Source organism: Mesorhizobium muleiense (genome assembly GCF_900099905.1).
GTDB classification, from domain to species: Bacteria; Pseudomonadota; Alphaproteobacteria; order Rhizobiales; family Rhizobiaceae; genus Mesorhizobium; species Mesorhizobium muleiense.
The window spans coordinates 168606-225027 of record NZ_FNEE01000003.1 but is presented as its reverse complement, the minus strand read 5'-3'; the positions used below and the strand labels follow the sequence as shown (position 1 = coordinate 225027).

At 64.4% G+C, this 56422-nt stretch carries 51 protein-coding genes and 1 tRNA gene (2 of these 52 only partly in view); 25 read left to right on the top strand and 27 right to left on the bottom strand.

All coding sequences use genetic code 11. From position 1 onward, the window contains the following. From BLT09_RS08585 to leuB, 3 genes are all read left to right on the top strand, one after another. Positions 1–181: the 3' portion of a hypothetical protein gene (locus BLT09_RS08585; protein ID WP_091592153.1), read on the top strand. 128 nt of this gene lie to the left of the window's left edge; 181 of the gene's 309 nt are visible here — the last part of the coding sequence; its start codon lies beyond the left edge, outside the window; it ends in the stop codon at positions 179–181. A 152-nt stretch (positions 182–333) separates the two neighbouring features. Beyond that, positions 334–711 carry a RidA family protein gene (locus tag BLT09_RS08580; protein WP_091592449.1) on the top strand — a complete coding sequence of 126 codons (378 nt, stop codon included), beginning with the start codon at positions 334–336 and terminating at the stop codon, positions 709–711. A gap of 224 nt (positions 712–935) precedes the next feature. Further along, positions 936–2039, top strand: a complete 1104-nt coding sequence (gene leuB / locus BLT09_RS08575) for a 3-isopropylmalate dehydrogenase (protein ID WP_091592151.1) — start codon at positions 936–938, stop codon at positions 2037–2039. 60 nt (positions 2040–2099) lie between these two features. Here leuB and BLT09_RS08570 read toward each other — a convergent pair whose 3' ends face one another. Both BLT09_RS08570 and BLT09_RS08565 read right to left on the bottom strand, forming a co-directional pair. Further along, positions 2100–2795 (bottom strand): DUF805 domain-containing protein, encoded by a 696-nt coding sequence (locus BLT09_RS08570; protein ID WP_091592149.1) that lies wholly within the window; start codon positions 2793–2795, stop codon positions 2100–2102. 379 nt (positions 2796–3174) lie between these two features. Then, positions 3175–5031, bottom strand: a complete 1857-nt coding sequence (locus BLT09_RS08565; protein WP_091592147.1) for a DEAD/DEAH box helicase — start codon at positions 5029–5031, stop codon at positions 3175–3177. Positions 5032–5229: 198 nt separating this feature from the next. Between BLT09_RS08565 and BLT09_RS34240 the strand changes: the two genes are divergently transcribed. The 5 genes from BLT09_RS34240 to BLT09_RS08545 all read left to right on the top strand — a co-directional run bounded on the left by BLT09_RS34240 (position 5230) and on the right by BLT09_RS08545 (position 8690). Beyond that, on the top strand, positions 5230–5379 hold the full coding sequence (locus BLT09_RS34240; protein WP_167366376.1) for a hypothetical protein: 150 nt from the start codon (positions 5230–5232) through the stop codon (positions 5377–5379). A 107-nt stretch (positions 5380–5486) separates the two neighbouring features. After that, entirely contained in the window at positions 5487–6521 is a 1035-nt protein-coding gene (locus BLT09_RS08560) for an aspartate-semialdehyde dehydrogenase (protein WP_091592145.1), read from the top strand. A gap of 320 nt (positions 6522–6841) precedes the next feature. Next, positions 6842–7747 carry a bestrophin family protein gene (locus BLT09_RS08555; RefSeq protein WP_091592143.1) on the top strand — a complete coding sequence of 302 codons (906 nt, stop codon included), beginning with the start codon at positions 6842–6844 and terminating at the stop codon, positions 7745–7747. A 124-nt stretch (positions 7748–7871) separates the two neighbouring features. Further along, complete coding sequence (locus tag BLT09_RS08550) at positions 7872–8282, top strand: DoxX family protein (protein WP_091592141.1); 411 nt, start codon at positions 7872–7874, stop codon at positions 8280–8282. 144 nt (positions 8283–8426) lie between these two features. Next, positions 8427–8690, top strand: a complete 264-nt coding sequence (locus BLT09_RS08545; RefSeq protein ID WP_091592138.1) for a YMGG-like glycine zipper-containing protein — start codon at positions 8427–8429, stop codon at positions 8688–8690. A gap of 76 nt (positions 8691–8766) precedes the next feature. On the opposite strand, the gene rpsP is transcribed toward BLT09_RS08545, so the two are convergent. From rpsP to BLT09_RS08510, 7 genes are all read right to left on the bottom strand, one after another. Further along, positions 8767–9168, bottom strand: a complete 402-nt coding sequence (gene rpsP / locus BLT09_RS08540; protein ID WP_091592135.1) for a 30S ribosomal protein S16 — start codon at positions 9166–9168, stop codon at positions 8767–8769. 45 nt (positions 9169–9213) lie between these two features. After that, entirely contained in the window at positions 9214–9540 is a 327-nt protein-coding gene (locus BLT09_RS08535; protein ID WP_023803766.1) for a chorismate mutase, read from the bottom strand. A 7-nt stretch (positions 9541–9547) separates the two neighbouring features. Next, complete coding sequence (gene ffh / locus BLT09_RS08530; protein ID WP_091592133.1) at positions 9548–11176, bottom strand: signal recognition particle protein; 1629 nt, start codon at positions 11174–11176, stop codon at positions 9548–9550. A gap of 323 nt (positions 11177–11499) precedes the next feature. After that, positions 11500–12462 carry a CPBP family intramembrane glutamic endopeptidase gene (locus tag BLT09_RS08525; RefSeq protein ID WP_091592132.1) on the bottom strand — a complete coding sequence of 321 codons (963 nt, stop codon included), beginning with the start codon at positions 12460–12462 and terminating at the stop codon, positions 11500–11502. Between the two features lie 291 nt (positions 12463–12753). After that, entirely contained in the window at positions 12754–13353 is a 600-nt protein-coding gene (locus tag BLT09_RS08520; protein ID WP_023803769.1) for a DUF1236 domain-containing protein, read from the bottom strand. A gap of 63 nt (positions 13354–13416) precedes the next feature. After that, on the bottom strand, positions 13417–14511 hold the full coding sequence (locus BLT09_RS08515; protein ID WP_091592130.1) for a zinc-binding metallopeptidase family protein: 1095 nt from the start codon (positions 14509–14511) through the stop codon (positions 13417–13419). Between the two features lie 115 nt (positions 14512–14626). Beyond that, complete coding sequence (locus BLT09_RS08510; RefSeq protein WP_091592128.1) at positions 14627–15874, bottom strand: flavin monoamine oxidase family protein; 1248 nt, start codon at positions 15872–15874, stop codon at positions 14627–14629. 267 nt (positions 15875–16141) lie between these two features. Between BLT09_RS08510 and BLT09_RS08505 the strand changes: the two genes are divergently transcribed. Continuing rightward, on the top strand, positions 16142–16936 hold the full coding sequence (locus BLT09_RS08505; RefSeq protein ID WP_091592126.1) for a lytic murein transglycosylase: 795 nt from the start codon (positions 16142–16144) through the stop codon (positions 16934–16936). Positions 16937–17054: 118 nt separating this feature from the next. Here the strand turns inward: BLT09_RS08505 and BLT09_RS08500 are convergent, their stop codons facing one another. Both BLT09_RS08500 and leuD read right to left on the bottom strand, forming a co-directional pair. Beyond that, positions 17055–17984, bottom strand: a complete 930-nt coding sequence (locus BLT09_RS08500; RefSeq protein WP_091592124.1) for a hypothetical protein — start codon at positions 17982–17984, stop codon at positions 17055–17057. 61 nt (positions 17985–18045) lie between these two features. Further along, on the bottom strand, positions 18046–18651 hold the full coding sequence (leuD, locus tag BLT09_RS08495) for a 3-isopropylmalate dehydratase small subunit (protein WP_091592121.1): 606 nt from the start codon (positions 18649–18651) through the stop codon (positions 18046–18048). 152 nt (positions 18652–18803) lie between these two features. Between leuD and BLT09_RS08490 the strand changes: the two genes are divergently transcribed. Then, positions 18804–19229: a GNAT family N-acetyltransferase gene (locus BLT09_RS08490; protein WP_091592447.1), complete on the top strand. Its 426-nt coding sequence runs from the start codon at positions 18804–18806 to the stop codon at positions 19227–19229. A 66-nt stretch (positions 19230–19295) separates the two neighbouring features. Here the strand turns inward: BLT09_RS08490 and BLT09_RS08485 are convergent, their stop codons facing one another. The 4 genes from BLT09_RS08485 to BLT09_RS08470 form a co-directional block, all read right to left on the bottom strand. After that, entirely contained in the window at positions 19296–20462 is a 1167-nt protein-coding gene (locus tag BLT09_RS08485; RefSeq protein WP_091592120.1) for an NAD(P)/FAD-dependent oxidoreductase, read from the bottom strand. Positions 20463–20529: 67 nt separating this feature from the next. Beyond that, on the bottom strand, positions 20530–22026 hold the full coding sequence (locus BLT09_RS08480) for an ATP-binding protein (protein ID WP_167366386.1): 1497 nt from the start codon (positions 22024–22026) through the stop codon (positions 20530–20532). 59 nt (positions 22027–22085) lie between these two features. Further along, positions 22086–22781 carry a response regulator transcription factor gene (locus BLT09_RS08475; RefSeq protein WP_091592118.1) on the bottom strand — a complete coding sequence of 232 codons (696 nt, stop codon included), beginning with the start codon at positions 22779–22781 and terminating at the stop codon, positions 22086–22088. 3 nt (positions 22782–22784) lie between these two features. Continuing rightward, complete coding sequence (locus BLT09_RS08470) at positions 22785–24341, bottom strand: DUF4153 domain-containing protein (RefSeq protein ID WP_091592116.1); 1557 nt, start codon at positions 24339–24341, stop codon at positions 22785–22787. 563 nt (positions 24342–24904) lie between these two features. Between BLT09_RS08470 and BLT09_RS08460 the strand changes: the two genes are divergently transcribed. After that, on the top strand, positions 24905–25789 hold the full coding sequence (locus BLT09_RS08460; protein ID WP_167366375.1) for an HpcH/HpaI aldolase/citrate lyase family protein: 885 nt from the start codon (positions 24905–24907) through the stop codon (positions 25787–25789). Between the two features lie 26 nt (positions 25790–25815). Then, entirely contained in the window at positions 25816–26022 is a 207-nt protein-coding gene (locus BLT09_RS08455) for a DUF1737 domain-containing protein (RefSeq protein ID WP_023804277.1), read from the top strand. A gap of 188 nt (positions 26023–26210) precedes the next feature. Here the strand turns inward: BLT09_RS08455 and BLT09_RS08450 are convergent, their stop codons facing one another. Then, complete coding sequence (locus BLT09_RS08450) at positions 26211–26633, bottom strand: metallopeptidase family protein (RefSeq protein ID WP_023802719.1); 423 nt, start codon at positions 26631–26633, stop codon at positions 26211–26213. Between the two features lie 172 nt (positions 26634–26805). On the opposite strand from BLT09_RS08450, the gene BLT09_RS34875 reads away from it, so the two are divergent. The 3 genes from BLT09_RS34875 to BLT09_RS08435 are packed head-to-tail and all read left to right on the top strand — an operon-like array spanning position 26806 to position 32550. Next, a complete protein-coding gene (locus tag BLT09_RS34875; RefSeq protein WP_091592114.1) occupies positions 26806–27864 on the top strand; it encodes an ImuA family protein in 1059 nt (352 codons plus the stop codon). Then, a complete protein-coding gene (locus tag BLT09_RS08440; RefSeq protein ID WP_091592112.1) occupies positions 27806–29278 on the top strand; it encodes a DUF6504 family protein in 1473 nt (490 codons plus the stop codon). The genes BLT09_RS34875 and BLT09_RS08440 overlap by 59 nt, the downstream gene beginning before the upstream one ends. Further along, positions 29275–32550, top strand: a complete 3276-nt coding sequence (locus tag BLT09_RS08435) for an error-prone DNA polymerase (protein WP_091592110.1) — start codon at positions 29275–29277, stop codon at positions 32548–32550. The genes BLT09_RS08440 and BLT09_RS08435 overlap by 4 nt, the downstream gene beginning before the upstream one ends. A 37-nt stretch (positions 32551–32587) precedes the next feature. Here BLT09_RS08435 and BLT09_RS08430 read toward each other — a convergent pair whose 3' ends face one another. The 4 genes from BLT09_RS08430 to BLT09_RS08415 all read right to left on the bottom strand — a co-directional run bounded on the left by BLT09_RS08430 (position 32588) and on the right by BLT09_RS08415 (position 35507). Further along, a complete protein-coding gene (locus BLT09_RS08430) occupies positions 32588–32827 on the bottom strand; it encodes a Trm112 family protein (protein WP_091592108.1) in 240 nt (79 codons plus the stop codon). A 238-nt stretch (positions 32828–33065) separates the two neighbouring features. Next, positions 33066–33737, bottom strand: coding sequence for an LON peptidase substrate-binding domain-containing protein (locus BLT09_RS08425; protein WP_091592106.1), 672 nt, complete (start codon positions 33735–33737; stop codon positions 33066–33068). A 184-nt stretch (positions 33738–33921) separates the two neighbouring features. Continuing rightward, positions 33922–34917, bottom strand: a complete 996-nt coding sequence (gene trxA, locus BLT09_RS08420) for a thioredoxin (RefSeq protein WP_091592104.1) — start codon at positions 34915–34917, stop codon at positions 33922–33924. Between the two features lie 92 nt (positions 34918–35009). Beyond that, entirely contained in the window at positions 35010–35507 is a 498-nt protein-coding gene (locus tag BLT09_RS08415) for a prolyl-tRNA synthetase associated domain-containing protein (protein ID WP_091592441.1), read from the bottom strand. A gap of 244 nt (positions 35508–35751) precedes the next feature. Between BLT09_RS08415 and BLT09_RS08410 the strand changes: the two genes are divergently transcribed. Further along, a tRNA-Gly gene (locus tag BLT09_RS08410) sits at positions 35752–35826 on the top strand. Between the two features lie 372 nt (positions 35827–36198). Here BLT09_RS08410 and BLT09_RS08405 read toward each other — a convergent pair. Continuing rightward, positions 36199–37068, bottom strand: a complete 870-nt coding sequence (locus BLT09_RS08405) for a helix-turn-helix domain-containing protein (protein ID WP_027153653.1) — start codon at positions 37066–37068, stop codon at positions 36199–36201. A 106-nt stretch (positions 37069–37174) separates the two neighbouring features. On the opposite strand from BLT09_RS08405, the gene BLT09_RS08400 reads away from it, so the two are divergent. From BLT09_RS08400 to BLT09_RS08370, 7 genes are all read left to right on the top strand, one after another. Further along, the gene (locus tag BLT09_RS08400; RefSeq protein WP_091592102.1) at positions 37175–38446 is read left to right on the top strand and encodes an ABC transporter substrate-binding protein; all 1272 of its coding nucleotides are present in this window, start codon (positions 37175–37177) and stop codon (positions 38444–38446) included. Positions 38447–38784: 338 nt separating this feature from the next. Beyond that, entirely contained in the window at positions 38785–39645 is an 861-nt protein-coding gene (locus BLT09_RS08395) for a carbohydrate ABC transporter permease (RefSeq protein ID WP_023802709.1), read from the top strand. Further along, on the top strand, positions 39642–40508 hold the full coding sequence (locus BLT09_RS08390; protein ID WP_023802708.1) for a carbohydrate ABC transporter permease: 867 nt from the start codon (positions 39642–39644) through the stop codon (positions 40506–40508). The genes BLT09_RS08395 and BLT09_RS08390 overlap by 4 nt, the downstream gene beginning before the upstream one ends. A gap of 7 nt (positions 40509–40515) precedes the next feature. After that, the gene (locus BLT09_RS08385; protein ID WP_091592100.1) at positions 40516–41625 is read left to right on the top strand and encodes an ABC transporter ATP-binding protein; all 1110 of its coding nucleotides are present in this window, start codon (positions 40516–40518) and stop codon (positions 41623–41625) included. Positions 41626–41748: 123 nt separating this feature from the next. Continuing rightward, positions 41749–43782 (top strand): aldo/keto reductase, encoded by a 2034-nt coding sequence (locus BLT09_RS08380; protein ID WP_091592098.1) that lies wholly within the window; start codon positions 41749–41751, stop codon positions 43780–43782. Between the two features lie 249 nt (positions 43783–44031). Beyond that, on the top strand, positions 44032–44976 hold the full coding sequence (locus BLT09_RS08375) for a MurR/RpiR family transcriptional regulator (RefSeq protein WP_091592096.1): 945 nt from the start codon (positions 44032–44034) through the stop codon (positions 44974–44976). Positions 44977–45140: 164 nt separating this feature from the next. Further along, positions 45141–46910 carry a flavin-containing monooxygenase gene (locus BLT09_RS08370; RefSeq protein ID WP_091592095.1) on the top strand — a complete coding sequence of 590 codons (1770 nt, stop codon included), beginning with the start codon at positions 45141–45143 and terminating at the stop codon, positions 46908–46910. Positions 46911–47044: 134 nt separating this feature from the next. Here the strand turns inward: BLT09_RS08370 and BLT09_RS08365 are convergent, their stop codons facing one another. Next, positions 47045–48274, bottom strand: coding sequence for an amidohydrolase/deacetylase family metallohydrolase (locus BLT09_RS08365; RefSeq protein ID WP_091592093.1), 1230 nt, complete (start codon positions 48272–48274; stop codon positions 47045–47047). A gap of 283 nt (positions 48275–48557) precedes the next feature. Then, positions 48558–48986, bottom strand: a complete 429-nt coding sequence (locus BLT09_RS08360) for an Lrp/AsnC family transcriptional regulator (protein ID WP_091592090.1) — start codon at positions 48984–48986, stop codon at positions 48558–48560. 124 nt (positions 48987–49110) lie between these two features. On the opposite strand from BLT09_RS08360, the gene BLT09_RS08355 reads away from it, so the two are divergent. Next, positions 49111–50214: a saccharopine dehydrogenase family protein gene (locus tag BLT09_RS08355; RefSeq protein WP_091592088.1), complete on the top strand. Its 1104-nt coding sequence runs from the start codon at positions 49111–49113 to the stop codon at positions 50212–50214. A 217-nt stretch (positions 50215–50431) separates the two neighbouring features. On the opposite strand, the gene lpdA is transcribed toward BLT09_RS08355, so the two are convergent. The 4 genes from lpdA to BLT09_RS08330 all read right to left on the bottom strand — a co-directional run bounded on the left by lpdA (position 50432) and on the right by BLT09_RS08330 (position 55873). After that, entirely contained in the window at positions 50432–51829 is a 1398-nt protein-coding gene (gene lpdA, locus BLT09_RS08350; RefSeq protein ID WP_091592086.1) for a dihydrolipoyl dehydrogenase, read from the bottom strand. A 180-nt stretch (positions 51830–52009) separates the two neighbouring features. Beyond that, positions 52010–53395 (bottom strand): dihydrolipoamide acetyltransferase family protein, encoded by a 1386-nt coding sequence (locus BLT09_RS08340; RefSeq protein WP_091592082.1) that lies wholly within the window; start codon positions 53393–53395, stop codon positions 52010–52012. A 229-nt stretch (positions 53396–53624) separates the two neighbouring features. Further along, the gene (locus BLT09_RS08335) at positions 53625–54638 is read right to left on the bottom strand and encodes an alpha-ketoacid dehydrogenase subunit beta (RefSeq protein WP_023802698.1); all 1014 of its coding nucleotides are present in this window, start codon (positions 54636–54638) and stop codon (positions 53625–53627) included. 2 nt (positions 54639–54640) lie between these two features. Continuing rightward, positions 54641–55873 (bottom strand): 3-methyl-2-oxobutanoate dehydrogenase (2-methylpropanoyl-transferring) subunit alpha, encoded by a 1233-nt coding sequence (locus BLT09_RS08330; protein ID WP_091592079.1) that lies wholly within the window; start codon positions 55871–55873, stop codon positions 54641–54643. Positions 55874–56341: 468 nt separating this feature from the next. Here BLT09_RS08330 and holA point away from each other — a divergent pair, with 468 nt between their 5' ends. After that, on the top strand, positions 56342–56422 hold the 5' end (the start) of the coding sequence (gene holA / locus BLT09_RS08325) for a DNA polymerase III subunit delta (protein ID WP_091592077.1). The gene runs 963 nt beyond the window's last position; the window shows 81 of its 1044 coding nt (coding positions 1–81); the start codon lies at positions 56342–56344; its stop codon lies off the right edge, out of view.

Here is a 56422-nt window from a genome sequence, read left to right as displayed (position 1 = left end):
GAGCATTACGCTCAAACATGAGACCTCCGCCTTCATGGGTGTGTCCCAGGAACGCATGCCAAGCCTCTTCTGTCAGCGCCTGCGCGATGCGGTGCTCAGTGGCCGAATTACCGCGTCCGACATCAACAGCCTCCAGCTCAATCAACCGACCGAGATTTGGAAGGTCATTAAGGGTAAGTGACGGGTCAGGCGCTGGCTACGCGCATTGCGCTCGATGTCTCTACCGTCGTTTCACATCAAAGGTTTTTTGCACTGTCGATCCACCCCCGCCTGGCCCATGGCCGGAAGGCACGTCTTCAGCTCAATATCGCCTCAGGAATATCCGAGGGAACCATGCGAAAACTGATCTCCACCGGCTCGCCCTTCGAGAAGGCCGCCGGTTATTCGCGCGCCGTGGTGCAGGGCGACTGGTGTTTCGTTTCCGGAACAACGGGCTACGACTATGCGACCATGTCGATGCCGGAGACGGTCGAGGCGCAGACGCGCAATTGCCTGGCAACGATTGCCAAGGCGTTGCAGGACGGCGGTTTTGAGATGGCCGATGTGGTGCGGGCGCATTACTACATCACCGACGCGGCTTTCGTCGACATCGTCTTTCCGCTCCTCGGCGAGGCTTTTGGTGACATCAGGCCGGCGGCGACGATGATCGTCTGTCAGCTCAACAAGCCGGAAATGAAGATCGAGATCGAAGTGACGGCACTCAAGCGCTGAGTTCGGCGGCGGTGCAGGAGCTTGCGCGACCTTGTCGAGGCGCGTTCATCGACAAGGATGCAAAGGCTTGCACATAGCCCACTTGGCGTTTAGCAAGGCCGCGGCTCACGACAGCGCCGCGCGTCCTTCCGCCGCGAAAAGGGACGCTGTAGAATTTTGTTTCTGCGCATGATGCTTTGCGAAATCGATTCCGATTTCATGCGCCACAATTGGGACGGTTCCGGATGGCTTCGAAAAATCTTCTCCTGCTCGCCGGCGACGGCATCGGCCCCGAGGCGATGGCCGAGGTGAAGAAGCTGATCGCCGCCATGAACGACAAGCTCGACAGCGGTTTTGTCACCGATGAGGGGCTGGTCGGCGGCTGCGCCTATGACGCGCATGGCGCGGCGATTTCCGATGCCGACATGGCCAAGGCGATGGCCGCCGACGCGGTGCTGTTCGGCGCCGTCGGCGGGCCGAAATGGGATGCGGTGCCGTATGAGGTGCGCCCGGAAGCCGGACTGCTGCGGCTGCGCAAGGACATGGAGCTGTTCGCCAATCTCAGGCCGGCCATCTGCTATCCGGCGCTGGCGGCATCCTCCTCGCTCAAGCAGGAGGTGGTCGAGGGGCTCGACATTCTGATCGTTCGCGAGCTCACCGGCGGCGTCTATTTCGGCGAGCCGAAGCAGATCATCGATCTCGGCAACGGCCAGAAGCGCGGCATCGACACCCAGGTCTACGACACGTTCGAGATCGAGCGCATCTCGGGCGTCGCCTTCGAATTGGCGCGGACTCGCAAGAACCATGTGACCTCGATGGAAAAGCGCAATGTGATGAAATCCGGCGTTTTGTGGAACGAGGTCGTCAGCCAGACCCACAAGGCCAGATACGCCGACGTCAAGCTCGACCACATGCTGGCCGACGCGGGCGGCATGCAGTTGGTGCGCTGGCCGAAACAATTCGACGTCATCGTCACCGACAACCTGTTCGGCGACATGCTGTCCGACATCGCCGCCATGCTGACCGGCTCGATCGGCATGCTGCCCTCGGCGTCGCTCGGCGCGCCGGATGCCAAGACGAAAAAGCGCAAGGCGCTCTACGAGCCGGTGCACGGTTCGGCGCCGGACATTGCGGGCAAGGGCATCGCCAACCCGATCGCCATGATCGCCTCCTTCGCCATGTGCATGCGCTATTCCTTCGGCATGGTGGCCGAGGCCGACCGCCTGGAAAGCGCCATCGCCGCCGTGCTCGACCAGGGCTTGCGCACCAGGGATATTCTTTCCCCTGGCATGACCGAGGTCGGCACCGCTGAGATGGGCGACGCGATCATCGCCAGGTTCCTGGGCTAAGCCTGCTGGCGATCGACGTCCGCCCGGCTTCCAGCCCCTCAAAATCGCTGTGTCGAGCTGCTAGGCCCTGACCCCCGCCGGCACCGGGCCCCACTGATTTTCACGGGCCTGCGTCGGGATCAGCGCGAAGACCAGGATGATCAGCCAGCCGATGGTCGGGATGAGCAGCGCCAGAAAAAGCCAGCCGGTCAGGCCGATGTCGTGCAGGCGACGCACGTTCAGTCCGATCCAAGGCGGGATTGTCGCCAGCACAAACGCGCCGCAAAGACCGACCGTCGCTGCCGGCAATTCGTCAAGATCGCCCATCGCGTCGTCGATGAAAAGGCCGACGCCGACGACCACGATCAGCGCGATCGCCCAGAACAGGCAATAGCCCCAATATTCCTTGCGGCGGGCACGGCCGGCGAAATTGAAGTAATTTTCAGTCAGGCCCCGCCGGAAGTAGCTCCAAAGGTCGGTGGCGGGAGCATTTTCAGCGAAACGGCCGAAATGTTGCGGCGCCACGGGCGCATTGCCGGTTTGAGTCGGGGCGGCGATTGCGGCGGGCGCATCGGCAGGCGGGCTGGCAGTTTGGGCGCAGATCGAAAAAATCTCGCGTGCCCGTCCGCCGGCCGGCTGGAACTCGATGGCCGCGCCCCTGCCTATCGTCGCCTCTCGGCGCAGATCCTCGCGCGCAAACGTGTAGCGGTTGCCGTCGGCTCCGGTGATGAAACCAAAACCGTGGTCCTCGTCATAGTGAAGAACTTCGCCGCGCATGTCCTGCCCCTCGTCCCGCTGGCCAGACTGTTCAAAGTTGCGGCAGACCGCAAGGGGTGCGGGCGCGGGAGCATCGCTCCAGACAAAAGATAGCGCGCCACTCGTGTTGAAGACGTCCAATCGTCGAAGTCTTCGCCGCCCCTCATCGCCCTGTCGGGCACTCCCCGTATAGTGACGGGGAGAAGGACGCTGTCATCGCCGGTTTCGCCAATCGCGGGCGTCGCGGAAAGAACGCCGAGGCTGCGGCCAGCGGGCTTCTCCCCGTTGACGGGGAGAAGGTGCCGGCAGGCGGATGAGGGGCGGCGCAGACCTGTATCGATTTCCCTTGGCGAGGGCCAGCCCTTGCAGGCCATGACAAGCCAACGATGCCAGCAAATCGCTAAGCCGGCCGCTTCTTCGCTTTCTTGCTCTTGGCGGGTCCGGCCTTGTCGAATTTCGGCTTGCCTGCCTTCCCGGCCCAGGGCTTTGCCTCGAATGCGGCGGGGCGCTGATCGGCTGACGGTGCGCGCTTCTCGAATTTGGGCGCGTTCTGGTCGAACGTCCGCTTGCCGCGGTGCGGCTTCTTGTCCGGCCGTTGCTCCTGATAGCCGGCCCGCGACAGGTCGGGCGTGCCGTCCAGCCGCTTCACCGCGATGTTGTTCTGCAGCTTGCGATCCGGGCCGATCGCCTGGAGGAACCGATCGGCCCAATCCGCTGCGATCTGCACGAAAGTTTCCTCCGGCTGCATCTTGATGGCGCCGATCTCGCGCTTGGAGATGCCGCCGGTCCGGCACAGCATCGGGATCAGCCAGCGCGGCTCGGCATTCTGCCTGCGTCCCACCGACAGCGAGAACCAGACGCTGTCGCCGAAATCGTCGCGGCGGCTTGGCGCCTCGTCGCGACGGGCAGATCTGTCGCCAGAGGGCCTGTCGCCCGACGGCGTGAACGGAGCGACGTCTAAAAGATCCTCGGGCGCCGAACGGCTGGAACGGCACAGACGCACGAAGGCGGCGGCCACCTGATCGGGGCCATGCTGCTCAAGAAGCGCATTGATGAAGCCGCGTTCATCATCCGTCACAGGCTCGCTGAAAACCGGGTCGGCGAGGATGCGCTCGTCGTCGCGGCGCAGGACGTCGTCGGCCGAAGGCGGGCTTGCCCATGTCGCCGCAAGGCCAGCGCTTTGCAGCAGCCGTTCGGTGCGCCTGCGAGCATTGTTGGGCACGATCAGCGCGCTGACACCCTTGCGTCCCGCCCGTCCCGTCCGCCCGCTTCGGTGCAGAAGCGTCTCCGGATTGGTCGGCAGGTCGGCGTGGATCACCAGTTCGAGGTTGGGCAGGTCGATGCCGCGCGCCGCCACGTCGGTGGCGATGCAGACTTTTGCGCGGCCGTCGCGCATCGCCTGCAGCGCGTGGCTGCGCTCGTTCTGGCTCAGCTCGCCCGAAAGCGCGACGACGGAAAAGTTGCGGTTGTTGAAGCGCGCGGTCAGGTGATTGACGGCAGCGCGCGTGTTGCAGAACACCAGTGCGTTCTTCGCCTCGTAATAGCGCAGCACGTTGATGATGGCATTTTCCCGGTCGGCCTGGGCCACGCTCAGCGCCCGGTATTCAATGTCGAGATGCTGCTTCTCCTCGCCGGCGGCCGAGATGCGCACCGCATCGCGCTGGTAGCCCTTGGCCAGCGTGGCGATGGAGCGCGGCACGGTCGCCGAAAACATCAAGGTGCGGCGCTCGGCCGGCGCGGCGTCGAGGATGAATTCCAGATCCTCGCGAAAGCCGAGATCGAGCATCTCGTCGGCCTCGTCGAGCACCACTGCCTTCAGCTCGGACATGTCGAGCGAATTGCGGGTGATGTGGTCGCGCAGCCGGCCGGGCGTGCCGACGACGATATGGGCGCCGCGCTCCAACGTGCGGCGCTCGGTCCGCATGTCCATGCCGCCGACGCAGGACGCTATCGCTGCGCCGGTCAGTTCGTAGAGCCATTCGAGTTCGCGCGTCACCTGCAAAGCGAGCTCCCGCGTCGGTGCCACGGCCAGCGCCAGCGGTGCTGCGGCATGGGAAAAGCGCTCGGCGCCGTCGAGAAGGGTCGGCGCCAGAGCCAGCCCGAAGGCGACGGTCTTGCCGGAGCCGGTCTGGGCGGAAACCAGCGCATCGGCCTGCCCGAGCTCAAGTACCGCCTTCTGCACCGGCGTCAGCTCGACATAGCCGCGTTTTTCCAGCGCCTTTGCCAGCGCGGGGACAAGTGCTTCGAAATTGGACATTTCACTCTTTCGGAATTCGGATTCTTTTATGCCCGGCAATGGGTCATCCGTCGGCGAGCGCCAGGAGCGCCACGAGCCAAACGATCCAATCGTTCGTACTTCGCGCCGCCGCCATTGTACAGGGCAAGCGCCTCGCCGCGTCGCGATTGACTCTTTACGCAAACCGCGTAAAAGCCGGCACCGAATGGGGTAGTTTCGATGCGCGGCCTTTTGATGGCGCTTCTTGCCTTCGACGTTCCCGGCCGCAATGCGAACCATTGGGCCGGGCGTCTCGGCGCGTCTGCTCGTTCCAGCAAAACCACGTTCTTGGCCAAAAAAACCGGTAAAACGACCACAAAAACGGTCTGATTCCCTTGGCCTAACCACCCTCTCCCGGGTCCGGCCCGGGGGTTGAAACCCGCATCGGCCGGCGGGTTTTCTCCAAAGAAACCGAGCGGGGAGGACAGGAGATTTCGATGAGTTTCAAGGTTGCAATCGTCGGCGCCACGGGCAATGTGGGTCGGGAAATGCTCAACATACTGGAAGAGCGCGGCTTTCCAGTGAGCGAGGTGGTAGCGCTGGCCTCGCGGCGCAGCCAGGGCACAGAAGTGTCGTTCGGCGATCGCACGCTGAAGGTCAGGGCGCTCGACCAATATGATTTTTCCGATACCGACATCTGCATCATGTCGGCCGGCGGCAACGTTTCGAAGGAATGGTCGCCGAAGATCGGCAAGCAGGGCTGCGTCGTCATCGATAATTCGTCGGCCTTCCGCTATGACCAGGACGTGCCGCTGATCGTGCCGGAAGTGAACCCGGACGCGATTTCGCTGTTCACGCGCAAGAACATCATCGCCAACCCGAACTGCTCGACGGCGCAGCTGGTCGTGGCGCTGAAGCCGCTGCATGACCTCGCCACCATCAAGCGTGTCGTCGTCGCCACCTATCAATCGGTGTCCGGCGCCGGCAAGGAAGGCATGGACGAACTGTTCACGCAGACCCGCGCGGTGTTCGTCGCCGACCAGGTCGACGTCAAGAAGTTCACCAAGCGCATCGCCTTCAACGTCATCCCGCACATCGACGTCTTCCTCGACGACGGCTTCACCAAGGAAGAATGGAAGATGGTCGCCGAGACCAAGAAGATGCTCGATCCCAAGATCAAGCTGACGGCGACCTGCGTGCGCGTGCCGGTGTTCATCGGCCATTCGGAAGCGGTCAATATCGAATTCGAAAAGCCGATCACCGCCGAGGAAGCGCGTGAGATCCTGCGCGAAGCGCCGGGCTGCCAGGTTCTCGACAAGCGCGAGGACGGCGGCTACATCACGCCGCTGGACTCGGCCGGCGAGGACGCGACCTTCATCTCGCGCATCCGCGAGGATTCGACCGTCGACAACGGCCTGTCGATGTGGATCGTCTCCGACAATCTGCGCAAGGGCGCGGCACTCAACGCGGTGCAGATCGCCGAATTGCTGATCGAGCGCGGGCTGATCCAACCGAAGAAAAAGGCGGCGTAACTTCTCGCTCACGGGCCGTATCGCCGCTGCTGCGGCGGGCCCTCCGCGGGGGCGCCGGACAACCGGCGGCCCGCAGTCGCGGGCTCGGCCTTCGGCCGTTAGCCCCTTCTCCCCGTTCACGGGGAGAAGGGGCCGGCAGGCGGATGAGGGGTGGCACCGGCGCCTCAGTTAGGTCGCGTCGGGCCGGCACCACCTGGCCCTGCTCTGCCCTCAAACCGGCAAGACGACATCGCCATGTCGCTGGCGGCTGGGCTTGTGCGTGTATTGCGTCGCACAATGGAACCGATCAGGATCATTGCCGGTCCGTGAAAGGGGTTTCGATGATCGTTCGCCCGCGCCCGGGATTTTTGCATCTGTTCTTCATCATGCGCGGCTCGGTGGTGCCGCGCATCCTGCCGCAGATCTTCGGCTTCGGCATTTATGGCGCACTGGTGGTGCTGGCGGTCAGGGCCCTGCAGCTTGACCTCGGCAATGCCGGGCCAGCGCCGCTCGCCTTGCTCGGTGTGGCGCTGTCGATTTATCTCGGCTTCCGTAACAATGCCGCCTACGACCGCTGGTGGGAGGCGCGCAAGCTGTGGGGCCAGCTTGTGTTCGACATTCGCAATCTGGCGCGCGCCAGCACCGGGTTGATCGAGGATCGGGTCGAACTGCGCGGGCTGCTGATGGAGGCGATCGCCTTCTGTCACTTCCTGCGCGGCCTGCTTCGGCGGGTCGATGCCACGACCGAAGCACGCGCGTTCATCGATGAAGCGGCCGAAAGTGCTGCCAAGCTGGCCAACCCGCCGGACGCCATGCTGCGGCGGATGGGCGAGCGAGCCGCCGCGTTGTACAGGGCCGGCGCAATCGATGTCATGGGCTACCGCATTCTCGACGAGCGCCTGTCACAAATCGCCGCAGCGCAGGCCGGCTGCGAGCGCATCATGGGAACACCGCTTCCGTTTGCCTACACGCTGCTGTTGCAGCGCACCGCCTATATCTTCTGCCTGCTGCTGCCATTTGGGCTGGCCTCGACTGCCGGTTGGGCGACGCCGCTGTTCACGGCGCTGATCGCCTACACCTTTTTCGGCCTCGACGCGCTTTCGGAGGAACTCGAGGACCCGTTCGGCACCGCGGCCAACGATCTCGCCCTCGACGGTCTGTGCCGCGTCTGTGAAATCTCGGTGTTCGAGGCGCTCGGCGAAGCGCCGCCAAAAATGATCCCCGCCAAAAAATACTATTTTTCCTAGGGTTTGTTCCCGCGCTCACCGAAGCACCGTGCGCTGGAAAAATCATAAGCGTGTCGGATCGCCGCCTCACGCCGCGTCCTTGGTTCGACCCTCGCCAAGAGGGCTCGAAACAACCGGAGGACCAATGACCATGTCTCAAACAGCATCCGTCACGCCGAGCGCGCTGTGGACCGGCCGCGGGCTCAGCGCCCTCATCGTGCTGTTCATGACCTTCGACGGCGTCATCAAGCTGCCGCCGCTCGATGTCGTCACCCAGACCATGGTGCAACTCGGCTGGCCGGCCGATCCCGATGTCTCGCGCATGCTCGGCATCGTCGGGCTGGTCTCGACCGCGCTCTATGCGGTGCCGCGCACCTCGGTGCTCGGCGCCGTCCTGCTGACCGCCTATCTCGGCGGCGCCATCGCGACCCACGCGCGTCTTGGCAGCCCGCTGTTCTCGCACACATTGTTCGGCGTCTATCTCGGCCTCATTCTGTGGGGCGGCCTTTTCCTGCGCAATCCCGGGGTGCGCTCGCTGATCCCGTTCAGCCGGTAGCGGCGACATCAAAGCCGTTCGATGGCGGTCGCGCCGCCAGAGAGGGCGCCGCCACCCTTCTTCCTTGTCCGTGGATCAAATCGCCCGGTTGCGAGTTAGACGATGTGGGGCGAGGACGGAAAACCCCATTTGGGAGGAGCGACGATGAAGAAATTGGTGGTCCTGATCATATTGGCAACCACGCTCGCAGCCTGTTCCCGGACAGAACAGGGCGCCGCGGTCGGTGGCCTGGGAGGCGCTGCTGTCGGCGCTGCCGTTGCAAATGACCCGGTGGAGGGAGCTGTTGTTGGTGGTGCTGTCGGCGCCGTCGCCGGCGCACTGATCGGTCGTGCGACCGAACCCGGCCGGTGCCGCTATCGCGATCGCTATGGAGGCGTCTACATCGCCCGCTGCCCGGCAGGCTATTGATCGGGCCGCGTCATAGCTCCGACGAAATGGAACGGCGGGCAAAGCGCCCGCCGTTCCGTAAGCGATAAAAAGCAGATTATTCGGCGGTCGCGGCTTCCGCCTCGGCCGGCGCGGCTGCCGCAGTGGCAACCGCGGCGGCTGCATCGTCCTGCGCCTTCTTCAGAAGTGCGGCGCGTTCCTGCGCCTTCTTGCCGGGCTCGGCCTTCTTGGGATTGGAGCGGGCCTCGCGCTTGGCGATGCCGGCCTCGTCGAGGAAGCGCAGCACGCGGTCGGTCGGCTGGGCGCCGTGCGAGAGCCAATGCTTGACGCGGTCGGCGTCGACCTTGACCCGCTCGCCGTCCTTGGGCAGCAGCGGGTTCCACGAGCCGAGCGACTCGATGAAACGGCCGTCGCGCGGCGAACGGGCGTCGGCGACGACGACGTGGTAATAGGGACGCTTTTTCGAGCCCGCACGGGCCAGTCGGATTTTCAATGGCATTTCTTTTCTCCTAAAACGCTGATTTTCGGGGTTTACGGCTGGTCCTCAGCCGGTTTTCGTTCCGCCGTTGGATGCGGCGATATGCTCGTGATGGCGGATCACTTCGCGGACGACGAAGTTCAGGAATTTCTCCGCGAAATCCGGGTCGAGATGGGCGTCCTTCGCCAGTTGGCGAAGGCGGGCGATCTGCTGCTGCTCGCGCGCCGGATCGGCCGGCGGCAGGCCATGCGATGCCTTCAGCTCGCCGACCGCCTTGGTGCAGCGGAAACGCTCGGCCAGCATGTGGATGAGCGCTGCGTCGATGTTGTCGATCGAGGCGCGGTAGTCGACCAGCGCCGCGCGTGCGTCGGCCATGTCCTTCTCTTCGTTCATCGCGCCCTCACTTCTTCTTGCCAGGGGCGTTCTTGCCGAGCATTGGCAGACCGCCGCCGGATCCAGGCAAACCAGGAAGCTTCATGCCGCCGGGCAGCCCAGGCAGACCACCGCCACCTGGGAGGCCACCGGGAAGACCCTTCATGCCGCCGAGACCGGCTGCCTGTGCTTGCTTCTGCAAGGCTTCGAGCTGCTTGGGGTCCATCTTGGACAGGTCCGGCATGCCGCCGCCCATCATGCCGCCCGGGCCACCCATGCCCCCTGGCATCATGCCGCCGAGTCCCATCTTCTGGGCCAGACCGCCCATCATGCCACGCATCAGGCCACCGCCTTTGCCCTTGCCGCCCATCGCTTTCATCATGTCGGCCATGCCGCGGTGCATCTTCAGGAGCTTGTTGATCTCGGCCGCATCGGTGCCGGAGCCTGCGGCGATGCGCTTCTTGCGCGAGTGCTTCAGAATATCGGGGTTGGCGCGCTCGGCCTTGGTCATCGACGAGATGATGGCGAGCTGGCGGCCGAACATCTTGTCGTCGAGACCGGCGGCAGCCATCTGGTCCTTCATCTTGCCCATGCCCGGCATCATGCCCATGATGCCGCCCATGCCGCCCATCTTCGACATCTGCTGAAGCTGGCCGGCAAGATCGTTCAGGTCGAACTTGCCCGACTGCATCTTCTTGGCCATCGCCGCCGCCTGCTCGGCGTCGATGTTTTCGGCAGCCTTTTCGACGAGGCTGATGATGTCGCCCATGCCGAGAATGCGGTCGGCGATGCGCTTGGGATGGAATTCCTCCAGCCCGTCCATTTTCTCGCCGGTGCCGATCAGCTTGATAGGCTTGCCGGTGACGGCGCGCATGGAAAGTGCCGCACCACCACGGCCGTCGCCATCCATACGGGTCAGCACCAGGCCGGTGATGCCGACGCGCTCATCGAAGCTTTTTGCCAGATTGACGGCATCTTGGCCCGTCAGCGAATCGGCGACCAAAAGGATTTCGTGCGGCGACGAGACCATCTTGATGTCGGCCATCTCGACCATCAGCGGCTCGTCTATATGGGTGCGGCCGGCGGTGTCGAGGATGACGACGTCATGGCCGCCGAGCTTTGCCGCCTGCACGGCGCGGCGGGCGATGTCGACCGGCGTCTGGCCCTCGACGATCGGCAGCGTGGCGACCTTGACCTGCTCGCCGAGCTGACGGAGCTGCTCCTGCGCGGCGGGACGCCGCGTGTCGAGCGAGGCCATCAGGACCTTCTTGTTCTGACGCTCGGTGAGGCGCTTGGCGATCTTGGCCGATGTCGTGGTCTTGCCGGAACCCTGCAGGCCGACCATCATGATGACGACTGGAGCCGGTGCATTGAGGTCGATGGCGACGCCCTCGGCGCCCAGCATCCCGACCAGCTCGTCATGGACGATCTTGACGACCATCTGCCCGGGCTTGATCGACTTCAGCACGGCGGCGCCGACGGCCTTCTCGCGCACCTTGTCGGTGAAGGAACGCACCACTTCCAGCGCAACGTCGGCCTCAAGCAGCGCACGGCGCACCTCGCGCAGCGCCGCCGAGACATCGGCCTCGGACAGGGCGCCGCGGCCGGTGAGGCCGTTCAGGATCGAACCAAGACGTTCCTGTAGCGATTCAAACATTCTTCTTCCTTTTCCCTGGCACCCGGATGATGCCCGAGAGGTAATGCGTTCGCGCCCAGTATCCAACCCAAGCTGTCCAGGCAAAAGCCCAAAGCCAAAAAGCACCCGGGGGCGCACAGCGCTGCCGGATGTTGGCCTCCAGGATCGATTTACAGCACGTCGCCTCAACAGGCTTCGGCGTCCCGGTCGGCTTGCTCGGAGGGATACTCGTCGCGGAATTCGCGGGCTGTAGACAGGAAATCGGCCGCGGAGTCAAGGTGCGGGGCCGAATACGCTGAACCGGGCCGGTTTGGTTTATGGCAGCACCACCAGCGTGATGCGCATCAGCTTGGGCCGCCGGGGTGCGAAAAATCCGGCTCGACCTTCAGCGGCGAGCGCGGGTGCAGCAGCAGCAGAACGGTCAACAGGCTGCAGACGATGCCGATCGCCGCGATGAGGACGGCATCAAGCGTCGTCCAGCCGGGGCCTTCGAGCGGCTTGGCGTTGAACAGGGCGAAGGAATTGTAGCTTTGCTGGTGCGAAATCAGCAGGAAGCCGGTCAGATTGTTGCCGAGGTGGGCGCCGAAGGCCGCGCCGAGATTGCCCGTGGCATAGACCACAAGCGTCAGGATCAGCGCAAAAGCGGCGATCGAGGCCAGCACGCAGGCGTTGATGGCGGTCGTCGAGCCTGGGTTCCAATGCATCGCAGTGAACAGAAGTCCTGGCAGCAGCGCCCAGATGAAGGGGTTTTGAAAGCGGTTGGCCAGGCCCCTGAGGAGATAGCCGCGAAACAGCACCTCTTCGGACGAGGTCTGCAGCAGGGTCAGCGCGGCGATCGGGATCAGGAACAGCAGCCAGGACGACAGGCCGATCGCACCGCGCGCAATGTCGGGCTGCAAGAGATAGAGCAGTATCTCGGAGAGCAGCGATGTGACCAGCACCGCGGCCAATCCCCTAAAAAATCCCGAGCGCGAAACGCGGCGGCTGGTGCCGATCAGCGCCATCAGCGGCTCGCGATGGATCCAGCGCATGGCAGCCCACAGGCCGAGCCAGATTCCGGCAAAGGAGGCGAGCGCGGCGAGGATCCCGGCGGGTGAGGCCATGAAATTCTGCACCGCCCCTCCTTCCATCGGGGCGCCGGACGATGCTTGCCAGACGACGAAGAAATAGGCGCCGCCGAACAGCACGGCGACGGTCGTCGCGACCCAGAACAGGACGACGATCGCCGTTCCGAGCAGGAGCCGCGGCAGGGTCGTCTTGGCGTTGGGAGTATGCCGATAGCGCTCGAAGGCGGCAGGGTCTATCACGCGGGCTCACAGGCTGGTGCTTCGGGTCGCATGATCTATTCGATCGGGTCGTGCCGCGCAATCGTCACGGCAATCGGCGTTGGCGCCGCCCCTCACCTGCCTGCCGGCATCCTCTCCCCGTGAACGGGGAGAGGGGCGCTCTACCAACGATTTCGCTAATCGCCAGCATTGCAGAAGAGGCCGCTTCTCCCCGTCACTATACGGGGAGAAGCGCCCGGCAGGGCGATGAGGGGCGGCGCCGACTTCGACAGTTCCGTCATTCGTCCAAGGCGAATGCCCTGTTCGGCACCGTCAGCGCTCGACGTACATGATGCGTCGGGTGCCGGGGTCGACCAGTGCCGGCTGACCGTTCACATAGACATAGCGGTAGTCATAGTCCGGAATCTCGCGCAATTCGACGGTATCGGGCAAGGTCGCGCCGGTAACCACCTCGCCCTCGAGATAAACCGGGTCGACCCGGTTGGTCTCGATGTAGGTGCGGACTTCGGCCGGCGGCCGCCTGATCGGCTCGATCGGCTCGCCAGCGACGATCGCTCCGGTATAGATGTCGGGATCGTCGACATCGGCGGGGGCTTCGACGATGGTAATGTCTGCGTCGGCCGGGCGCCGGGTCAGGACGACCTCGTTGCCTCCGAAATCGGCCGTCACATAGTCGGAATAGATCCAGCCTTGGCCATTGGCCTCGGCTATGGTGCACCATTTGCTGTTTTGGATGCAGCCATCGAGCGTTGCCGACTGGCCGGCGGCGAGCACGCCGATCACCGGGTATTGCGGCCCGGGGCCGGCGCGAATGTTGAGATCGGCGACCGCCGATACGGCTGTATCGGCCAAGGCTGTGCCGGACATGGCGACGAGCGCTCCGGCGACAGCAGGAAACAGTATGCGCTTCATGGTTTCGCTCCGTGTTGATGGTCCCTCGCGAACGAAAACGAAACAAGACCTCATGCGTTCCGGCTAAAACGCCTCGGCCGGCTCACGTTTTGTTCCGGTTTCTTTCACGACACCGGTCAGGAGTTCGTGGACGAAGGCCAGCTTCTGCGCCGTCAGCTCCGAGATGACGAAGGGATAGAGGTCCGGCAGGCCCATGCAGCGGTTGATCGAGTTGGACGCTTCCGACAGCACCAGCCAGCGGGCCAGGATCTTTTCGAACGGTTCGGGAACGGCGGCAGGTTCCGACGGCGCCGGCTGGAGCTCGCCGCCGGTGTCGCCCCGCGACAGGTCGTTGGCCTCCACGGTTTCCAGCCGGCCGAGCGGGAAATTCAGCGCATGCACCATCTCCAGCGTATCGGCGATGTGCAGATGGTGCGCCCATGTCTCGGCCCAGTCCTCCCAGGGATGGGAGGCGGCATAGGCGGAAATGTGGTCCTGCTGCCAGTCGGGCGGCGCGCCATTGGCATGGTAGGTCTTCAGCGCCTGCTCGTAGTCGGCGCGCTCGTCGCCGAACAAGGTGCGGAAGGCGGCAAGCCGTTGCGGGTCGTCGCGGATCAGGCGGTCCCAGTAATAGTGGCCGAGCTCGTGGCGGAAATGGCCGAGCAAAGTGCGATAGTTCTCGCCCATCTCGACGCGCCGTCTTTCGCGCTCGGCCGAGTCCGCCTCGGCGACATTGAGTGTGATCAGGCCGTTGTCATGGCCGGTCAGGATGCGCGCGCCACCCGGACCGCCGATCGGATCGGCGAGAAAGTCGAAGGCGAGGCCAGCCTCGTCGCCGGCGTTCTGCTTGGGTGCGACCGGCAGTCCGGCGGCGAGCAGCGAATAGATTGCCCGCTTCTTTGCCGCTTCGACGCGGATCCAGCGACGGCGGTTGCCCTCGACCGAAAGGTCCGGGATCAGCTGGTTCAGCGCGCAGGCGCGGCAGAAGGCATGGCCAGGTTCCGCCATCCAGTTGCAGGCGCACTCGTCGGCATTGGTGCACTGGAAAACGCCGCCGGCGCCAGACAGCACGAAGCGCGCATGCCCGGCATCGTAAAGCACGGGGCTGGCGCAGTTCAGGCACTGGGCGTTCTCGAAATAGAGGCGGTGGCCGCAATGCGGGCAATCGAAGAGCTTCATACCGATCTCGAATCACCAGATCTCAAATCACCAAGTCTCAAATCATCAGGCCCGGATATAGTGCGCAGCGGCATATCGCCCAAACGCCTGTCGGCGGCCGGCGTTCCTGCCGTTGCTATTTTGCCGCAAGCTGGGCGGCGACCGTTCTCGCCACCGCCTCGCCCGACAGCCTGGCGCCGCCGCAGGTCTGCATCAGCGGACCGGCCAGATGCTCGCCGGCGAAGAAGATTTTTTCCGCCACCGGTTGCATCAGCGTGGCGCGCGCCTGCGAACGGCCAGGTCGGGCCGCCGCATAGGCGCCGCGCACGAACCGCTCGCCGCCCCAATTGGTCATCATGGCGCGCCCGACATGTTTTCTGACGTCGCCGCCGAAGATGGCGCACAGCCGGTCGACGACGAAGTCGACGCCTGCCGCCTCGCCCGCCGCCGACATCTCCCAGGCGAAATCGCCGCCGACGAAGCCGACCATCAGGTCGAGGTCGAAGGGAAAGCAAAGGAAGTAGATGTCGTGCCTGGCCAGCCGCTCGATCAGCAGGTCGTCGAACGGCGCCAGCCCGAGCCTTGTGCCCCTGATCTCAACCGGCAGCTTGGTTAGCATGCCCATCGGCAGGTCGAAGAAAGCAGCGAAATGCCTGTCTGGCAGCGCCGGCGCGAATTCGATCTCCTCGAAGGCGAGCACCGCCGGCGAGGCGGTGACGATGGCCGCCTTGGCGCGGATGGTGCCGCGATCGGTGACGCAGGCGACGCCGGGCTCGTCCCAGAGGATTCTCCGCACCGGCGTCGACAGCTCGACCGGCACGTCGGCGCCGAAACGGGCTACCAGCGCGCCGAACCCCTCCTTGGTGAAGTAGTTCGGATCGAGATCGGCGGCGGCCTGAAAGTCGCGGATCGATATCTCGTCCTCGTCGGCGCCAAAGTCCATCGGCCCGGCAAAGGTGGCGGCGGCGCGCGGCGCATGGCCCCTGGCGAGCAACGCCGAAAGACGGTCGTCGTCACCAACCTTGACCTCATGCGCCGCCAGCAGCTCGAACAGCCTGATATCGGCCGCCTTCATTGCGGCTTCTTCGTCCTCGCTCGCCTTTCGGTTGCGATAATAGAGATGGTCGATATTCATGTCGTGATGATGAAGCGTCCAGCGGGCAGCTTGCGCCTCGGGAAAGTAGGGATTGCGGTTGGCCGCGTGCAGCCAGGCGCAGCCGATGTCGAAAGGAACGCCGAAATGCTGGTCGCTGGTCCAGGCGCGGCCGCCGATACGGTTCATCGCTTCGACCAGCTTGAAGGAAAGGCCGGCCGCACGCAGGGTCTTGGCGGCGGAAAGTCCCGCCGAGCCGGCGCCGATGACCACGACGTCAACGTCTTCCATGAATATTCTAGTCCCCCGCCACAATAATTACTTGATCGTAAGCAAGTTGTCCGGCATTCGCCAGCGCTGCGGCGAGGATGCGTAAACGAGTTCTTAGCGCATCGGCCCCGAAAGTCGGTTCCGATTCTCGGAAAGCACGATGCGCAGATTGTAAAGTGCTGGAGCGTACTGCGTCCAAGCGGACGCACGTCGCTCCAACGGTGACAAGCGGGCGTTTCGCTGGCAAATTCGTATTCGGGACAAGATTCAGGCAACCAGGAGAGCAACATGGCATTTTTTGCCAAGGCAAAGATTTTCGCAGCGGCGGCATCGATGATGCTTGCGGCGGCAACAGCGGCACAGGCCGCCCAATGCGGCAAAACGGGCGCGGGCTTCGAAGCGTGGAAGGCGGAGTTCGCGCAGGAAGCAAGGGCCAGCGGTGTAGGCTCGAAGGGTCTGGCCGCTCTGGCTAGTGCGACCTACGCAAAAAGGACGATCGCCGCCGACCGCGCTATCCACAAGGCTTTCGGTGGCTCGGTGGATGCTTTCATGAAGCGCCGTGGCGCGTCCACGATCATTTCCAAGGGCCGTTCACTGAAGAAGTCGAACGCGGCGCTGTTCGACAAGATCGAACGGACCTACGGCGTGACGCCGGGTGTGTTGCTCGCCATCTGGGGGATGGAGACCGGCTTCGGTTCCTTCTTGGGCAAGCAGAATACGGTCTCTGCCATTGTAACGCTCGCCTATGATTGCCGCCGCCCGGAGTTCTTCTACCCGCATGCTGTTGCAGCCCTGAAACTGGTTGATCGCGGCGCGTTGAGCGCCTCGTCGGTCGGCGCCATGCATGGCGAGATTGGCCATACGCAGTTCCTGCCCGGAAATGTCTTGAAATACGGGGTCGGCAGCGGAAATCTGCGCGACAAGGCCACTGCGTTGGCTTCCACCGCCAACTTCCTCAAGGCTCATGGTTGGCAGGCGGGTGCCAGCGCGCAGGCGAATCTCGGTGCAATTGCCGGCTGGAATGACGCGAGCAACTATCAACAGGCCATCGCCCGCATCGCCACGGCGATCGACGGCGAGTGATACAAGTCTCTATTCGACGGAAAGCCCGGCCATGCGCCGGGCTTTTTTGTCGATGGTCTGAGGTTACGACTGCCGCCGCTCGGCCCCGCCTCGGGAACGAAGGCATGAAGCAGAGAAGCTAATTCGGCGAACCGAGCGCCTTGTCCATCGCTTCCCTGACCTCGGCCGGCCACGTGTTCACCGCCGGCCACGCATCCGGCTCGGGCTTGTCGCCGCGGCGGGCGAAATAGAGCTTGTGGTTGGCCGGATCGATCGCCATGAAGCCGTCGTCGCCGCCGCAATCATGCGGCATGCAGCCGCTGGCGTGGAAGACGCCCGAGGTGGTTTTCTCGGTGCCGCCGCCGACCAGCAGGCTGGTCGCCATGTCGGGCATCTGCTTGCCGAGCAGCGACGCGGCTTGCCTGTAGACGGCCTCGTTATGGAAGGCATCGACGATGCTGTCGTATTTCGCCGGGTCGACATCTTTCCAGCCGGTACCCGGCTCCGGCATGTAGGCGAGGTTGCCCAAGGTCGACAACCCGCCGGTCGGCGACCATTGCAGCGCCGGCTTCGATTCGCCCGGCAAGAGATTAGGCACGAAATAGATGGCGCCGTCGGATAGCGCGGCCGGCGGTGCGCCGCATTCATCCTGCTCGACGGTGGTCGTCTGGATCGTGCCGCCTTCCGGCTTCCACACGATCACCTTGGCCGGACCGCATTGATTGCCGCCGTCGCCGACATCGACCAGCGCCACCGTGACGCCGCCGACCTCGACAATCCTGTCGAAGAAGACATCGTAATTGCGCGCCAGCTGCTTGCCGTCATAGGCCAGCACCTTCTCGCCATAGTCTTCCTGCTGGGTGATGGTCAGCTGCCCATTCTCGAACGGGACCGGTGCTTGGCCGTCATCCTCGGCCAGGGCCGCATTGCTCGACGCGCCCAGGTCGGCGGCCCCGCCGGACGCATCGTCAGCCGGCACGAGCACCGTGTCGGTCTGTGCATGCGCGCCAGCCACCGGCATCAGAATCCACGCCAGCGCCCAGGCGCCGGCAAGCAGCGAACGTGTCATGCCTGTCCCTCCGTGCAGCCGCCACGAACCCGGCCTGTCGCGGCCGGGGTCATCCTACCGTTCAGGCCCAGGGCCGCAGCTCGGCGTTCTTCTTCTCGAACGAGGCGATGGCGTCGGCCTTCTCCATGGTCAGGCCGATATCGTCGAGCCCGTTCAAGAGGCAGTGCCGCTTGAAGTCGTCGAGGTCGAACTTGACCACGCCGCCGTCCGGACCGCGGATTTCCTTGGCTTCGAGGTCGATCGACAGGGTTGCGTTGGAGCCGCGCGAGGCGTCGTCCATCAGCTTGTCCAGATCCTCCGGGCTGACGGTGATCGGCAGGATGCCGTTCTTGAAGCAGTTGTTGTAGAAAATGTCGGCGAACGAGGTCGAGATGACGCAGCGTATGCCGAAGTCGAGCAGCGCCCACGGCGCATGCTCGCGCGACGAGCCGCAGCCGAAATTGTCGCCGGCGACCAAGATCTGCGCCTTGCGGTAGGCCGGCTTGTTGAGCACGAAGTCGGGGTTTTCCGAGCCGTCGTCCATGTAGCGCATTTCGGCAAACAGTCCGCTGCCGAGCCCGGTGCGCTTGATCGTCTTGAGATAATCCTTGGGAATGATCATGTCGGTGTCGACATTGACGATCGGCATCGGCGCGGCAACGCCGGTGAGCTTGGTGAATTTTTCCATAGGTCTTGCCCGTCTTCTTTTCGCTGCGGGGATGTATTGGCGCCCGGTTTACACAAAGCTGCAGGCAAATAAAAGGCGGCTGTTTTCGCAAGCTTTGGTCCTAGAGCACGGACCGCTTCAAAGTTGCCGCCCTATGGTGCACCTTGGCCGGCATGATAACACGTCCCAAAGTACTCTACGCCAGCGAACCGAACCTCGACGCAGCCGAGTTCCGCCGCGTGCTGGTGGAATCCGGCCTCGGTGTCACTCGGCCCATCGATGACGACGTCCGTCTGAAGGCGATGCTTGCCAATGCAGATCTGGTGTTGACGGCGCGTCTCGATGCGCCTGGCAAGCCGCTGATCGGCCTCGCCCGAGGCGTCACCGACTTCTCGTGGGTGTGCTATATTTCCGAGCTCGCCGTCTGCAAATCGGCGCAAGGGCTCGGCATCGGCAAGGGCCTGCTCGACGAAGCGCGGCGGCAGCTCGGGCCATCCGTCGCCATGTCACTGATCTCCGTGCCCGACGCCGTCGGCTTCTACGAACGGATCGGCATGACGCGGATGGCGGACGCGTTCTGGTTTGGCCGCGAGCGCTGACGGCTGGCCTTGCGGTGCGGAACCTTTTGGTGCCGAGGGACAGCACCCCCCCTCTGTCCGCCAGCCTCAGATCACATTCAACTCCCTGAAAGCCCGCCCCTCGGCAACGCGCTTATACCCAAACGCCGAGCAGTCCACCGTGCGAAAACCGCCATGCACGATCAGCTCGGCCAGCGCCTTGCCGACCGCCGGCGCCTGCTGCAGGCCGTGGCCGGAAAAACCGTTGGCGAACAGGAAATTCCCGACCTGCGGATGCGGGCCGATCACCGCGTTCTGGTCGAGCGTGTTGTAGTCGTAATGACCGGCCCAGGCGCGCGTCGGCTTGATCGCCTCGAAGGCGGGGATGCGGGTCGCCAGCACCGGCCAGATCACCTCTTCGAACAGCGGCCAGTCGGGTTCGAAATCGTTGGGATCGGCGGGGCCGTCGCCCTCTTCCGGTTCGGCCCCGCCGGTGATGTAGACCGAGCCTTCCGGTCTGACATAGATGCCTGAGGGATCGACCAGCAGCGGCATGTCGTCATATTTCTCGCGCGCCTCGAAGATGAAGACATTGCGCTTGCGCGGTTCCACCGGCAGCACCAGTCCGGCCATTGCCGAGACTTTTCCGGCATTCGGCCCGGCGGCGTTGACGACGATACCGGCGTCGAGCCTTTCGCCATTGTCGAGGCTGACGCCGGTGACACGGTCGCCCTGCCGTTCGATGCCGGTCACGTCGGCGGTGATGAAATCGATCTTTTTGTCGCGCAGCGCCTTGCGGAACAGCATCAGCATGGCATGCGCGTCGAACCAGCCTTCGCCGCTGCGGCCATAGGCGCCGGCGGTGATGCCCTCGGCCGACAGCCATGCGAACCGGCGGACGAGCGCCTCCGCATCCTCAAGCACGATGTCGGCGCCCTCGGCCAACTGCGTCTGGTGATTGGCCTTGAGGATCGGCAACCCGTTCTCGCCGGCAAGGATGAGGTAGCCGCCTTCTCGAAAACCGATATCGGCGTCGGCCCCGAACTCTTCCGTCAGCCGCCGGAACAGTTTCAGCGTGAACTGCGACAGCCGGATGTTTTGCGGAATCGAAAACTGCTGGCGGATCGAAGCGCAGGACAGTGTCGTCGCCGCATGGGCGAACTGCGGGTCGCGCTCGACCAGCGCGATCGAGCCCGAAAAGCCTTCCTCGCGCAGATAATAGGCGATCGAGGAGCCGACGATGGCTCCGCCGATGATGACGACGTCATAGCGCACTTTTTCGCTTCTCCAGTTCTAAAGCATGATCCCGAAGCCGGTTCTTCTGAAACGATCATGCTGCAATTCATGCAGCCGGCAGGATGATCTCGAAGCGCGTGCCGCGCTCGGAGTCAACCAGGCGGATCGTGCCATCATGCGCTTTCAGCAGGGCCAGAACGATGCCGAGGCCCATGCCGGTGCCGCCGCAATCGCGGCGTGTGGTGAAGAATGGCTCGAAAATACGCGCCCGGTTGCTCGGCGAAATGCCGGCGCCGTCGTCGCTCACCTGGATCGTCGCCTTGCCGCCTGCGCTCGCCGCCGTGATCGAAACCAGCGTCGCGCCATGCCGCGCCGAATTGTCGATGAGATTGGCCAGCACGATCGCTGCGTTCTCGGCCGAGATGCGCAGGCCAGTCTCGCCGCCCGCCTCGACCCGAAGCGCCAGCCTGTCCCCGGTCGGCAACAGCGCCAGGGCCGCACTGAGCGACGTGCTTTCGCCGCTGGGCGCAAGATTTTCGGCGCGCGCCAGGTGGAGCAGACGGCGCACCAGCAGATTGAGCCGCCCGGCGTCGGTGACGATATTGTCTGAAAACCGCCGCCGCTCGGCCTCGTCCATTGCGCTACCTGAATCGCGCAGCAGTTCGGCCGCCCCCTGGATCGCCGTCAGCGGCGATTTGAGCTCGTGCGAGACATGGGTGGCGAAGGTCTGGATGCTGTCGGAGCGCGCATGCAGCTTTTCGGCCATCTCGAGGAAAGCGTCGGACAGCGCTGCCATCTCGCGCGTGCCGTGATGGTCGAGGGGCCTGATCGCTGCTCGATCACCGGCGGCGATGCGCTTTGTCCGCTCCATCAGCGCGTAGATCGGCCGGCTGACGGTGCGAAGGAAGATCAGGCCGATGAGCAGCGTGCCGCCGAGGATGGCGATCGCCGCCAGCACCACCTTGCCGCGCTCGCCATAAAGATGCTTGACGACGTTGTTCGGCGTCCGCGACAGATAGACGACGCCGGCGACCTTGCCGTCGACGGCGACCGGCATGGCGACGAAGACGCGGACTCTCGTGCCGCGGCTGACCGAATAGAGCGAAGGTGGCGGCTCGTCTGATAGCCTCTGCCTGAGCGCGCTGGCATAGCGGCCGGCAAGTGCTGCGCGAACCTCGCCGACGGCGCCGAGCGACAGGCCGATCTCCTCGCGTCCGGCGATGACGACGCCTTTGGGATCGAGCAGCCGGAAGCCGGCAAGCGTGGTCTTCTGCGTCTCGGCAAGAATGCCCGACAGCCGCGCGCCGATCGTCGTGAAGGCGGGATCGACGGTGGCGGCCGTCGCCGCGGGCCGTGTCGCCAGAACCCTGTCGGACGCAAGATCGAGGCTTGGCTCGATCGGCCGGTAGGGAGAGTCCGGATTGTCGCTGTCGGCAGGCACGGCCGCGCCGAGCTTTTCAGCCGCGATGCCGGCGTCGCGGACCTCTTGCGCATGGATGGCGGCAAGGGCGGCACCTTGCGCAATCAGCTCGGCCTCGGTCTGGCGGATCAGCTGGTTCTCGTAGAGCCTGAAGAAGAACAGGCCGACCAGCGGCAGCGCCATCACCATGATCAGGATGGCGACAACGATGGTGGCGAGGCGCGGCCGCCATTTATGCGCGGTCACGCGCCGCACCGGCCGAGCCGGAAGCCGACGCCATGCACGGTCTCGATCGCATCCGTGCAGCCGGCAGTCGCCAGCTTGGCGCGGATGTTGCGGATATGGCTGTCGACGGTGCGGTCGGCGACATGGATGTTGCCGGCATAGGCATTGGTCATCACCATGTCGCGCCCAAGCACATGCGCCGGGCGCGCCAGAAACCCTTTCAGGATGGCGAATTCGATCGAGGTCAGCACCAGCGGCCTGCCGTCGAAGCTGGCGGCGTGGCTGGCCGGCAGCAAAGCCAGACGGCCGTGCAAGAATTGCCTGTCGTCGGCCGGTTCCGCCTTTGCCGGGCGGGCGCGCCGCAGGATGACGTTGACGCGGGCGACCAGCTCGCGCGGGCTGAACGGCTTGGTGACATAGTCGTCGCCACCCATTTCGAGCCCGAGGATGCGGTCGATTTCTTCATCACGCGCCGACAGGAACAGAACCGGCACATCGGATATGTGCCGCAGCCGCCGGCAGACCTCCAGCCCGTCCATCTCCGGCATGCCGATGTCGAGCACGACAAGGTCGGGCGCGCGGCGCTCGATCGCCTGCAAGGCGGCGGCGCCGTCGGCTACCGCGACCGTTTTCATGCCGGCCATTTCGAGCGCGAAGCAGATGATCTCGCGGATGTGCGGATCATCGTCGGCGATCAGGATGTGATGCGGCATCGATCAGCGGCCCGGCACGAAGGGTTCGGAGCCCTGAGGAACCACGAACGGGATGGACGTGTCGAGAGTGCGAAGGAGCCGCCAGTCGCGAAAGCTCCAGGCGCGCCAGTTTTCCTGGGCCGCGCGGTAGCCGGCCTCGTCCTGTCCCAGCAAACGGGCGAGTTCGCGGTAGGGGGAAAAGCTGGCCGCATTGGTCCTGGCCTGCTGCTCGAGGAAGCGATCGAGTGCCGGCCGGGCGCTGGGACCGAGCGAACGCAGGTACCAGAAATCGAGCTCGGTTCCGTGGCCGGTCATTTCGAATGAGTGCTCGACATTGTAGTTGGCGATCAGGGCGGCAAAATTGATGAACGAGCAGGCATAAAGCGTCGCCGATAGCGTCAGAAGATTGGCGGAAAGCAGCCATTCATTGGATTTTCCGAGCGCGATGCGGGCGATGATCAGGGCGAGGCCCGCCGCCACCAGCCCCATCCAGACGAAGGCGGCGACGCGCCAGTAGGTCAGCGCATAGATGCCGACATAGAGTTCAAGCCGCAGGATCGACGAGATGACCAGCACGATGTTCTGCGCCACCCAGACATAGACCAGCCGGCGGATGAACGGATCGCTGGAAGTGGCACTTCCCGGCCTGAGCGCCGCCAGCACGAAACCGGCGGCGAGCAGCGCCGTGACGATCAGCGGATAGGCGCCGCGATGCGCATAGGCGGCGTAGGTCAGCCCGTCGGGCAGGGCGATGCCGCCCCACAGATAGGTGGCGTCGAGCGCGGTCTGCATCGCGAACAGGATGTTGAAGATGACCAGCGCGCGAAGGATGGCGGCCTTGCCGAAGATGATGTCCTCGATCGCCCTGGCGGGTTTTGTCGTCGTCGTCACCGCGCTGACAGGGACAGGTGTCACCCGACGCGCAATGCGGCGCAAGAAGCGTGGCAGGCGCGGGCGCAAAAAAGCCCAGACGCCGGCAAGCACGACCAGCCAGAAGGCCAGCCGCGGCAGCTGGATGAGGTCGAGCAGTGCGTGGAGATCGATCAGCGACAGCCAGTATTCGATAACCGGATTGGCGGCGCCGAACAGCGCCAGAAACACTGCGCCCAGGGTCAGCGGCATGATCCAGACGGCGATCGCCGCGAAGCCGATGCGCCGCCGGCCAAGCCGCCGCGCCGCCTTGCGCCAGCGGACGAAATCGTGGACGAACCGAAACGGCGCTGCGAGCAGGAACAGCGCGACCTGGCCGGCAATGCGGGCAAATCCGCGCCGCAGCCGCCCGACCAGCGAAAGCGCAAAGACGGCCAGCGCCGCAAGCCCGATCGCGACGGACAGCGCGCTGACATTTTCAAGGAACGGCAGTAGCCCGACAAGCAGGGCAACGGGTTTGAACCAGGCCCGGCCGGCGCCGAGCGCCGACGGCTGGAGCGCCGCGGCCGCGGCGGCCAGCGTCATGCCGAACAGGAAGAGCGTGATGCCGACCGGCTGCCCATAGAAGAAGAAATCGGCCAGCGCGGCAAGCAGGACGGCAACGCCGAAGCGCGCACAAGTGCCCGGCGCGGCGGCAAGCAACGATGTCATGATCGGGCTTTCTCTACGGCTTTGATCCGGCCGGGGGGCGGAGATTTGCGGATGAAGGGGAGGAGGGTCGCCGAACCCGGCGGATCGATGAGCCAGCAACCGTCATTGCGGAGGGGCAGGGACCAACGGGGCTTTTCGCGCTCTTGCATGCGCCCTTTTCGCCGGCCGAAATGCAGGCAGCGAGGCGGGTCCGAGGAGATTTTCCGCAATCTTGTGCAGTTTTTGTGCAGGGTCAGGAATCACTTCAGCTTTGAATCCGCCCCGTCACCCCTTTCCGGGCGCTTGCGCTGCCCCTCACCTGCCTGCCGGCATCCTCTCCCCGCATAGTGACGGGGAGAGGGGTGCTCTCATCGCCGGTTTCGCCAATCACCAGCGTTGCAAGAATGGCGTCGAGGCTGCGCCAGCCCCTTCTCCCCGTCCCTATACGGGGAGAAGTGCCCGGCAGGGCGATGAGGGGCGGCGCCAACTTCCATGATTGGCTTGCATCCAATGCAAGCTATGACTGCCCGAAGCGATTGCCCTGTGTGCTTGCTTCGATCGCCTCCAGGCGGCATAGATCAGGCATGACTGAAACCTGCCGCCCGCGCCGCTCGGTGCTTTACGTCCCGGCCTCGAACGACAAGGCGCTGGCCAAGATCTCGTCGCTGGCCTGCGATGCCGTCATCATCGATCTCGAAGATGCTGTCGCCCCGGCCGACAAGGTTTTTGCGCGCGAAAAACTGGCTGACATTTTCGCTCACCGCGCAAACCTGCGCTGCGAAATGGTCGTGCGTATCAACCCGCTCTCCAGCGAATGGGGCGCCAGGGACTTGCTGGCGGCGGCACGCTGCGAGCCCGACGCCATCCTGCTGCCCAAGGTCGACACGCCGCGCGACGTCCTGGAAGCCGGCGACGTGCTGGACGACAATTTTTCACCCGACGCGGTGAAGCTGTGGGCGATGATCGAGACGCCCAAGGCGCTGCTCAACATCGGCCCGATTGCCGAGCTTGGCCGCGATCCGGCCTCGCGGCTGGTCTGTTTCGTTGCCGGAACGAACGACCTGGTCAAGGACACCGGCATTCTCGCCACGCCTGACCGGCGTTATCTCACACCATGGCTGATGCAGATGGTGCTCGCCGCGCGCGCCGGCGGCCTCGACCTGCTCGACGGTGTCTTCAACGATTTTCGCGATCTGGACGCTTTTGCGCGCGAATGCGCGGAAGCAGCCGCCATGGGGTTCGACGGCAAGTCGCTGATCCACCCGGCCCAGATCGATGCCGCAAACCGCGCCTTTGCACCATCTGCCGAAGCCGTGGCCGAGGCGCGTGCGGTCAAGGAGGCCTTCGAGCTTGCCGAAAATGCCGGCAGGCAAGTCATTGCGCTGAATGGAAAGATGCTCGAACGGCTGCATCTGGCGCAGGCCGAGAAACTGCTGGCGAAGGCGGCCGCCAGCACCAGCGGGGCATGATTGGCAACTTATCACAGGAATGAAAAATGAAACTCTACCGCTTTCTGTCCGGCCCGGACGATTCCAGCTTCTGCCACAAGGTGACGGCGGCGCTAAACAAGGGCTGGCACCTGTTCGGCTCGCCAACCTATTCCTACGACAAGCAGACCAAGGTCATGCGCTGCGGCCAGGCCGTGGTGAAGGATGTCGAGGGCCAGGAATACGGCCCTGGCACCAAGCTCAGCGATTGGTAGATTTGCACAGCTCGACGCAGGGTGCGTTGAGATTCAGGTCAGGCCGCGCCGGAGTCGAAGACGGGCGCGAAGCGACCAGACTGGGTAGTTTCCGAGAACCGGAGCGGAGCGTACTTTTGGGTACGTGAGCACAGGAAGCGCAGGGAACTGCCATTCGCAGGCCGGCATCACCTGAATATCAGCACAGCCTATTCGGCTGCCTCTTCGATCCGCTCCATATCGTCATCCGACAGGCCGAAATGGTGGCCGATTTCGTGGATCAACACATGGGTGACGATATCGCCCAGCGTCTCCTCGTTCTCGGCCCAGTAATCGAGGATGGCGCGGCGGTAGAGCGTGACGCGGTTCGGCCCCTCGCCGGTCTGCGGATTCCAGCGCTCGGCGATGCCGCGCCCCTCGAACAGGCCGAGCAGGTCGAAAGGCGTTTCCAGCGACAAATCGTCCATGATCTCGTCGGTCGGGAATTCGGCGATCTGGATGACGATCTCGCCGGTCAGCTTGCGAAACTCCTCCGGCAGATGGGCGTAAGCTTCTAGCGCCAGGAACTCCATTTCCTCCATCGACGGCGAAAGCTCGTCGTGCCAGGTACGGGTTTTGTAGATGCGGGCCATGCTTTGTCCTTCTGATCCCGGCATATAGGCTTTCGCGCCGGACTCGGCAATTGGCCGGGTTGCCGCTTTCGCTGACAGGAATAAATTCCCCATGACTCCGCTTGACTCTTCGGCCGCCCTCTGGAATCTATTAGAACATAACAGGAACAATTGTGAGTGGAAGCTGACCGTCATGGCGACAAGCGCCGTGGCGCGGGAGACTGTTTTTGCCCTGCGCCGCCAGATCGCGAAGATTGAGGGAACGCTGCCCGAGCGCCTGCAGGCGCCGGCCGGCGCAGCCCCCGTTGATGCGCCCCAGGATCCAACAGCTGATGTCACGCCCAAAAATATCCCGCCCAAAAATCTGACAATCGTCCGCCGCGGCCTCGCCGTGGCGCCGCCCGATGCGTTTGTGCGCACCGGCGCCGAAGGTCTCGATACTGCGCTCGGCGGCGGCCTGCCGAAGGCGGCGCTGAGCGAGATCCATGGCGCCGCGACCCGCGATGCCGGAGCCGTCGCCGGCTTCGCCCTGTCGCTCGTCAGCCTGATCCTCAAACAGGGACCGCGACTGCCGGTCCTGTGGATCGGCACCGCGGAAATCTTCCGCGAGGCCGGCTTCCCCTATGCCACAGGGCTTCATCGCCTTTTCGGCATCGAGCCGGAGCAATTGCTGTTTTCCGAGGCGCCAAGGCTCCTCGACGCGCTGTGGACCGCCGAGGAGGCCGCCCGGATGACGGCGCTCGCCGCCGTCATCCTCGAAATCCGCGGCAGTCCGCAGCGGCTGGACCTCACCGCGACGCGGCGGCTGCACGCCCGGGCACAGAGCGCTGGCCGGCCGGTGTTTTTGCTGCGCCAGGCCGGCGAACCCGAGCCGACGGCGGCACCCGTCCGTCTCGTCCTGTCGGCGGCGCCGTCGGCACCACGCCAGACGATCGCCGGGCCGCTCGCCGGCTCGATCGGCCGTCCCGCCTTCACCGTCAGCATCGGCAAGAGCCGCACCGCCTTGCCAGGACAATTCACACTGGAGTGGAACCCCGATGAACGCAGTTTCGAGGAAAGAAGGGCCGGGGAAAGACGGCAAGAACGGGCAGCGAATCCTGTCCCTGTGGTTTCCGCATCTCGCCGCGGAAAGGATCCTGCGCCAGCGTCTGGGGCGGTCCTGGCGTTCGCGGCCGTCGGATCACCTGCCGCTGGTGATCAGCCATCGCCAGGCGAACGCGCAGCGCATCGCCGCCCTCGACGAGCGGGCTGAGGCGCTTCATCTGAAGCGCGGCATGGGCATAGCCGACGCGCGCGCCATGCATCCGTCGATCGACGTCGTGGAAGCCGATCCCGAGACCGACCGCCGCCTGCTCGAAAGCCTCGCCGACTGGTGCGACCGCTACACCCCGCTGGTGGCGATCGACGCAGCCGATGGCCTGTACCTCGACGTCACCGGCTGCACCCATCTTTTCGGCGGCGAACGGGCGATGCTGGATGACATCCTGTCGCGCTTTTTCCATCAGGGTTTCGATGTCCGCGCCGGCCTTGCCGCCACACCAGGTGCAGCCTGGGCGGCAGCGCGGTTTTCTGGTGATCGCATCGTCCCCGGTGGCGAGGAGGAAGCGCTTCTCGCGCCCTTGCCGCTGGCGGCGCTGCGCATCGAGCCTGACATCCGCGCCAGCCTGGAAAGCGTCGGCCTGCGCACGGCGGGCGCCGTCATGGCAGCACCGCGCGCGCCGCTCGCCCGCCGCTTCGGCAGATCGCTGCTTTTGCGTCTCGACCAGGCGCTCGGCCGCCTCGACGAGGCGGTGTCGCCGCGCCTGCCGGTGGCGCCGCTTTCGGTCGAACGCCATCTCGCCGAACCGATCATGCTGACCGACGAAATAGAGCGGCTGGTGAAAATGCTGGCGACGACATTGAAGGCGGACCTCGAGCGCCGCGGCGAGGGCGCAAGAAGGCTGGCGCTGCTGCTTTTCCGCGTCGACGGCGCCGTCAGCCGCATCGCCGTCGGCACCTCGCGGCCGTTGCGCGAGCCGTTGCTGATCCAGAAATTGTTCCACGAGAGGCTTGCCGCGCTCGAACAGGACATCGATGCCGGCTATGGCTTCGATCTCGTGCGCCTCTCGGTGCTGTCGGCCGCGGCCTTCGACATGCAGCAGGCGGATCTGACCGGCGAGACGCGCGACGACAGCGCCGACATCGCGCTTTTCGCCGACCGCATCCGCGCCCGGCTCGGCGACAGCGCGGTTTTGAAACCGGTCGCCGTCGAGAGTCATCTGCCCGAGCGCGCCGTCGCCATGCTTCCCTATGCGGAGGCGCCGCAAAGGGTCTCTGCGCCGAAGCAGCCGGACAAGATACAAGACACTTCCAGGCCTGTCTTGCGGCCGGAACGGCCGATCCGGCTGTTCCGCTCGCCCGAGCCGATCGAGGTGCCGGCCACCGAAATGCCTGAAGGACCGCCGCTGAACTTCCGCTGGCGGCGCGCGCTCTACCGGGTGGCGCGCGCCGAAGGGCCGGAACGCATCGCCCCGGAATGGTGGCGGGAGGCAGCGGGGCAGGAAGCGACCCGGGATTATTTCCGCATCGAGGATAGCGACGGCCGCCGTTACTGGCTTTATCGCCAGGGTCTCTACGGCGCCTCGCAGGCGGCGCCGCGCTGGTTCATGCACGGGGTCTTCGCATGAACGCGCTGGCGGTCGTCCCCTATGCCGAATTCGGCATCCAGTCGAATTTCTCGTTCCTGCGCGGCGCCTCGAAACCGGAGGAGCTGGTGGTCGCGGCAAAGTTTTTGGGCTTTTCGTCGATCGGGCTTGCCGACCGCAACACGGTGGCTGGCGTCGTGCGCGCCTGGCAGCAGGCCAAGGTGGAAGGTCTTTCCTGTCATCCCGGCTGCCGCCTGGTTTTTTGCGATGGCACGCCCGACGTTCTCGCCTATCCGCAGGACCGCAAGGGCTGGGGCCATCTGTGCCGCATGCTGACGCAGGCCAATATGCGCGACGACAGCGAAAAGGGCGCACCGCTGCTCTATCGCGACGACCTTTTCGAATGGGGCGATCGCATGTCGCTGGCGATCCTGCCGGATCTGTCGACGCCGGCGCAGGATCTCAGGCTGATCAGCCGCCTGAAAGATCGCTTCGGCAAGACCCTGCGGCTTGCCGTTTCGCCGGATTATCACGGCAACGACCGCTACCGTGTCGAGCAGGCGGCTGCCATGGCCGAGGCATCAGGCATTCCGCTGATGGCGACCAACGACGTTCTTTACCATACGTCCGAACGGCGCCGGTTGCAGGACGTGCTGACGGCGATCCGCCTCAACGTGCCTGTTGCCGAAGCCGGGCTGGAACTGGCGGCCAATGCCGAGCGCCATTTGAAGCCGCCAATGGAGATGGCGCGGCTGTTCCGGCGGCATCCGCAGGCACTGGCGCAAACGCAGCACTTTGCCGGCGAATTGAGCTTCTCTCTCAGTGACCTCCAATACAACTATCCCGACGAACCGACGGAATCAGGGCTCGGGCCCCAGGCCGAACTGGAAAGGCTGGCTCTGGAGGGAGCCGCGATACGCTACCCCTCGGGCGTTCCCGCCGATGTGACCAGGCGCATCCGCGAGGAGCTCGCTTTGATCGAGCGCCTGAATTACGCGCGCTATTTCCTGACTGTCTACGACATCGTCAAATTCGCCCGCAGTCAGGGCATACTCTGCCAGGGACGTGGCTCCGCGGCCAACTCGGTGGTCTGCTATTGCATCGGCATCACCGAAGTGGGGCCTGAGCGGATCGATTCGCTTTTCGAGCGCTTCATTTCCGAGGAAAGAAACGAGCCGCCCGACATCGATGTCGATTTCGAGCATGAAAAGCGCGAAGAGGTCATCCAGTATATCTACTCGAAATACAGCGCCAAGCGCACCGCGCTTGCCGCGGCCGTCGTCAGCTACCGGGGCCGCTCGGCGATGCGCGAAGTGGCCAAGGCGATGGGCCTGTCGGACGATGTCAGGAGCGCGCTGTCCAGCTCGATCTGGGGCTGGTCGACCTCGGAGCTCGGCGAAAAGGAGACCAGGGCCGGCGGCCTCGATCAGACCGATCCATCGACAAGGCAGGTGATCGAATGCGCCAACGAGATCATGGGCTTTCCCCGTCATCTGTCGCAGCATGTCGGCGGCTTCGTCATCACCAGGGACCGGCTCGACGAGATCGTGCCCATCATCAAGACGGCGATGGACGAGCGCAAGATGGTCGAGTGGGACAAGGACGATCTCGACGCGGTGAAAATCCTAAAAGTCGACGTGCTGGCGCTCGGCATGCTGACCTGCCTGCAGCGCGCCTTCACGCTGCTTGAGGATCATTATCCCGATGCGCGGGATGATTTTGGCCGGCCCTATGTGCTGGCCACCCTCCCTGCCGAGGACAAACATGTCTACGACATGATCTGCCGCGCCGACACGATCGGCGTCTTCCAGATCGAATCGCGCGCCCAGATGTCGATGCTGCCGCGGCTCAAGCCGAAAACATTCTATGACCTCGTCATCGAGGTGGCGATCGTGCGGCCCGGCCCGATCCAGGGCGACATGGTCCACCCCTATCTGCGCCGCCGGCAAGGCAAGGAAAAGCCCGAATATCCGAAGCCGGAACTGGAAGAGATACTCGGCAGGACGCTGGGCGTGCCGCTGTTCCAGGAACAGGCGATGAAGATCGCCATCGTCGCCGGCGGCTTCAGGCCAGGCGAGGCCGATGAACTGCGCCGCGCCATGGCCACCTTCAAGCGCACCGGCACGATCGGCAATTATCGCAAGCGGATGGTCGACGGCATGATTTTGCGGGGTTACGAAAAGGACTTCGCCGAGCGCTGCTTCAAGCAGATCGAGGGTTTTGGCGAATATGGCTTTCCCGAAAGCCATGCCGCCTCCTTCGCCCTGCTGGTCTATGCCTCCTGCTGGTTCAAGACCTTCTATCCCGACGTGTTCTGCGCCGCGATCCTGAATTCCCAGCCGATGGGATTTTATCAGCCGGCTCAGCTTGTCCGCGACGCGCGTGACCATGGCGTTGAAATCCGCGAGGTCGACGTCAATTTTTCCGGTTGGGACTGCGCGCTGGAAGAAGTGCCTTTCGATCCAACCCGCATTCTCGACCGCCATGCCCTGATGCGCGGCGTCATCCGGACCAATCATGCCGTCCGGCTGGGCTTTCGCCAGGTCAAGGGCCTGTCGAAGGAGCGCATGGAGGTGTTTGTCGCCAGACGCGGCGACGGCTACGCATCCGTTCGCGATGTCTGGCTGCGCTCAGGCCTCTACGTCGACGAGATCGAGAAGCTGGCGCAAGCCGACGCTTTCCGTTCGCTCGGCCTCGACCGCCGCAACGCCCTGTGGGCGGTCCGCGCGCTCGACGGCAGGAGTGCCACGGAAACCCTGCCGCTGTTCGACCGGCCGGCGATCCGCTTGCGCGATCTCGAGCCCGAGACCAGGCTGCCGACAATGCCGCTCGGCGAGCACGTCGTCCACGACTATCGTTCGCTCGGCCTGTCGCTGAAGGCGCACCCGCTTGCCTTTCTGCGCCAGCGGCTGGACCGCTCAGGCGTCACCCCCAATGCGCGCCTCGGCCAGGTTCGGGACGGCAAGCGCGTTTCGGTAGCCGGCCTTGTCCTGGTGCGGCAGCGGCCGGGGAACGCCAAAGCGATTTTCCTGACGCTGGAAGACGAGCAGGCGGTCGCCAACGTCATTTTTTGGGAAAGGACCTTCAACCGCTACCGGCCCATTGTCATGGGCGCGCGGCTGATCCGCGTCACCGGCAAACTGCAGTCGGAATCGGACGTCATCCATATCGTCGCCGACAAGGTCGAGGACCTGACACCCTGGCTGTCCGTGCTTTTTGAGGAGAAGCCCGATGTCCCTGTCGTGCAAGACGACCGGCAGGACATCGCGGGGAAGGCAGAAAGGGTCATGCCCAAGGGGCGCAATTTTCAATAGGGGATGTGTCGGCGGGACAGCGAAGGATCACCACGCTTCAGGACGGCCCGCTCAACCGCGGCGGCGGCAATCCGTCGTCGAAGGGGAGCGAGCGTGCCTCCGAAGGCAGCATGATCGGAATGCCGTCACGCACCGGATAGGCAAGCCGTGCGACCCTCGAGATGAGCTCGCCGCGCTCCGGATCCCAGCTAAGCGGACCCTTGGTCAGCGGGCAGGCCAGCAATTCCAGCAGCTTGGGGTCGACATTGGCCTTCTTTCCCTCACGCCCATCCACCATTTTGTCAGTCCTTTGGTACAATCGCTACAGCGCTAGGCCTCGCGCGGCTCTCTTCTCCCCTTGTGGGAGAAGGTTGCCGCCCACGGGTCTTGCCTCCGGCAAGCCCGAGGACAGGCTCCGCGGCCGGATGAGGGGTGTTCCAGCTTGGCACCAACCGCACTCCGTCCAACACCCCTCAACCGTCTTGGCGCTGCGCGCCAATCCACCTTCTCCCACAGGGGGAGAAGGAGGCGTCCTTCTACTGCAAGCTCGAGCCGAAATCCTCGTTCTCGCGTGCCAGCGCCATTTCGGTGATGGCGATCAGTGTTTCGGCGCGTGTCTTGAGGTCGGCCGCTTCGAGCAGCGCCTGTTTCTCGGCCGGCCCGTAGGGCGCCATCATCGACAGCGCATTGACCAGCATGGCGTTTTCGGCGCGGCTAACGCTTTCCCAGTCGGCTTCAAGATCGTTGGCCTGCAAATAGGCGCGAAATGCCTTGAGCAGCGCCGGCCGGTCGATCTCGGCCTCGGCCTGATCTTCGTCGAGATCGGTGAGAAAGGGGGCAAACCGGCACTGGCGGAAGGGCGTCTTGACCACAAGCTCCTGCACGATGCGGAACCGGCACACACCTTGCAGCGAAATCAGGTAGCGGCCGTCGCCGCTCTCGGAAAGCGCGATGATACGGCCGGCGCAGCCGACATTGCAAAGCGCCGGCTCGCCGTCGGGACGCCGCGAGCCGTCGAGGCTGGGCTGTATGACGCCGATCAGCCGCGATCCGGCGATCGCCTCATCGACCATCTCCAGATAGCGCGGCTCGAAAATGTTGAGCGGCATGCGGCCGCCCGGCAGCAGCAAGGCGCCTTCAAGCGGGAAGATCGGCACCGTCGGTGGCAAATCCGTATCGAGCCGGTAATGCGCGTTTCCCGCCTGCACTTCAAACCTCCGCTCGCTCCCTCAAGAAGCGCATCAAGCCCGCCCATCCCTTCGCAACCTGACCCAAAATCGTCACCAGGCCCAAAATCGTCAACAGGCAAAGAACGGATCGGTCAGGCCTCCTAATCTGGCGCAGACGTTGTCGACCGCAAGGCCATCAGGCAAAAACAGCTTGGTGCTGCGCTCAGGAAAACAGCAGCGACGACAATTTGCGACGTGCCGCCAGCGTTGCCTCGTCGGTCATGCCCCAGGCCTCGAAGAACTGCAGCAACTGCGTCTTGGCGCCGTCGTCGTTCCACGAGCGATCGGCCTTGACGATCGCCAGCAGATTGTCGGCTGCGGCCATGCGCTCGCCGTTGGCGTTCTGGATCATGGCAAGCTCGAAACGTGCCTGATGATCGCCGGGGTTCTCAGCCAGGCGCCGCTCGAGCTCGGCCGGATTGCCAAGTGCTTGTGCCTGCGCGGCGAGCGCCATCTTGGCGCGCACGGCGGCGAGCGGCGGCGCATCCTTTTTTGCTTCCGGCGCCCGCGCCAGCACGGCTTCGGCGCCCTCGGCATCGCCGGCCTCGAACAGCAGATCGCCCAGCCCGGCAATCGCTTCGATCGTCTCCGGCGCCTGTTCCAGGATCGCGTCGAAAATGTCCGCCGCGGTCTGCACATCGCCGGCGGCGCGCGCCTCCGCGGCCGCGGCAAGCGCCTCGGCGACCTGCGGCGCACCATTACCCTTGCCGCCGACCTTCTGGATGAAGGCGGCGATCTGGCTCTCGGGAATGGCCCCCATAAAACCGTCGACCGGCTGGCCGTCCTTGAATGCGATGACTGCCGGTATCGACTGGATGCCGAGCTGTCCGGCGATCGAAGGATGGTCGTCGATGTTCATCTTGACCAGCTTGACCTTGCCGCCGGCGGCGGTGACCGCCTTTTCCAGCAGCGGCGTCAGTTGCTTGCAGGGCCCGCACCATGGCGCCCAGAAATCGACCAGCACCGGCTGACGGCGCGATTCCTGGATGACGTCGGCGGCAAATGCTGCCGTCGTCGTCTCCTTGATGACGTCGGCAGCGACAGGCGGGTCGCCAAGCGCGACTTTCTCAGGCGCCTCAGTGCCGCCATACTGCACAGTGGTGGCATACTGTCCGGCATTGCTGCCAAACGGGCCGCCAAATTGATTGTTGTCGCTCATCTCGTGCCCTTTCGGTCGCCGCCCGGCCGCCAGCCCGGCGCAACATCCTTAATTCTCACTCAGAAGTCGGTATATCGTCATCCATGTGGCGATCATGCCGTGACTTTCAAGATAACAGCATCACGCCCGGTTGCCTCGACGAATTTGACCAGGTCGGCGGCGGCGATTGATGTCGTTGCCTCGTTGGTCAGCGGATGGGCGTTGATGACGGCATGGCGCATCAACTCCTGGTCGAGAACGACCTTGACCCGCAGCTGCGTATCGTTGATCAAGCCGAACACGGTGACCGCCCCCGGAGCGACGCCGAGAAGCTCCATCAGCATCTCCGGCTTGCCGAAGGACACGCGCCCGGCGGAGCCGATGATTTGGTGGATCTGCTTGAGATCGACCACCGCCTCCTCATCGACGCTGACCAGGAAGAAATTGTCCTTCCTGTCCTTGAGGAACAGGTTCTTGGTGTGCCCGCCGGCGATTTCCCCGCGCAGCGCCTGCGAATCGGCGACCGTGAACAGCGGCGGATGGCGCAGCGTCGAGACCTCGATCCCGAGATCGGCAAGAAAGGCGAAAAGCTCGGCTTCGGTTTTCGGCATGTCGTTTCTGTCGGACTTTCTTGTTGTCGCGGTTGTTGTCGCGGTTCGGATCATGCCGTTTACGGCCAATGACGCGGCCGAGACAAGACCGTCGCGCAGCAAGGCTGCCGATTGCGTTGCTGTCCGCGCCAGGGAAGGCTGGTTTGCGTCGCCGGCTGCGGCCCAAAAAACCTGCGATTTCCCTGTTGCAATCGCCGCGCCCTTCAGCCATATAGGCTCGGCTTGCGGCCCAAAAGCCGCGCGAGCGGGTGTAGCTCAGGGGTAGAGCACAACCTTGCCAAGGTTGGGGTCGAGCGTTCGAATCGCTTCACCCGCTCCAGTTTCCCAAGCGGGAAACAAGCATCGAAAAGCCGCGGTTCGCCGCGGCTTTTTCGCGTTTGGGCTGCACGGCACCAGCCAGCCGACGCCGAATAAAATTGCAAATCATGTGTGCGCGGCGGCGCATCGTAGCATCGAGATTCTTGGTCAGTTGGCGGGCTCCTTCATCTGTTCGGCCGATGCTGTGGGTCAAGAAAAGGCCGACATTCGAGTCCGATCCTAAGGGATCCCCTGGAACGGTCCTGCCCCTACAGACGGTCCAGAGAGCACCACCGGCCTCAGGGCCGGTGGTGCATTGTTGCGCGGGCGCCAAACCAAACCGTGACCGCCTTGGTGTTCGACGCCCGGGTCCCAGCCATGTCCTGTGCATCGACTATCGGGCGCCCGCGCCTCTGCGAAAATCCGACGGCGACATGCCGGCCAGCTTGCGGAACGACTTGTTGAAGGCGCTGAGCGAGCCGAAGCCGGAGTCCATGGCGACGCGCAGCACGTTGGCGTCCTGGTGCATCAGCAGCGCCTGGGCGTAGCTGAGCCGCAACAGATTGACATATTCGTTGAGCGTCATGCCGGTCGACTTCTTGAAAACGCTCATGGCGTATTTGGGATGGATGTCGGCCGCCGCCGCGATGTCGACGCAGTCGATGTCGTAGAGGAAATTCTCGGCGATGAAGTCGCACATGCGTCCGACATTGCGCAGCGATTGCTGGTCGAAGGGGCTGCCTGCTTCCTGCTCAATCGGCGTTTCGGGTACCAGCCGGTAGGGTTCGAAGCGCACCCGCTCCAGCCGCAGCAAGAGTTCGTTGACGGCGTGCTCGGCCTTGCCCGCATCGCCCGAGCGGACGTAGCGGTTCCAGCGCTCGAAATTGTCGCTGTCGGACCGGTCGGTGGCATTGGTCACCAATGTCGCGCCGGTCATCAGCCGGTTGCGGACGTCGGCGGGCAGGTGCAGCCGGAAGAAGTGCACCAGCGGCAGATGCGCGCCGGCATAGACGGCATCGTCCGACGCATCGTCCATCTGGTGCGGCAGGCCGCCCCAGAACAGGCACATGTCGCCGGCCGAAAGCGCGATCTCGTGCTCGTCCATGCGGTAGTGCACGGCGCCGCGGACGATGAAATTCACCTCGACCTGGGCATGCCAATGCGGCTTCAGCATCACCAGGGGCTGGGTGTGAAACATCTGCAGCAGCAGCGGCAGACCCTCCACACTGCTGGCGCCGGGCTGGTAAAACGGCCTTTCCGGCATCTTACTTTCCGCCCATTCTTTATTCCCTTTGTCGCGGACAAGCCTTCGCCAGCGCCTAGTCTAGCCATGCTCGCGAAGAGAGAGCAAATGAAATGGGAGGATTTCAATGCGCATCACACTGACCTGCGCCGCGTTCGCGCTTGCCCTGGGCTCAGCCCCGGCCTTTGCGCAATCCGGCGAAATTACGATCTGGAGCTGGAACGTCGCCGCTTCGTCGCTGAAGGCCACCATAGAAGGTTTTAACAAGCAGTTCCCCGACATCAAGGTCACGGTCCAGGATCTCGGCAACCAGCCGACCTATGACAAGTCGATCGCCGGCTGCGCCGCCGGCGGAGAGGGGCTGCCGGACATCGTGACGATCGAGAACGGTGAGGCCGAGAACTACTGGAGCCAGTTCCCGGACTGCTTCGTCGACCTCCATACGCTCGGCTATACCGCCGAAGACCAGGCAAAATTCCCCGATTTCAAGCGCACCGAGCTCGAAGTGGAAGACAAGGCCTATGCGATGCCGTGGGATTCCGGCCCGGTGGCGATGTACTATCGCCGCGACCTCTATGAGAAGGCCGGCGTCGACCCGACCTCGATCAAGACCTGGGACGATTTCATTGCCGCCGGCAAGAAGATCCAGGAGGCCAATCCCGGCGTGACGATGACCAACGCCGATTTCAACGGCGACTCCGAATTCTTCCGCATGATCGCCAACGAGCAGGGCTGCGCCTATTTCGCCGCCGACGGGCAGTCGATCACCGTTAACCAGCCGGGCTGCGTGGCGTCGATGACCAAGATCAAGGAGATGAAGGACGCCGGCATCATCACCTCGGCCGATTGGGGCACCAAGATCACCAACAACACCGCCGACAAGGTCGCCAGCCAGATGTATGGCGGCTGGTACGAGGGCACCATACGCACCGAGTCGCCCGACGGCAGCGGCAAATGGGGCGTCTACCTGATGCCGAGCCTCACCGCCGACGGCCCGCGCGCCGCCAATCTCGGCGGTTCCTCGCTCGCCATCACCTCGGTGTCGAACAACAAGGAAGCCGCCTACGCCTACCTGAAATACGCGCTCGCGACCAATGAGGGCCAGATAGCGATGCTGAAGGGTTTTGGCCTGGTGCCGTCGCTGATCTCGGCGCTCGACGACCCCTATGTCTCCGAAGGACAGCCCTATTGGGGCGGCCAGGCGGTGTGGAAGGACATTCTTGGCACCTTGCCGAAAGTCGTCCCCAGCCGCGGCACGCCGTTCCAGAGCGACGCGGAAATCATCGTCCGCGCAGTGCAGACCAAATATCTCGGCGGCGGCTACCCCGACGCCAAGGCGGCGCTCGACGATGCCGCAAGCCAGATCGCCTCGGCGACCGGCCTGCCGGTCGAAGAGTGAGATGGAGTTTGGCCGAAGAGGGCGAGGGCGGGTTCGAATTCGGCCCCTTCCTGTGACCGTTTCGCTGCCCCTCACCTGCCTGCCGGCATCCTCTCCCCGTATAGTGACGGGGAGAGGGGCGCTGTCATCGACGGTTTCGCCAATCACCAACGTTGCAGATTGCACGCCCAGATTGCGGCCAGCCCCTTCTCCCCGTCACTATACGGGGAGAAGTGCCCGGCAGGGCGATGAGGGGCAGCGCTGATTTCGACAATTGGTCCTCACCAGAAGTTCATGAACCGCCGTTTGCAGCCGCATCATTAACCCCGCGTTCCAGCGCGAGACAGGAAGGAGAAGGAATGCGCTATCAGAACGCCACGGCGTACCGCTTCCTTGCGCCCTATCTGCTGATCTTCTCGATCTTCTGGCTGTGGCCGATCATCAACTCGTTCCTGATCTCCTTCCAGGCGACGCGCACCGTGCCGTGGCGGTTCGCGCCGACCTTCAACTGGGGCCGGCTGATCGGCGACCCGGCCTTTTTCAACGCCTTGAAGAACACGCTGCTCATCCTCGTCATCCAGGTGCCGGTGATGATCACTTTGGCGATCGTCATGGCGGTGCTGCTCAATTCGCCGCTGCTCAAGGCCCGTGGCCTGTTCCGCTTCGCCTTTTTCGCCCCTGTCGTGGTCGGCGAAGTCGCCTATTCGGCGGTGTTCCGGCTGATGTTCAATCTCGACTACGGCATCATCAACAAGCTGCTGAACAGCGTCGGCCTGCCGCGTATCGACTGGTTTTCCAATGTCACCCCGGCGATGGCGGTGATCATGATCGCGGTGACCTGGCGCTGGGCCGGCTACAACGCCATCATCCTGCTCGCCGGCTTGCAGTCCATCCCCCAGGATGTCTATGAGGCGGCGACGCTGGACCGCGTCAGCAAGCTCAAGCAGTTCTTCTACATCACCCTGCCGCTGCTCAAGCCGATCATCGTGTTCTGCGCCGTGCTGTCGATCATCGGCACCATGCAGCTGTTCACCGAACCCTTCCTGATCACCGAGCGCGGCGGGCCAGGCGGCGGCACCGAAACGCTCGGGCTGCTGCTTTACCGCCAGGGTTTCAGGTCGCTCAATTTCGGCTACGCCTCGGCCATCGCCTACACCATGGCCGGGCTGGCGATCGCCATCTCGCTGGTGCAACTGTGGCTGACGAGGGAGCCGAAATGAGCTCACGTTCCGCTTCGAGCCGTTCCTCCTCCAGCCGCTCCTCCTCCAGATTGGGACGCAGCATCGCGCTGCATCTCTTCCTGACGCCGCTGGCGCTGATCTGGCTGTTTCCGCTGTGGATGATGGTGATCTTCTCGACCATGCCCGACAGGGGCATTTTCAGCCCCAGCATCGAGCTCTTGCCGCACGGCAGCTTCCTCGACAATGTCAACAATCTGCAGCGCGACACCAATTTCATCGGCGCCATCGGCATCTCGGTCTCGGTGGCGGTGACCTATACGTTCCTGTCGGTGCTGCTCACCTCGATGGCCGGCTGGGCGCTGGCGCGCTACCAGTTCTTCGGCAAGGGCGTCGTCGTCGCCATCATCCTCGGCACCATCACGCTGCCCTATGCTGTCGTGCTGATCCCGCAATTCATCATGGTGGCGCGCGACTTCAAGCTCGCCAACACCTGGGTGGCGCTGATCGTGCCGCCGCTGTTCAATTCGCTCGGCGTGCTGTTCATGCGGCAGAGCTTCTCGATGATGCCGGGCGATCTGTTCGACGCCGCACGCGTCGAGGGGGTCAAGGAATGGCGGATCTTCCTGTTCGTAGCGCTGCCGCTGGCGCGGCCGATGCTGGCGGCGCTCGCCATCATCCTGTTCCTTGCCTCCTGGAACAATTATCTCTGGCCGCTGCTGATCAATTCCAAGCCCGGCGCGATGACGGCGCCGGTGGCGCTCGGCACGCTGATCGGCCTCACCAAAGTGTCGTGGGGCGGCATCATGGCGGGCGCCGTGATGCTCACCGTGCCGATGCTCGTCGTGTTCGTGCTCTTGCAGCGCCATTTCGTCGCCGGCATTGCCGCCGGCGCCATCAAATAGGATCAGCATGGCAGCGGTCACACTCAAAAATGTCGTCAAGCGCTTCGGCGTCTTCGAGATCGTTCACGGCGCTAACATCGACGTCGAGGACGGCGAATTCGTCGTCTTCGTCGGCCCCTCCGGCTGCGGCAAGTCCACGCTGCTCAGGATGATCGCCGGGCTCGAGGACATCAGCGGCGGCGAGATCGCCATCGGCGGCAAGGTAGTGAACAATGTCGAGCCGGCCGACCGCGGCATCGCCATGGTGTTCCAGTCCTACGCGCTCTATCCGCATATGAGCGTCGAGCAGAATCTGAGCTTTGGGCTGAGGATGAACGGCAACCCGAAAGCCGACACCGAGCGGCGGGTGAAGCGGGCCTCCGAGATCCTGCGCATCGCCGAGCTGATGAAGCGGCGCCCGCGGCAATTGTCGGGCGGCCAGCGCCAGCGCGTCGCCATCGGCCGCGCCATCGTGCGCGAGCCGCAAGTGTTCCTGTTCGACGAGCCGCTGAGCAATCTCGACGCCGAGCTCAGGGTGCAGATGCGGGTCGAGATCTCGCGCCTGCACAAGGAGCTCGGCGTCACCATGATCTATGTGACGCACGACCAGACCGAAGCAATGACGCTGGCCGACAGGATTGTCGTGCTCAACGCCGGCAATATCGAGCAGATCGGCGCGCCGCTCGATCTCTATGACGACCCGGCCAACCGCTTCGTCGCCGGTTTCGTCGGCTCGCCGAAGATGAATTTTCTGGCGGCACAAGTGGTCGGCAACGACGGCAATGCAACGCTCCTCGAACTCGCCAACCATGGCGGCGCTCGGCTGCAGAAACCGCTGTCGGGCGCCCCGCCTGCGGTCGGCGCCGAGGTCGTGCTCGGTGTGCGGCCGGAGCATTTCTTCGAGGCCGGCGAAGGCGATTGCGACATCGCCGTCAAGGCCGATGTCGCCGAGCACCTCGGATCGGTGAGCTACGTCTATGCCAATGCCGGGGCCGCCCCGGGGGCCAATGCCGGACCAGAGGAACTGATCATCGAGCGCGAGGCGTCGCGGCAGCGGGCGACTGGCGACCACATGGTGGTGTCGATCAAGGCTGGCCAATCGCTTCTCTTCGACAAGTCAGGTGCTCGCATTCGCTAGTGCCAAAAGCATGCCCTCGGGCGTGAACTGCGCAGCGGTTTGGGACAACGCCATGCACACCAAGACACGCAATTTTTCTTTCACCAACTCGCGACGCCGAGGCGACCCCAAGGAGATCCAGGAATGACGTCCGAACCACAAAAAATCCGCTGGGGCATTCTCGGGCCCGGCACCATCGCCAAGGCCTTTGCCGGCGGCGTCGCCCATTCGCGCACCGGCACATTGGTCGCCATTGGTGCGCGCAATCCCGGCAAATCAGGCCTCGCTGAAAACTTCCCCGGTGCCCGCATCCTCGACGGCTACGAGGCTCTGCTCACCGATCCGGACGTCGACGCAGTCTACATTTCGACGCCGCACCCCAGCCACGCCGAATGGGCGATCAGGGCGGCCGAGGCCGGAAAACATGTGCTTTGCGAAAAGCCGATGGGGCTCACCGCTTTCGAAGCGGACGCGATGATCCATGCAGCGCGCAGAGCCGGCACCTTTCTCGGCGAGGCCTTCATGTACCGGCTGCATCCGCAGACGGCAAAGCTGGTCGACCTGGTCAGGTCCGGCGCGATCGGCGAGGTGCGCATGGTGAAATCGAGCTTCGGCTTCGCCATGCCTGGCTTCATGCCGGAGCACCGGCTTTATGCCAACGATCTCGCCGGCGGCGGCATTCTCGACGTCGGCGGCTACCCCGTTTCGATGGCGCGGCTGATTGCCGGGGCCGCATCGGGAAAGCCTTTCGCCGAGCCGGACAAGGTCGCCGGTGCTGCGCATCTCGGCCAGTCCGGCGTCGACGAATGGGCTTCGGCGCTGCTGCATTTTCCCAACGGCATCGTCGCCGAAGTCTCCTGCGGGATCTCGCTCGCCCAGGACAATGTCCTGCGCGTCCTTGGTACCAAAGGCCGCATCGATGTCGCGGATTTCTGGTATGCGAGCGGCAGGGAAGGCGGCACCGGCGAGATCCGCATCATCCGTTCAGGCGGTGAGGAGGTGGTCGAGGTCAGGGAAGACCGCTGGCTCTACGCTTTCGAGGTCGACGCCGCCGGCGAGGCGATCCTGGCCGGAAAGCAGGAGTTTGCCTGGCCGGGCATGGGCTGGGCCGACAGTCTCGGCAATCTGCGTGTGCTCGACAAATGGCGTGCCGCCATCGGGCTCGAATACGAGATCGAAAAACCCGAAAAACGCGTCGACACCATTTCCGGCCGGCGGCTGCGCTCCGGTGGCACCACCATCCCGAAGCGTGAAATTCCGGGCCTGCCGCGGCCGGCCTCGTGCCTGGCGCTCGGCTTCGAGGATTTTCGCACCTTCTCCTCCGGCATGATCCTGCTCGATGCCTATTTCGAAGCCGGCGGCAACGTCTTCGACACCGCCTTCATCTATGGCAGCGGCTACACCGAAACGCTGCTCGGCCAATGGTTGAAGAACCGCGGCGTGCGTGAGCAAGCGGTGGTCATCGGCAAGGGCGCCCACACCCCGCTCTGCTATCCCGATGTGATCGGCAAGCAGCTCACCCAGTCGCTCGACCGGCTGCAGACCGATCATGTCGACGTCTATTTCATGCACCGCGACGATCCCGACGTGCCGGTCGACGAATTCGTCGATGCGATGGACCGAGAGGTCAGGGCTGGCCGCATCCGCGGTCCGTTCGGCGGCTCGAACTGGACGAGGGAACGCATGGACGAGGCGATTGCCTATGCCGAGCGGACCGGCAAGCAGAAGCCTGGCGCGCTTTCGAACAATTTTTCGCTGGCCGAGATGCTGGTGCCGATCTGGCCGGGTTGCGTCACCTCGTCGAGCGATGACTGGAAAGCCTGGCTGACCGCCCGGCAGATGCCCAATTTCGCCTGGTCGAGCCAGGGCCGGGGTTTCTTCACCGGCCGCGCCGGGCGTGACCAGCGTGACAATGAAGAGCTGGTCCGTGTCTGGTACTCCGAGAAGAATTTCGGCCGCCGCGACCGGGCGATCGAGCTCGCCAACCGGCTGGGCAAGAGCCCGATCCATGTCGCGCTCGCCTACGTCCTGGCCCAGCCGTTCCCGTCCGTCCCGCTGATCGGACCACGCACGCTCGACGAACTGGAGGACAGCCTGCAGGCCCTCGACATCGCGCTTTCGCCCGACGACATTGCGTGGCTGGATAGCGGATCGGATCAGCATCGACGCACGGGCTGAGGGGGGCATCGCTACGCTTTCCTTCTCCCCTTGTTGTGGGAGAAGGGGAGGCGCGCGTCCCGTAACTCTCCAACTTGCGGTCGAACGGCGACCACGGCTCTAGTCATCGGGATCGTTTGCATCGCGACTACAGTGTTGTTTGAATTAGCTTTTCTATTTCTTGAAAAGCTTGTTGCTGTCCTACATACTTCGCAAACCGACCGCGCAAACATGATAGAGATCGAGCTCCACAAACGGCGGGGATGAGTCATGACCGAAGCTGAAGGCCATGCACGGTTGACCTCGGACGGCGACCCGGATGGACGCGATCATATCAGGCGCATCCCCGACATCATTTCGCTGGTCAAGGATTCTTACGGTGAATTGCGCCCGGCGGAGCGGCGCGTCGCCGATGTCGTGCTCGACGATGTCAAATTCGCGGTCGACGCTTCCAACGCTGCACTTGCCCAGCGCGCCGAGGTCAGCGAACCCACCGTGACCCGGTTCTGCCGCGCCATCGGCTGCGAGGGGGTGCGCGATTTCAAGCTGAAGCTGGCGCAGAGCCTGGTCGTCGGCGCGCTCTATCTGAGCAGGCCGCCGCCGCTGAGCGGCGACAATGGCATGCCGTTCTGGAATGCCGTGTTCGGCGAGGCGCGCCGGGCGCTGCAGGAAGCCGAACGGCAGCTTGATCCGGCGCAGCTGGTGAAGGCCGCCGAGCTCATCGCCAAGGCGCGCCAGGTCACGGTGTTCGGCCTCGGCGGCAGCTCTTCGGCGCTGGCGCAGGAAACCCAGTACCGGCTGTTCCGCTACGGCATCACTGTCGTCGCCCAATGCGACCCCTATCTGATGCGGATGACCGCCTCGACCCTGAAGCCCGGCGACCTGGTGATCGCCATTTCGGCGACCGGACGCACCCGCGAAGTGATCGAGGCCGTCGAACTGGCCAAGCATTACCGCGCCAATGCGATCGGCGTGACCGCGCCCGATACCGAGCTTGCGCGCGCCTGCGACGTCAGGCTGACGGTGGCGGTGCCCGAATATCCCGACACGCTGAAGCCGACCGCCTCACGCTTCGCCTTTTTGGCCGCGATCGACCTGATGGCGGTGGCGGCAGCCTACAAGCTCGACGGCTCGGCCCGCGAAACCGTCCGCCGCATCAAATACAACGCCCAGATCCACAGGACGGGCAAGGAGATGGAGCCGCTGGGAGATTGAAGCCCCCCTCATCCGGCCGCTTCGCGGCCACCTTCTCCCCGTCGGGGAGAAGAGGGTTGGCGCCGGCGTCGACAGCCTCCTCTCCCCTCGGGGAGAGGCCAGCCGAGCGAAGCGGAGGCTGGGTGAGGGGGCAGCGCCGACTTGAAAAGGAAGAAGGACAACACATGCTCGACATGGCACCCTCAAAACAGGCGGCCAGCTGGCTTTCCTCTCTCTCCCGCGCCCTCGAGGCGGGCGACGCCGCGGCCGCGACCAATCTGTTCGTCGAGGACTGCTACTGGCGCGATCTGCTGACCTTCACCTGGAACATCAAGACGATGGAAGGCCGCGCGGCGATCCGCGACATGCTGGATGCCACTCTGGCGGCGACCAAGCCGATCGCCTGGCAGCTCAGTGGCGAGGCAAGCTCGCACGAAGGCATGATAGAGGCCTGGTTCAGCTTCGAGACGTCGTCGGCCTGGGGCCAGGGCATCATGCGCTTGGCAGACGGCAGATGCCGGACGCTGTTCACGGCGATGAGCGACCTCACGGGTTTTGAGGAGCGCAAGGGACCGGCGCGGCCGCTGGGTGTCCGCCACAAGGCCGACCCGGACCGCGAGACCTGGGCCGAGGCGAGGGCGCGCGAGACGCGTGATCTCGGTGCCATTGAGCAGCCCTATTGCCTGGTCATCGGCGGCGGCCAGGGCGGCATCATGCTGGGCGCACGGCTGCGGCAACTCGGCGTGCCGGCCATCGTCATCGAGAAGAATGCGCAGGCCGGCGATTCCTGGCGCAACCGCTATCGCTCGCTCGTGCTGCACGATCCGGTCTGGTACGACCATCTGCCCTACATCCCGTTTCCGGAAAACTGGCCGGTGTTCACGCCCAAGGACAAGATGGGCGACTGGCTGGAAATGTACACGCGCGTCATGGAGCTCAATTACTGGACCTCCACAGAATGCATCAGCGCGTCCTACGACGAAGCCAAAAAAATCTGGACGGTCGAGGTCGAGCGCGCCGGCGAGCGCATCACGCTGATGCCAAAGCACATCGTCTTCGCAACCGGCGCCTATGGCCCGCCGCGGCAGATCGACCTGCCGGGCGCCGCTGCGTTCCAGGGCGAGATCCTGCATTCCAGCCAGTATTTTAGCGGCGAGACATTCCGCGGCAGGCGCGTCGCGGTCATCGGCGCGGCAAGCTCGGGGCACGATGTCGCCGTCGACCTCTGGGAGAGCGGCGCTGCGGTGACCATGATCCAGCGCTCGCCGACGACGGTGGTCAAGTCAGACACGCTGATGGAGGTCGGCTTCGAGATCTTTTCGGAAAAGGCGCTGGCCCGCGGCATCACCACCGAAAAGGCCGACATGATCGTCGCCTCGACGCCGTTCGCGCTGCTGCCGCAAACGCAGCGGGCGCTGTACGACATCATCAAGGCGCGCGACGCGGCCTTCTACGACCGCTTGCGCGGTGCCGGCTTCGCCATCGATTTCGGCGACGACGAGACCGGGCTGCTGATGAAGGCCTACCGCACCGGCTCGGGCTACTATATCGACGTCGGCGCTTCCGATCTGATCATCGACGGCGCGATCGGCATCCGCAGCGCTGTCGAGATCAAGTCGCTGACGCCGACCGGAATCTTGTTCGACGACGGCAGCGAATTGGCGGCCGATGCGATCATCTCCTGCACCGGCTACCAGTCGATGAACGAGACCGTGGCGGCGATCGTCTCGCGCGACGTCGCCGACGAGGTCGGGCCGTGCTGGGGGATTGGCTCGGGCGTGAAAGGCGACCCGGGACCATGGCAAGGCGAATTGCGCAACATGTGGAAGCCGACGGCGCATGAAGCGCTGTGGTTCCACGGCGGCAATCTGGCGCTGTCGCGCTTTTACTCGAAATATGTGGCGCTGCAGATCAAGGCGCGGATGGAAGGGATGGCGACGCCGGTCTATGGGTAGCAGCGCTCCTCTCCTTCTCCCCTTGTGGGAGAAGGTGGATTGGCGCGCAGCGCCAAGACGGATGAGGGGTGTTGGACGGAGTGAGGCGTTCGGCCACCTTCTCCCACAAGGGGAGAAGGAAGAGCTGCCCAGCATCACCCACGCCCGAAATGCCGGCTCACCACATCGACATGCGTCTCATGCGCATGCGCTTCGAAGCGTTCGGTATCGCCAAAATCGTTAGCCGCTTCGTTCGGCCACCAGGTGCCGCCGACCACGATGCCGTCCGAGACCAGCCGCTGCTCGGCGACCAGCGAGGCGCCGACCGCGTCGACAAAGGTAAAACGGCCCGGACGCAGCCGCAGCACCGCGATGTCGCCGACTGCACCGACCTTAAGCGTGCCAAGCTCGGGCCTTGCGATCGCCTCGGCCGGCCGTTGTGTCGCCGCGCGCAGCACTTCGACCAGCGGCATGCCGAGCGCCAGCAATTTCGACATGCAGACCAGAATGTCGAAGGCCGGACCGTCGACGCAATAGAGATGCACGTCGCTGCTGATCACGTCAGGCGCCAGCCCTTCGCTGAGCATCGCCCTGGCAACCGAGAAATCGAACGAGCCCATGCCGTGGCCGATGTCGAAGATGACGCCGCGCTCGCGCGCCAGCCGCATGTCGGGCCGGACCGCGCCCGAGGCGAAGACCGGCGCGTTGGGAAACGGCCGGAAGCAGTGGGTGAGGATGTCGCCCTTGCGCAGCCGCGGCAGCACTTCCGAACGGCCTGGCGGCGGCTCGTCGATATGCGCCATCAGCGGCACGCCGGCCTGGTCGGCAGCCTCGAGCGCCAGATCGACCGGCGCGATGCCGCTGCTGCCGCCGGCATGGCGACCCGAGCGTACTTTTACGCCGACGACCACGTCTGCGTGCTCGCGCACCGCCGCCACCGTCTCGCGCGGTTCGCAGAGCCGCAGATCGCTGCACTCGCCAACCGAAACGGTCTGCGAGAAGCCGAAAATGCCGGCAAAGGAAATGTTGACATAGGCCAGGATGCGGACCTTCGAGCGCTCGATGACGTGGCGGCGAAAGCCGAGGAAGTTGCCGGCGCCAGCGCTTCCGGCGTCGATGAAGGTTGTGGTGCCGCCTTTTGCGGCGAGGCGGTCGGCGTCGACGCCGAGCGATGTGCCGCCCCAATAGACGTGGCTATGCAGGTCGATGAGGCCGGGTGCGACGATGGACCCTGTCGCATCGATGACGCGCGCGGCGCGCTCGAAGGGAATGTCGGGATCGATCGCGGTGATGCGGCCGTTGACGATGGCCAGATCGCGTCGCGCGTCGAGGCCAGACGCCGGATCGATGAGGCGGCCGCCCTTCAGCAGGAGATCAAATTGCATCGGCGTCCTGTGTGTTCTCGTTCAAACCGGCCTGTCCGCGCAATTCTCATATAGGCCGTGTTGGAAAGCAACATTTTTTGGGAATGATGTTGCTTTATTACAGGAACCTCGAAGAGGATAGCGTAGCGTCAAAAATTGCCGATCTCCCCCCAAGTGGGGGAGATGCCAAGTTTTGGCAAAGAGGGCAGGACGGAGGGGGCGCTGTCCCGCCGACTTTCCGCAAGGTTCTGCCCGGCAGCAGCATTCTGGAAGGAGGGGAGCGGCGCCATGCTCCGCCAGCCACTCACCGGTCGATCCGCGTCGACAGGATGATCGACGACGATGTCCGCTCGACCCCGTCCATCGCGCCGATCTCATCGAGAAGCGTGTCGAGGTCCTTGATCGAGGGCGCGTCGACGATGACGATCATGTCGAAATTGCCACTCACCGAATGCAGCGTCCGCACCGGCGCCAGCGCCTGCAGGCTGCGCACCACCTTGTCAGCAAGCTTGGGCGTGACGGTGAGCAGGACATGCGCCCGCACCAGTCCCTGTTCGTAGTCGGGTGAAAGTCGGACGCCATAGCCGGTGATGATGCCGCGCTGTTCCAGCCGCTCGATCCGGCTCTGTACCGTCGTGCGCGACACGCCGAGCCGCCGCGCCAGTTCGGCCGTCGAGGCGCGCGCATTCGCGCGCAGCAGGGAGAGCAGGGCCTGTTCGGCGTTGCTAAGCACTTTCGACGAACCTCATCGGCATACTGTCCAATTTGGCACTTCGTTTTGAACAGTTCAACACTTCCTTTCGCCAGGCAAGCTGCGATTCTGTCCGCTCTGTGAAAGGCAAGGCGAGGGAACTGTCATGAAGAACGTCATAATTGTCGGCGCCGGCAAGATCGGCTCGACCATCGCCGAGATGCTGGTTTCCACCGGCGACTATCACATAACCCTCGTCGACCGTTCGGCCGCACAGCTCGGCGCGGCCGAACTGCCTGAAACGGTCGAGACGCTGGAACTCGACATCGAAGCCGCCGGCACGCTCGAAGCGGCCCTGGCCGGCAAGTTCGCGGTGCTCAGCGCCGCGCCCTTCCACCTGACCACGCGCATCGCCGAAGCGGCGGCCAGCGCCGGAGTGCATTATCTCGACCTGACCGAGGACGTCGTCGCGACCCGGCGCGTCAGGCAATTGGCGCGTACCGCCAACAGCGCCTTCATCCCGCAATGCGGGCTGGCGCCGGGCTTCATCTCGATCGTCGCCAATGATCTCGCCAGCCGCTTCGACACGCTGGAGAGCGTGCGCATGCGGGTCGGCGCACTGCCGCAATACCCGTCGAATGCGCTGAACTACAATCTGACCTGGAGCACGGACGGCGTCATCAACGAATATTGCGAGCCTTGCGAGGCGATCGTCGAAGGCGAACTGATCGAGGTACCGCCGCTGGAGGAGCGCGAGGAATTCTCGCTCGACGGCGTCACCTACGAGGCGTTCAACACCTCGGGCGGGCTCGGCACACTGGCCGAAACCCTGAAGGGCAAGGTGCGCACGCTGAACTATCGTACCATCCGCTACCCCGGCCACGCCGCGATCATGAAGGCGCTGCTCAACGATCTCGGCCTGCGCCACCGCCGCGACGTGCTGAAAGACATTTTTGAGAGCGCCCTGCCGGCGACGCTGCAGGACGTCGTCATCGCCTTCGTCACCGTCAGCGGCCGCAAGAACGGCCGCCTGCTGCAGGAAACCTACGCCAACAAGATCTACGCCAAGCGCGTCGGCGACAAGGTGCGCAGCGCCATCCAGATCACCACCGCCTCCGCCATCTGCGCTGTGCTCGACATGCTGGCCGACGGCAGCTTGCCGGCGCAGGGTTTTATCAAGCAGGAAGACATCGCGCTCGACGCGTTCCTCGCCAACCGCTTTGGCAGCGCCTACGCGCAGCACGAGATGGTTAGCCGGCTTGCGGGGTGAGTGCGCTTGTGAACGCTGGCGGGGCAGCACCCCCCTCTTCCCTGCCGGGCATCTCCCCCCAAGGGGGAGATTAGCAGCTTCGTCGTCTCACTTAGTTTTTAGCATATCGTTAGCGAAGGCCGGCGTGACATCCGATCTCCCCCCTTGAGGGGGAGATGTCCGGCAGGACAGAGGGGGGCTGTCCCGTCGACACCGCCAGTTTTTGCGCCATCGCGAACTAAACATGCAGCGCATGCCCCATCGCCTTCAGCGCCGCCTCCTGAAAACCCTCGCCTTGTGTCGGATGGGCATGGATGGTGCCGGCGATATCCTCCAGCCGCGCGCCCATTTCCAGTGCCAGGCCAAACGCCGTCGACAGTTCCGACACGCCCTGGCCGACCGCCTGGATGCCGAGCACCAAATGGTTGTCGGCGCGGGCGACAACCCGGACGAAGCCATCCTCACTCAGCTTGGTCATCGCGCGGCCGTTGGCGGCGAACGGAAACAGCCCGACCTTGATCTCGCCGCCAAGCCTCTTGGCCTCGTCCGGCGACAGGCCGGCGGTGACCAGCTCCGGATCGGTGAAGCAGATGGCGGGAATTGAGCGCTTGTCCCAGCTGCGCTTGTGGCCGGCGACGATCTCGGCGACCATTTCGCCTTGCGCCATCGCCCGGTGCGCCAGCATCGGCTCGCCGGTGACGTCACCAATGGCAAAGATGCCGCGCATCGAGGTGCGGCACTGATCGTCGATGCGGATGAATTTACCCGCCATATCGAGGTCGATCTGCTCCAGCCCCCAGTCTTCGACCACCGGCCTGCGCCCGACGGTGACCAGGACCCTGTCGGTAGCGATCTTGCTATTCTTGCCGGTCGCCGTTTCGACCAGCAGAGCATCGCCCTTGCTCGACAGGCCCTTGGCCTTGGCGCCGACAAGCACCTCGATGCCGAGTTCGGTGAGCCGCTTCACCACCGGCCGAGTCAGCTCGGCATCATATTGCGCCAGCACGCGCGGCAAGGCCTCGACCACGCTCACCCTGGCGCCCAGCTTGGCGAAGGCGATGCCGAGCTCGAGCCCGATATAGCCGCCGCCGACCACGGCAAGTCTTTCCGGCACTTCGCTCAGCGCCAGCGCTTCGGTAGACGAGATTACCGGCCCACCGAACGGCAGTGACGGCAGCTCGACCGCCGCCGAGCCGGTCGCGATCACCACCATCTCGGCGCGGACCACCTGCATGCCGGTCTCGGTCTGGACCTCGACGGTCTTGCCGTCACGGAATTTCGCCCAGCCATGCACGGTCTTGACCCCGGCCTTCTTGAGCAGGCCGGCAACGCCACTGTTAAGCCGGCTAACTATACTGTCCTTCCAGGCGATGGTCGCTTCGAGATCAATCGACGGTGTGGCGATTGAAATGCCGAGCGGGCTCTTGCCGCTCGCCATGTGCGAGATTTTCTCGAACTCCTCGGCCGTATGGATCAGCGCCTTGGACGGAATGCAGCCGACATTGAGGCAGGTGCCGCCCGGCTTGCCGAACTCGACGATCACCGTATCGATGCCGAGCTGGCCGGCGCGGATGGCGCAGACATAGCCGCCCGGACCGGCGCCGATGACGAGCAGCTTGCAGGATATTTCCTTCATGTCGACACGCTCTTTTTGGCGAAGAAGGGCCCCCTCATCCGGCCGCTGCGCGGCCACCTTCTCCCCGGCGGGGAGAAGAGGCTTGCACCAGCCTTGGAGACCTCCTCTCCCCTCGGGGAGAGGGTGGCCGTAGCGAAGCGGAGGCCGGGTGAGGGGGCCTTTGCGACCGTTCTCATCATCTCAATCCACGAAAATCAGCGCCGGGGTCTCCAGCAGCGTCTTGATCCGCTGGATAAACACCGCTGCGTCCCAGCCGTCGATGACGCGGTGGTCGAAGCTAGAGGACAGGTTCATCATCTTGCGCGGCATGAACTGGGTGCCGTCCCACACCGGCCGCACCATCATCTTGTTGACGCCGAGGATCGCCACTTCCGGATGATTGATCACCGGCGTCGTCGCCACGCCGCCCATGGCGCCGAGCGAGGTGATGGTGATCGTCGATCCCGACAGTTCGTCGCGCGCCGCCGTGCCTGACCTGGCCGCCTCGGCGAGCCTGAAAACCTCGGCGGCGCAGTCCCAGATGTCGCGTGCCTCGGCGTGCTTGACCACCGGCACCACCAGCCCCGAAGGCGTCTGCGCGGCAATGCCGATATGGACGCCGCCATGCTGGTGGACGATGCCGGCCTCGTCGTCGAACAGCGCGTTGATTTTGGGCTGGTCGGCGATCGCCTTGACCATCGCCCGCATCAGGAACGGCAGCAGCGTCAGCTTCGGCCGCTCCACGCCGCCGCGCTTCTCCTTGTTGAGCGCCGCGCGCAAATCCTCCAATGCCGTGACGTCGATCTCCTCGACATAGGTGATGTGCGGGATGCGCGACTTGGCCAGCGCCATCTTCTCGGCGATCTTGCGCCTGAGCCCGATGATCTTGATGTCCTCGACCGCCTCGTTGCGGGCGAGGCCGGAGACCTTCGCAAGCTGCGGTCCGCGCGCCAGGAAGGCGTCGATGTCCTCGTGGAGAATGCGGCCGGCCGGGCCGCTTCCCCTGACCTGTCGGAGATCGACGCCGGCCTCCTTTGCCCTGAGGCGGACGGCCGGCGAGGCCAGCGGCCTTTCACCTTCGGGACGCGGCGCGGCGACGGGCGCAGGACCCCCACCCCTAACCCCTCCCCACAAGGGGGAGGGGGATTCCGTCGCCGATGCAACCTCACGCTCAGTGATTTTTCCGGGCGGGGACGGGTGCGGTGCCGCTTTGGCACTGGCTTCGGCGGCCGAAGCGCGTCCCCCTCCCCCTTGTGGGGAGGGGCCACGGGTGGGGGTACTGCGGTCGGTAATCTTGGCGGCCGCCTCGCCGCCCGGCTCCGCAGCTGCCTTCACATTGCCCTCGCCGGCCACTTTCAATCTGACAATGGGCGAGCCGATCGCCACCGTGTCGCCGATCTCCGCACCCAGCCAGACGATCTCGCCGTCGACTGGCGAAGGAATCTCGACCGTCGCCTTGTCGGTCATGACGGCGGCAAGCACCGCGTCCTCGCGCACGAGATCGCCGACCTTGACCTGCCATTCGACCAGCTCGGCCTCGGCGACGCCTTCGCCGACATCGGGCAGCTTGATCACATATTCGCCCATCGTCAGGTCCCCCTTACCGAGGCGTTGGCGCTGCCCCTCACCCCTGCCCATTCCGGGGCGAGCCGCTTGTCTCGCCCGTCCTTCGGACCCCCGTGAACAACGGGGAGAGCGAGATCGCCGGCGTGGCGGCCAGTCCCTTCTCCCCGTTCTGCACGGGGAGAGGGTGCCGGCAGGCGGATGAGGGGCGGCGCCACCATTGGCAATCTGTCCGAGGCTCTGCCTGCCATCGTCATGCCTCCATCGTTTCGACGAGCGCGCGGCCGAGCCTGGCCGGACCGGGAAAATAGTCCCATTCCTGCGCATGCGGATAGGGCGTGTCCCAGCCGGCGACCCGCACTACCGGCGCTTCCAGATGGTAGAAGCAGTTTTCCTGCACCAGCGCCGACAGCTCGGCGCCGAAGCCTGATGTCAGCGTCGCCTCGTGCACGATCACGCAGCGGCCTGTCCTGTTGACCGAGTCGACGATCGTCTCGAGATCGAGTGGCAGCAGCGTCCTCAGATCGATGATCTCGGCGTCGATGCCGGTCTCCTCGGCCGCCGCCTGCGCGACATAGACCATCGTGCCGTAGGCCAGCACGGTGACCGCGGCGCCCGGCCGACGGATCACCGCCTTGCCGAGCGGGACCGTGTAATGCCCGTCGGCGACCTCGCCGAGCTCATGCTTCGACCACGGCGTCACCGGGCGCTCGTGATGGCCATCGAACGGGCCGTTGTAGAGCCGCTTCGGCTCCAGAAAGATCACCGGATCGGGATCCTCTATCGCCGCGATCAGAAGACCCTTGGCGTCATGCGGATTGGACGGCACGACGACCTTCAGGCCGGAGACATGGGTGAACAGCGCCTCCGGGCTCTGGCTGTGGGTCTGGCCACCAAAAATGCCGCCGCCGGTCGGCATCCGCACCACGATCGGGCAGGTGAAATCGCCGTTCGAGCGATAACGCAGCCGCGCCGCCTCCGAGACGATCTGGTCATAGGCCGGATAAACATAGTCGGCAAATTGCACCTCGACGCAGGGTTTCAGGCCGTAGGCGGCCATGCCGATGGCCGAGCCGACGATGCCGGCTTCGCTGATCGGCGTGTCGAAGCAGCGGCTCTTGCCGTATTTCGCCTGCAGGCCTTGCGTGCAGCGAAACACGCCGCCGAAAAAACCGACATCCTCGCCGAACACAATGACGCGTTCGTCGCGCCCCATCGACACGTCCATGGCGTCGCGGATCGCCTCGATCATGGTCCGTCTTGGCATGGTCAGACCCCCGCCTGCTGGCGCTGGCGTCTGAGATGCGGCGGCATCTCACCATAGACGCCTTCGAACATGTCGCGCGTCGAAGGCTTGCCGCCGGCGTGCAGCGTGCCGTGGCGCTCGGCCTCCCTTTGCGCCGCGATCACCGTTTCGAGGATTTCCGCCTCGGCCTGGGTGTGGCGCTCGTCCGACCAGACGCCGCGCTGGATGAGATGATTCTTCAGCCTGACGATCGGGTCGCCGAGCGGCCAGGCGTCGGATTCGGCCTTCGGCCGATAGGCCGACGGATCGTCGGAGCTTGAATGCGCCCCGACCCGATAGGTGACATATTCGACCAGCGTCGGCCCAAGATTTTTCCGCGCCCGCTCCGCCGCCCATTTGGCCACCGCGTGGACGGCGAGATAATCGTTGCCGTCGACCCGAAGCGACGGAATGCCAAAGCCGAGGCCGCGGGCGGCAAATGTGCCGGAGCCGCCGCGGGCGATGCCCTGGAAGGTCGAGATCGCCCACTGGTTGTTGACGACGTTGAGCACGACCGGCGCCTTGTAGGTCGAGGCGAACACCAGCGCCGAATGAAAGTCGGACTCGGCCGTCGAACCGTCGCCGATCCAGGCGGCGGCGATCTTCGAATCATTGCTGATCGCCGAAGCCATCGCCCAGCCGACCGCCTGGATATATTGCGTCGCCAGATTGCCGGAGATCGAGAAGAACCCGTGCTCCTTCGACGAATACATGATCGGCAGCTGCCGGCCCTTCAGCGGATCGGCCTCGTTCGAATAGATCTGGTTCATCATCGTGACCATCGGGTAGCCGTCGGCGATGAGCAGGCCGGCCTGCCGATAGGTCGGAAAGTTCATGTCGCCCGGCGCCAGCGCCTTGCGAAAGGCGCAGCTCACCGCCTCTTCGCCGAGGTGCTGCATGTAAAAGGAGGTCTTGCCCTGGCGCTGCGCCATCTGCATGCGCGCGTCGAAGCTGCGCAGCGTCATCATGTGGCGCAGGCCTTCCAGCAACTCGTCGTCGGAAAGCAGCCCGGCCCACGGCCCGACGGCCTCGCCGGCGCGGTTGAGCACGCGGATGATCGAAAACGCCAGGTCGCGGATATCACGCGGATCGACATCGATCTCGGGATGCGGCACCGAGCCGGCCTTGGGGATGGTCACATCAGAAAAATCCGGCGTCCCGCCCGGCCGCACCTCGGGCTCCGGCACATGGAAGCGCAACATTCCCGCATCGGCCATGACCTTCGTCCTCCCATGTTACCCGGCCAAGATACTTGCACACCGGCAGGCCAGTGCCAATTCGTCGGGCAAGGCTTCCGGCCAACCACCGCGCCGCCAGCAGCACCTGTCAGGATGAAGATATGTCAGCGAAATTTCTTGTCGATCTTCCGGCTCTGCGCGCAATTTGGCGCATGATTGCGCCGGGTTTCCCGCCAGATTGGACAATGCGTCGGATTGAGGCTACGCGCGGCGGCCTTTCCTTCTCCCCTTGTGGGAGAAGGTGGCCGCGAATCGGTCGGATGAGGGGTGTTCCAGCCTGGCACCGACGGCACTCCGTCCAACACCCCTCTCCCGTCTTGGCGCTGCGCGCCAATCCACCCCCCGGGGCGAATCTCGGGCCTCGCCCGCCCTTCGGGCCCCACAAGGGGAGAAGGAAAGGGGCGACCACCGTTCACCCCGCGCCCGCATCATGCTAACCCATAGCCCATGGCACAGAAGAAAGGTTACGAGGTCGATTCGTGGTTGGCGCGGCCGGACCCGCGTGTCTCGATCGTCCTGCTCTACGGG

Excerpts from the sequence above, each read along its gene's own strand:
- BLT09_RS08580 (WP_091592449.1), top strand. The coding sequence starts at position 334 with ATGCGAAAACTGATCTCCACCGGCTCGCCCTTCGAGAAGGCCGCCGGT.
- leuB (WP_091592151.1), top strand. The coding sequence starts at position 936 with ATGGCTTCGAAAAATCTTCTCCTGCTCGCCGGCGACGGCATCGGCCCC.
- BLT09_RS08570 (WP_091592149.1), bottom strand. The coding sequence starts at position 2,795 with ATGCGCGGCGAAGTTCTTCACTATGACGAGGACCACGGTTTTGGTTTC.
- BLT09_RS08565 (WP_091592147.1), bottom strand. The coding sequence starts at position 5,031 with ATGTCCAATTTCGAAGCACTTGTCCCCGCGCTGGCAAAGGCGCTGGAA.
- BLT09_RS34240 (WP_167366376.1), top strand. The coding sequence starts at position 5,230 with ATGCGCGGCCTTTTGATGGCGCTTCTTGCCTTCGACGTTCCCGGCCGC.
- BLT09_RS08560 (WP_091592145.1), top strand. The coding sequence starts at position 5,487 with ATGAGTTTCAAGGTTGCAATCGTCGGCGCCACGGGCAATGTGGGTCGG.
- BLT09_RS08555 (WP_091592143.1), top strand. The coding sequence starts at position 6,842 with ATGATCGTTCGCCCGCGCCCGGGATTTTTGCATCTGTTCTTCATCATG.
- BLT09_RS08550 (WP_091592141.1), top strand. The coding sequence starts at position 7,872 with ATGACCATGTCTCAAACAGCATCCGTCACGCCGAGCGCGCTGTGGACC.
- BLT09_RS08545 (WP_091592138.1), top strand. The coding sequence starts at position 8,427 with ATGAAGAAATTGGTGGTCCTGATCATATTGGCAACCACGCTCGCAGCC.
- rpsP (WP_091592135.1), bottom strand. The coding sequence starts at position 9,168 with ATGCCATTGAAAATCCGACTGGCCCGTGCGGGCTCGAAAAAGCGTCCC.
- BLT09_RS08535 (WP_023803766.1), bottom strand. The coding sequence starts at position 9,540 with ATGAACGAAGAGAAGGACATGGCCGACGCACGCGCGGCGCTGGTCGAC.
- ffh (WP_091592133.1), bottom strand. The coding sequence starts at position 11,176 with ATGTTTGAATCGCTACAGGAACGTCTTGGTTCGATCCTGAACGGCCTC.
- BLT09_RS08520 (WP_023803769.1), bottom strand. The coding sequence starts at position 13,353 with ATGAAGCGCATACTGTTTCCTGCTGTCGCCGGAGCGCTCGTCGCCATG.
- BLT09_RS08515 (WP_091592130.1), bottom strand. The coding sequence starts at position 14,511 with ATGAAGCTCTTCGATTGCCCGCATTGCGGCCACCGCCTCTATTTCGAG.
- BLT09_RS08510 (WP_091592128.1), bottom strand. The coding sequence starts at position 15,874 with ATGGAAGACGTTGACGTCGTGGTCATCGGCGCCGGCTCGGCGGGACTT.
- BLT09_RS08505 (WP_091592126.1), top strand. The coding sequence starts at position 16,142 with ATGGCATTTTTTGCCAAGGCAAAGATTTTCGCAGCGGCGGCATCGATG.
- BLT09_RS08500 (WP_091592124.1), bottom strand. The coding sequence starts at position 17,984 with ATGACACGTTCGCTGCTTGCCGGCGCCTGGGCGCTGGCGTGGATTCTG.
- leuD (WP_091592121.1), bottom strand. The coding sequence starts at position 18,651 with ATGGAAAAATTCACCAAGCTCACCGGCGTTGCCGCGCCGATGCCGATC.
- BLT09_RS08490 (WP_091592447.1), top strand. The coding sequence starts at position 18,804 with ATGATAACACGTCCCAAAGTACTCTACGCCAGCGAACCGAACCTCGAC.
- BLT09_RS08480 (WP_167366386.1), bottom strand. The coding sequence starts at position 22,026 with ATGGCGCTGCCGCTGGTCGGCCTGTTCTTCTTCAGGCTCTACGAGAAC.
- BLT09_RS08475 (WP_091592118.1), bottom strand. The coding sequence starts at position 22,781 with ATGCCGCATCACATCCTGATCGCCGACGATGATCCGCACATCCGCGAG.
- BLT09_RS08470 (WP_091592116.1), bottom strand. The coding sequence starts at position 24,341 with ATGACATCGTTGCTTGCCGCCGCGCCGGGCACTTGTGCGCGCTTCGGC.
- BLT09_RS08460 (WP_167366375.1), top strand. The coding sequence starts at position 24,905 with ATGACTGAAACCTGCCGCCCGCGCCGCTCGGTGCTTTACGTCCCGGCC.
- BLT09_RS08455 (WP_023804277.1), top strand. The coding sequence starts at position 25,816 with ATGAAACTCTACCGCTTTCTGTCCGGCCCGGACGATTCCAGCTTCTGC.
- BLT09_RS08450 (WP_023802719.1), bottom strand. The coding sequence starts at position 26,633 with ATGGCCCGCATCTACAAAACCCGTACCTGGCACGACGAGCTTTCGCCG.
- BLT09_RS34875 (WP_091592114.1), top strand. The coding sequence starts at position 26,806 with ATGGCGACAAGCGCCGTGGCGCGGGAGACTGTTTTTGCCCTGCGCCGC.
- BLT09_RS08435 (WP_091592110.1), top strand. The coding sequence starts at position 29,275 with ATGAACGCGCTGGCGGTCGTCCCCTATGCCGAATTCGGCATCCAGTCG.
- BLT09_RS08430 (WP_091592108.1), bottom strand. The coding sequence starts at position 32,827 with ATGGTGGATGGGCGTGAGGGAAAGAAGGCCAATGTCGACCCCAAGCTG.
- trxA (WP_091592104.1), bottom strand. The coding sequence starts at position 34,917 with ATGAGCGACAACAATCAATTTGGCGGCCCGTTTGGCAGCAATGCCGGA.
- BLT09_RS08415 (WP_091592441.1), bottom strand. The coding sequence starts at position 35,507 with ATGCCGAAAACCGAAGCCGAGCTTTTCGCCTTTCTTGCCGATCTCGGG.
- BLT09_RS08405 (WP_027153653.1), bottom strand. The coding sequence starts at position 37,068 with ATGCCGGAAAGGCCGTTTTACCAGCCCGGCGCCAGCAGTGTGGAGGGT.
- BLT09_RS08400 (WP_091592102.1), top strand. The coding sequence starts at position 37,175 with ATGCGCATCACACTGACCTGCGCCGCGTTCGCGCTTGCCCTGGGCTCA.
- BLT09_RS08395 (WP_023802709.1), top strand. The coding sequence starts at position 38,785 with ATGCGCTATCAGAACGCCACGGCGTACCGCTTCCTTGCGCCCTATCTG.
- BLT09_RS08390 (WP_023802708.1), top strand. The coding sequence starts at position 39,642 with ATGAGCTCACGTTCCGCTTCGAGCCGTTCCTCCTCCAGCCGCTCCTCC.
- BLT09_RS08385 (WP_091592100.1), top strand. The coding sequence starts at position 40,516 with ATGGCAGCGGTCACACTCAAAAATGTCGTCAAGCGCTTCGGCGTCTTC.
- BLT09_RS08380 (WP_091592098.1), top strand. The coding sequence starts at position 41,749 with ATGACGTCCGAACCACAAAAAATCCGCTGGGGCATTCTCGGGCCCGGC.
- BLT09_RS08375 (WP_091592096.1), top strand. The coding sequence starts at position 44,032 with ATGACCGAAGCTGAAGGCCATGCACGGTTGACCTCGGACGGCGACCCG.
- BLT09_RS08370 (WP_091592095.1), top strand. The coding sequence starts at position 45,141 with ATGCTCGACATGGCACCCTCAAAACAGGCGGCCAGCTGGCTTTCCTCT.
- BLT09_RS08365 (WP_091592093.1), bottom strand. The coding sequence starts at position 48,274 with ATGCAATTTGATCTCCTGCTGAAGGGCGGCCGCCTCATCGATCCGGCG.
- BLT09_RS08355 (WP_091592088.1), top strand. The coding sequence starts at position 49,111 with ATGAAGAACGTCATAATTGTCGGCGCCGGCAAGATCGGCTCGACCATC.
- lpdA (WP_091592086.1), bottom strand. The coding sequence starts at position 51,829 with ATGAAGGAAATATCCTGCAAGCTGCTCGTCATCGGCGCCGGTCCGGGC.
- BLT09_RS08340 (WP_091592082.1), bottom strand. The coding sequence starts at position 53,395 with ATGGGCGAATATGTGATCAAGCTGCCCGATGTCGGCGAAGGCGTCGCC.
- BLT09_RS08335 (WP_023802698.1), bottom strand. The coding sequence starts at position 54,638 with ATGCCAAGACGGACCATGATCGAGGCGATCCGCGACGCCATGGACGTG.
- BLT09_RS08330 (WP_091592079.1), bottom strand. The coding sequence starts at position 55,873 with ATGGCCGATGCGGGAATGTTGCGCTTCCATGTGCCGGAGCCCGAGGTG.